Source organism: Flaviflexus equikiangi (assembly GCF_014069875.1).
GTDB classification, from domain to species: Bacteria; Actinomycetota; Actinomycetes; order Actinomycetales; family Actinomycetaceae; genus Flaviflexus; species Flaviflexus equikiangi.
On record NZ_CP059676.1, the window covers coordinates 226,618 to 284,288 of the forward strand.

36 protein-coding genes, 1 tRNA gene and 4 pseudogenes (2 of these 41 only partly in view) are annotated in these 57,671 nt (G+C 61.0%); 27 read left to right on the forward strand and 14 right to left on the reverse strand.

Annotated elements, in window-relative coordinates; all coding sequences use genetic code 11:
- Window positions 1-909, reverse strand: the 5' portion of a protein-coding gene (locus H2O75_RS01145) for an NAD-dependent succinate-semialdehyde dehydrogenase (RefSeq protein ID WP_182172528.1). Its footprint begins 564 nt before the window's first position; the window shows 909 of its 1,473 coding nt (coding positions 1-909); it begins with the start codon at window positions 907-909; its stop codon lies beyond the left edge, outside the window.
- A gap of 248 nt (window positions 910-1,157) precedes the next feature.
- Between H2O75_RS01145 and H2O75_RS01150 the strand changes: the two genes are divergently transcribed.
- The 19 genes from H2O75_RS01150 to H2O75_RS01240 all read left to right on the forward strand — a co-directional run bounded on the left by H2O75_RS01150 (window position 1,158) and on the right by H2O75_RS01240 (window position 24,294).
- Window positions 1,158-2,606 carry a fumarylacetoacetate hydrolase family protein gene (locus H2O75_RS01150; RefSeq protein ID WP_259365271.1) on the forward strand — a complete coding sequence of 483 codons (1,449 nt, stop codon included), beginning with the start codon at window positions 1,158-1,160 and terminating at the stop codon, window positions 2,604-2,606.
- A gap of 42 nt (window positions 2,607-2,648) precedes the next feature.
- The gene (locus H2O75_RS01155) at window positions 2,649-4,184 is read left to right on the forward strand and encodes an aldehyde dehydrogenase (RefSeq protein ID WP_182172535.1); all 1,536 of its coding nucleotides are present in this window, start codon (window positions 2,649-2,651) and stop codon (window positions 4,182-4,184) included.
- Between the two features lie 92 nt (window positions 4,185-4,276).
- A complete protein-coding gene (hpaD, locus tag H2O75_RS01160; protein ID WP_182172539.1) occupies window positions 4,277-5,347 on the forward strand; it encodes a 3,4-dihydroxyphenylacetate 2,3-dioxygenase in 1,071 nt (356 codons plus the stop codon).
- 2 nt (window positions 5,348-5,349) lie between these two features.
- The gene (locus H2O75_RS01165) at window positions 5,350-6,762 is read left to right on the forward strand and encodes an MFS transporter (protein ID WP_182172542.1); all 1,413 of its coding nucleotides are present in this window, start codon (window positions 5,350-5,352) and stop codon (window positions 6,760-6,762) included.
- Between the two features lie 89 nt (window positions 6,763-6,851).
- On the forward strand, window positions 6,852-7,514 hold the full coding sequence (locus tag H2O75_RS01170; RefSeq protein ID WP_182172546.1) for a GntR family transcriptional regulator: 663 nt from the start codon (window positions 6,852-6,854) through the stop codon (window positions 7,512-7,514).
- A 46-nt stretch (window positions 7,515-7,560) separates the two neighbouring features.
- On the forward strand, window positions 7,561-9,426 hold the full coding sequence (locus H2O75_RS01175) for an FAD-dependent monooxygenase (protein ID WP_182172549.1): 1,866 nt from the start codon (window positions 7,561-7,563) through the stop codon (window positions 9,424-9,426).
- Window positions 9,427-9,472: 46 nt separating this feature from the next.
- Window positions 9,473-10,258 (forward strand): 2-oxo-hept-4-ene-1,7-dioate hydratase, encoded by a 786-nt coding sequence (gene hpaH, locus H2O75_RS01180; RefSeq protein ID WP_182172552.1) that lies wholly within the window; start codon window positions 9,473-9,475, stop codon window positions 10,256-10,258.
- Entirely contained in the window at window positions 10,243-11,052 is an 810-nt protein-coding gene (locus tag H2O75_RS01185) for an HpcH/HpaI aldolase family protein (protein ID WP_182172555.1), read from the forward strand. The genes hpaH and H2O75_RS01185 overlap by 16 nt, the downstream gene beginning before the upstream one ends.
- A gap of 122 nt (window positions 11,053-11,174) precedes the next feature.
- Entirely contained in the window at window positions 11,175-11,654 is a 480-nt protein-coding gene (locus tag H2O75_RS01190; RefSeq protein ID WP_182172558.1) for a nucleoside deaminase, read from the forward strand.
- Window positions 11,655-11,720: 66 nt separating this feature from the next.
- Window positions 11,721-12,515, forward strand: a complete 795-nt coding sequence (locus tag H2O75_RS01195) for a sensor histidine kinase (protein WP_182172561.1) — start codon at window positions 11,721-11,723, stop codon at window positions 12,513-12,515.
- Window positions 12,512-13,210 carry a response regulator transcription factor gene (locus tag H2O75_RS01200; RefSeq protein ID WP_182172564.1) on the forward strand — a complete coding sequence of 233 codons (699 nt, stop codon included), beginning with the start codon at window positions 12,512-12,514 and terminating at the stop codon, window positions 13,208-13,210. Before H2O75_RS01195 ends, H2O75_RS01200 begins: the two co-directional genes overlap by 4 nt.
- Before the next feature lie 118 nt (window positions 13,211-13,328).
- On the forward strand, window positions 13,329-14,741 hold the full coding sequence (locus tag H2O75_RS01205) for an MFS transporter (RefSeq protein ID WP_182172567.1): 1,413 nt from the start codon (window positions 13,329-13,331) through the stop codon (window positions 14,739-14,741).
- Window positions 14,742-14,798: 57 nt separating this feature from the next.
- The gene (locus H2O75_RS01210) at window positions 14,799-15,818 is read left to right on the forward strand and encodes an extracellular solute-binding protein (protein WP_182172569.1); all 1,020 of its coding nucleotides are present in this window, start codon (window positions 14,799-14,801) and stop codon (window positions 15,816-15,818) included.
- A complete protein-coding gene (locus H2O75_RS01215) occupies window positions 15,808-17,328 on the forward strand; it encodes an ABC transporter permease family protein (protein ID WP_182172571.1) in 1,521 nt (506 codons plus the stop codon). The genes H2O75_RS01210 and H2O75_RS01215 overlap by 11 nt, the downstream gene beginning before the upstream one ends.
- Window positions 17,328-18,389, forward strand: a complete 1,062-nt coding sequence (locus H2O75_RS01220; protein WP_182172573.1) for an ABC transporter ATP-binding protein — start codon at window positions 17,328-17,330, stop codon at window positions 18,387-18,389. The genes H2O75_RS01215 and H2O75_RS01220 overlap by 1 nt, the downstream gene beginning before the upstream one ends.
- Window positions 18,390-18,605: 216 nt before the next feature.
- Complete coding sequence (locus H2O75_RS01225) at window positions 18,606-18,989, forward strand: metallopeptidase family protein (RefSeq protein ID WP_259365272.1); 384 nt, start codon at window positions 18,606-18,608, stop codon at window positions 18,987-18,989.
- Window positions 18,990-19,043: 54 nt separating this feature from the next.
- The gene (locus H2O75_RS01230) at window positions 19,044-19,904 is read left to right on the forward strand and encodes an alpha/beta hydrolase (RefSeq protein ID WP_182172575.1); all 861 of its coding nucleotides are present in this window, start codon (window positions 19,044-19,046) and stop codon (window positions 19,902-19,904) included.
- Window positions 19,901-24,091, forward strand: a complete 4,191-nt coding sequence (locus tag H2O75_RS01235) for a hypothetical protein (RefSeq protein WP_182172577.1) — start codon at window positions 19,901-19,903, stop codon at window positions 24,089-24,091. Before H2O75_RS01230 ends, H2O75_RS01235 begins: the two co-directional genes overlap by 4 nt.
- A complete protein-coding gene (locus tag H2O75_RS01240) occupies window positions 24,088-24,294 on the forward strand; it encodes a hypothetical protein (protein ID WP_182172579.1) in 207 nt (68 codons plus the stop codon). Before H2O75_RS01235 ends, H2O75_RS01240 begins: the two co-directional genes overlap by 4 nt.
- Here H2O75_RS01240 and mscL read toward each other — a convergent pair.
- From mscL to H2O75_RS01260, 4 genes are all read right to left on the reverse strand, one after another.
- Window positions 24,291-24,689, reverse strand: coding sequence for a large conductance mechanosensitive channel protein MscL (gene mscL / locus H2O75_RS01245; protein ID WP_182172582.1), 399 nt, complete (start codon window positions 24,687-24,689; stop codon window positions 24,291-24,293). The two genes, H2O75_RS01240 and mscL, sit on opposite strands and share 4 nt — an antisense overlap.
- A gap of 19 nt (window positions 24,690-24,708) precedes the next feature.
- Window positions 24,709-25,317, reverse strand: coding sequence for an SAF domain-containing protein (locus tag H2O75_RS01250; RefSeq protein ID WP_182172585.1), 609 nt, complete (start codon window positions 25,315-25,317; stop codon window positions 24,709-24,711).
- 120 nt (window positions 25,318-25,437) lie between these two features.
- Entirely contained in the window at window positions 25,438-25,746 is a 309-nt protein-coding gene (locus tag H2O75_RS01255) for an FmdB family zinc ribbon protein (RefSeq protein ID WP_182172587.1), read from the reverse strand.
- A gap of 106 nt (window positions 25,747-25,852) precedes the next feature.
- A complete protein-coding gene (locus H2O75_RS01260) occupies window positions 25,853-26,467 on the reverse strand; it encodes a 5-formyltetrahydrofolate cyclo-ligase (protein WP_182172590.1) in 615 nt (204 codons plus the stop codon).
- A 101-nt stretch (window positions 26,468-26,568) separates the two neighbouring features.
- On the opposite strand from H2O75_RS01260, the gene H2O75_RS01265 reads away from it, so the two are divergent.
- The 4 genes and pseudogenes from H2O75_RS01265 to H2O75_RS11025 form a co-directional block, all read left to right on the forward strand.
- A complete protein-coding gene (locus H2O75_RS01265) occupies window positions 26,569-27,795 on the forward strand; it encodes a molybdopterin molybdotransferase MoeA (protein WP_182172594.1) in 1,227 nt (408 codons plus the stop codon).
- A gap of 88 nt (window positions 27,796-27,883) precedes the next feature.
- Complete coding sequence (locus H2O75_RS01270; protein ID WP_182172598.1) at window positions 27,884-28,834, forward strand: hypothetical protein; 951 nt, start codon at window positions 27,884-27,886, stop codon at window positions 28,832-28,834.
- A 66-nt stretch (window positions 28,835-28,900) separates the two neighbouring features.
- Window positions 28,901-28,973, forward strand: a tRNA-Ala gene (locus H2O75_RS01275).
- Window positions 28,974-29,489: 516 nt separating this feature from the next.
- Window positions 29,490-29,768: pseudogene (locus tag H2O75_RS11025) on the forward strand (IS256-like element ISEle1 family transposase); the annotation flags it as partial.
- A gap of 152 nt (window positions 29,769-29,920) precedes the next feature.
- Here the strand turns inward: H2O75_RS11025 and H2O75_RS01285 are convergent.
- A pseudogene (locus H2O75_RS01285) lies at window positions 29,921-30,154 on the reverse strand (IS3 family transposase); the annotation flags it as partial.
- 651 nt (window positions 30,155-30,805) lie between these two features.
- Between H2O75_RS01285 and H2O75_RS01290 the strand changes: the two are divergent.
- Window positions 30,806-32,028 (forward strand): IS3 family transposase gene (locus tag H2O75_RS01290; protein WP_182169478.1). Its coding sequence is split into 2 segments (ribosomal slippage): window positions 30,806-31,091 and window positions 31,091-32,028, totalling 1,224 coding nucleotides; the frame shifts between segments, so codons are not numbered across the junction.
- Between the two features lie 714 nt (window positions 32,029-32,742).
- Here H2O75_RS01290 and H2O75_RS01295 read toward each other — a convergent pair.
- The 5 genes from H2O75_RS01295 to H2O75_RS10865 all read right to left on the reverse strand — a co-directional run bounded on the left by H2O75_RS01295 (window position 32,743) and on the right by H2O75_RS10865 (window position 50,981).
- Entirely contained in the window at window positions 32,743-35,034 is a 2,292-nt protein-coding gene (locus H2O75_RS01295; protein WP_182172604.1) for a 3'-5' exonuclease, read from the reverse strand.
- Entirely contained in the window at window positions 35,031-41,198 is a 6,168-nt protein-coding gene (locus tag H2O75_RS01300) for a DEAD/DEAH box helicase (RefSeq protein WP_220462749.1), read from the reverse strand. The genes H2O75_RS01295 and H2O75_RS01300 overlap by 4 nt, the downstream gene beginning before the upstream one ends.
- A 77-nt stretch (window positions 41,199-41,275) precedes the next feature.
- Window positions 41,276-45,877 (reverse strand): DNA methyltransferase, encoded by a 4,602-nt coding sequence (locus H2O75_RS01305; protein ID WP_182172610.1) that lies wholly within the window; start codon window positions 45,875-45,877, stop codon window positions 41,276-41,278.
- Window positions 45,870-48,626: a DEAD/DEAH box helicase gene (locus tag H2O75_RS01310; RefSeq protein ID WP_259365273.1), complete on the reverse strand. Its 2,757-nt coding sequence runs from the start codon at window positions 48,624-48,626 to the stop codon at window positions 45,870-45,872. The genes H2O75_RS01305 and H2O75_RS01310 overlap by 8 nt, the downstream gene beginning before the upstream one ends.
- Before the next feature lie 2,001 nt (window positions 48,627-50,627).
- A complete protein-coding gene (locus H2O75_RS10865) occupies window positions 50,628-50,981 on the reverse strand; it encodes a hypothetical protein (RefSeq protein ID WP_182175301.1) in 354 nt (117 codons plus the stop codon).
- Between H2O75_RS10865 and H2O75_RS10870 the strand changes: the two genes are divergently transcribed.
- Complete coding sequence (locus tag H2O75_RS10870; RefSeq protein WP_259365322.1) at window positions 50,898-51,191, forward strand: hypothetical protein; 294 nt, start codon at window positions 50,898-50,900, stop codon at window positions 51,189-51,191. The genes H2O75_RS10865 and H2O75_RS10870 overlap by 84 nt on opposite strands.
- A gap of 438 nt (window positions 51,192-51,629) precedes the next feature.
- On the opposite strand, the gene H2O75_RS01325 is transcribed toward H2O75_RS10870, so the two are convergent.
- Together H2O75_RS01325 and H2O75_RS01330 are read right to left on the reverse strand one after the other, a co-directional pair.
- The gene (locus H2O75_RS01325) at window positions 51,630-52,910 is read right to left on the reverse strand and encodes a PDDEXK-like family protein (RefSeq protein ID WP_182172616.1); all 1,281 of its coding nucleotides are present in this window, start codon (window positions 52,908-52,910) and stop codon (window positions 51,630-51,632) included.
- 159 nt (window positions 52,911-53,069) lie between these two features.
- Window positions 53,070-53,579 (reverse strand): hypothetical protein, encoded by a 510-nt coding sequence (locus H2O75_RS01330; RefSeq protein WP_182172619.1) that lies wholly within the window; start codon window positions 53,577-53,579, stop codon window positions 53,070-53,072.
- Window positions 53,580-53,746: 167 nt separating this feature from the next.
- Here H2O75_RS01330 and H2O75_RS01335 point away from each other — a divergent pair, with 167 nt between their 5' ends.
- Entirely contained in the window at window positions 53,747-56,656 is a 2,910-nt protein-coding gene (locus tag H2O75_RS01335) for a DUF3427 domain-containing protein (RefSeq protein WP_182172621.1), read from the forward strand.
- Window positions 56,657-56,729: 73 nt separating this feature from the next.
- A pseudogene (locus H2O75_RS10965) lies at window positions 56,730-56,900 on the forward strand (GmrSD restriction endonuclease domain-containing protein); the annotation flags it as partial.
- Between the two features lie 60 nt (window positions 56,901-56,960).
- Here the strand turns inward: H2O75_RS10965 and H2O75_RS01345 are convergent.
- Window positions 56,961-57,671 (reverse strand): annotated as a pseudogene (locus H2O75_RS01345) (IS3 family transposase) (its annotated part continues 186 nt past the right edge of the window); the annotation flags it as partial.

Consider the following 57,671-nt stretch of genomic DNA (forward strand, 5'->3'; position numbering starts at 1 on the left):
GTCGTGGACGAAGAAATGATCGGCCGCATTGCAGGCCTCTCCCATGTTCCTCATCTTCGTCGCAACCGCGGCGGTCACGGCCCGATCGATATCCGCATCCTCGAAGACGATGAAGGGGGCGTTCCCGCCGAGTTCCATCGACGTGCGCAGAACGTTCTCGGCAGCCTCCTTGAGAAGCGCCTTGCCCACAGCTGTCGAGCCCGTGAAGGAGAGCTTGCGGAGACGAGGATCGGCGATGATGGGGCCGGTGATGGTGCGGGATTCGGCAGACGGGATGACCGAGAGGACGCCCGCGGGAAGCCCTGCCTCGTGCATGATCTTCGCGAAGAACAGCGACGTCAGCGGTGTTTCCTTCGACGGCTTGAGGATCGCGACGTTGCCGGCCGCGAACGCGGGCCCAGCCTTGCGGGTCGCCATCGCGAGGGGGAAGTTCCAGGGGGTGATGAAGAGGCAGGGACCGATGGGCCGGCGCACGACGATCGCCTGAAGGTGGCCTTCGGGGATCCGGAAGTAGTCGCCCCGGATTCTCGTCGCCTCCTCGGCGAACCAGCGCAGGAAGGATGCTCCGTAGGTCACTTCCCCGTCGGCCTGATCGAGCGGTTTGCCCATCTCCAGCGTCATGAGGAGAGCGAGGTCCTTGCGGTAGGTGGTCGTGGCGAGCTCGAATGCTCGGTAGAGGATGTCTGATCGGGTGCGAGGGGGCGTTGCCGCCCATGTCTCCTGAGCCGCGACCGCGATATCGAGAGCATGCGCTCCGTCTTCCGGCGTTGCCGATGCCACGGTTGTGAGAACCTCACCCGTTGCGGGGTTGAGGACCTCGAATCGCTCGCCCGAGCTCGAGGGTCGAAACTCACCATCGATGAACAGATCGGTTGGGATCGTGGATAAGAGTTTGTCGATTGTGGACATTGGAACTTCTCCTTCGAAGTGACCCGTGGGGTTTCCCTCCACCTTAGCGTCCGCTTCGCGATGCTCGACCTCGCGCTCGATGCGCGGCGACGAAACTCGTCGAAGCACTTTCCATTTTGAGGTTGACATCACTGCAAACCTTCGACATGATCATATCACAGATCGTATACGAAACAAGATATGAATCTGATGAGGGTGCTCGTTTCTCAGGGAATCGGGCGCTCATGTCGGTTGCAAAGGAGCAGGCGTTGAGTGACAGCATCTCGGACCAGATCGGCCATCCCGTCGGCAAGATCATCGCCGTCCATCTCGCGTACCCCTCACGTGCCGCCCAGCGCGGGCGAGTGCCGAACGAGGCCTCGTACTTCCTCAAGGCAAGCTCATCGCTCACCGGCCCCGGCACTGTCTCCCGCCCTCACGGCACGGAGCTCCTCGTCTTCGAAGGCGAGATCGCGCTCGTCATCGGAACGACTGGACGCAACATCTCCGAGGAGGACGCCTGGTCCCACGTGGGGTGGGTGACGGCCAGCAACGACATGGGGATCCTTGACTTCCGCGCGGCAGACAAGGGCTCCAATGTGCGATCGAAGTCGGGCGATGGCATGACGCCGATCGGCCCACATCTCATCGATGCCTCCCGAGTCGACCCGGCCGCTCTCCATATTCGGACAACCGTCGATGGTGCGGTCGTCCAGGACGACTCCTCCTCCACCCTGCTCTTCAGCTTTGCCCACATGATCGCCGACCTGTCGCGGTTCATGACACTCCACGTCGGCGACGTGATCCTGACGGGAACCCCGGCGGGATCCTCGGTCCTGCAGCCAGGACAGACGGTCACAGTCGAAGTGTTCTCCGAAGAAGACCCGCTCCTGACCTCCGGCGAACTCACAACAGCGGTCGTCGAGGGGCCGCCTCTCGCGGACGTGGGTTCAGGGCCGGCAGTGTCCGCCCAGCAGCGCATCGACGCCTGGGGAAGCCGGGACGCGGCAGGGCTTGAGCCTGAGTTCGACCTGACTGCAGACCTTCGCGAACGCCTCTCCGCTGTCGCCGTCGCAACCCTCTCGTCCGTGCTGCGGGCCAAGGGATACCCCAACGTATCGATTGATGGTGTCCACCCCATGGTGGGCGGGATGACAATCGTGGGCAGGGCGAGAACCCTGCGCTACGTCGCCCATCGCCCCGACCTCTTCGCGGCCCACGGCGGCGGATATAACGCCCAGAAGCGTGCGGTCGATTCGATCAACCCGGGGGAGGTGCTGGTCATGGAGGCGCGTTCGATGGAGTTCGCCGGCACTCTCGGTGACATTCTGGCTCTCCGCGCACAGGTTCGCGGCGCTGCAGGCATCATCACCGATGGGGCTGTGCGTGACTGGGGCCCGGTCGGGCAGGTCGGTCTTCCCGTGTTCGCCCAGGCGGCGCACCCCTCCGTCCTCGGACGGGTCCACATCCCGTGGAGCGTCGACGACACGATCACGTGCGGGGGAGCGACCGTCCAGCCGGGCGATGTCATCGTGGGAGACGATGACGGTGCGATCGTCATCCCGCCCGCGCTCGTGCGTGAGGTTCTCGAGGCGGCAGAGAAGCAGGAGGCAGAGGAGGAGTTCATCGCGGCCATGGTCGCGGACGGCCATCCGGTCGAGGGGCTCTATCCGATGAATGAGCAGTGGCGCGAGCGCTATCGCGCCACTGGTCGGTAAGACACGTTGTTGCGCCGGTACACCGGTTCGAATGAAGGAGAAATGATGGCGACGAAGCCAGCGGGAATCCCCGACGGGATCCAGCACTACTACGGCGGGGCACTGCACGATTCCGTGTCCGGTGACGTGTTCGATGTTCTCGAGCCCACCACGAACGAGCCCTACGTGACGGCAGCGGCCGGAGACAAGGCCGATATCGATCGTGCGGTTGCCGCCGCCAAGCACGCATTCGACCACGGCCCCTGGCCCCGCATGCTTCCCCGGGAACGAGCCACCATCCTCTATCGCATCGCCGATGAGGTCGCGAAGATCAACGATGAGCTCGCCGCCGTCGAGTCCTACGATTCGGGCCTGCCGATCCGTCAGGCGAAGGGCCAGGCCAATCGGGCGGCCGAGAACTTCCGTTTCTTCGCCGATCTCATCGTCGCCCAGGTCGACCAGGCGTTCAAGATGCCGGGGAGGCAGATCAACTACGTCAACCGCAAGCCGCTCGGCGTTGCCGGTCTCATCACGCCCTGGAACACGCCGTTCATGCAGGAGTCGTGGAAGCTGGCCCCAGCATTGGCCTCCGGATGCACGGTGGTCCTCAAGCCAGCCGAGTTCACCCCTGTCTCTGCCAACCTGTGGGTCGACATCATGGAGCGGGCAGGTGTTCCGGACGGAGTCTTCAACATCGTCTACGGCTATGGTGCCACCGCTGGCGACGCTCTCGTCAAGCATCCCGACGCGACACTGATCTCCTTCACGGGCTCGCTCGCGACGGGCAAGACCGTCTACGCGAACGGCGCCTCGAACATGAAGCATCTGTCGCTCGAGCTGGGCGGCAAATCACCCGCGATCATCTTCGATGATGCCGACTTCGACAAGGCACTCGACTCGACACTCTTCGGCGTCTTCTCCCTCAACGGGGAACGGTGCACAGCATCGTCCAGGATTCTCGTCCAGCGCACGATCTACGACAGGTTCGTGGCAGCATACGCGGAACGTGCGGAGAAGATCGTCGTCGGCCCTCCCTCCGATCCCGTCACCGAGATCGCCGCACTCGTCCACCCCGAGCACTATGACAAGGTCACGTCCTACATCGAGATCGGCAAGCAGGAGGCACGGCTCGTGACAGGAGGCGGACGGCCTTCCCACCTGCCCGTCGGGAACTATGTCGAACCGACGGTCTTCGCCGACGTTGCCCCCGATGCTCGGATCTTCCAGGAAGAGATCTTCGGTCCCGTCGTCGCCATCACGCCCTTCGACACGGAGGACGAGGCAATAGCACTCGCCAACGATGTCGAATACGGTCTCGCGGCATACGTGTGGACGAGCGATGTCGCTCGAGCGCACAACGTGGCCGGAGCAATCGAGTCCGGGATGGTGTGGATCAACTCCCACAACGTCCGTGACCTGCGCACTCCCTTCGGGGGCGTCAAGGGCTCCGGCCTCGGACACGAGGGCGGCTACCGTTCGCTCGACTTCTATTCAGTCCAACAATCCATCCACGTCACCCTCGGGGACGTGCACACGACGCGCTTCGGAGCCACCGGCTATTCGGAGAACGATCTTGGTCTCGGCGGCCCCAGCGCCTGACGAGCATCCCGGGAACCCACAGTTCCCAACGGCTTCACAACAATCACGGATACGTATTCACCCACCTTGAAAATCAAATGAAGGAGACTGACATGTCGAAGAGGACATTCACCAGCCCCGAAGTGCCCGCCCCGGATATTCTCCGCTGCGCCTACATGGATCTCGTCGTCACCGACCTCGCAAAGTCGCGAGAGTTCTACGTCGACATCCTGGGACTCGTCGTCACGGAAGAGAACGAGAACGAGATCTACCTGCGCTCGTTCGACGAGTTCATCCACCACAACCTCGTCCTCCGGGAGGGAGAGACGGCCGCAGTCGCCGCATTCGCCTTCCGCGTCCGCAGCCAGGACGAGGTCGAGAAAGCCGAAGCCTACTACCGGGCCCTCGGCTGCGAGACGAGGCGCGGAGACTTCACCAACGGGGTGCGCAACGCCGTCCGCGTCGTCGATCCGCTCGGCTTCCCCTACGAGTTCTTCTTCGAGACGGACCACGTCGAACGCCAAGCCTGGGCATACGACAAGCAGGGCCCGGGAGCTCTCGTCAACCTCGACCATTTCAACCAGGTCTACCCGGACGTGCCGTTCGGAGCCGAATATCTCGCCGACCTCGGCTTCCGCAAGACCGAGCAGATCGCGGACGACAACGACGTCACGTACGCGGCATGGTTCGCGCGCAAGTCCACCGTGCACGATACCGCCCTGACGGGCGGCACCGGGCCGGCCATGCACCACATCGCGTTCTCCACCCACGAGAAGCACAACATCCTCTACATCTGCGACAAGCTCGGCGCTCTTCGGCTCTCGGATCGGATCGAACGCGGCCCGGGCAGGCATGGCGTGTCGAACGCGTTCTACCTGTACCTGCGGGATCCGGATGGTCACCGCGTCGAGATCTACACGCAGGACTACTACACGGGAGACCCCGACAACCCGACCGTCACGTGGGATGTTCACGACAACCAGCGCCGCGACTGGTGGGGCAATCCCGTCGTCCCGTCCTGGTACACGGAGGCGTCCCGCGTGCTCGATCTCGACGGGAATGTGCAGCCGCTCCAGGAGCGCACGGATTCGCGCGAGATGGACGTGACGATCGGTGCCGACGGCTTCTCATACACCCGAAAGGGTGACACCGTTGAGGGCTTCAAGCTCGGCGAGCAGGTCTGATCATGGCGCAGACACAAGCTGAGATCATTCTCAACGCCAAGAAGTCCGAAGACCGCAGGGTTGCCCTCGGAACCCTTGTCGGCACCGCGGTCGAATGGTACGACTTCTTCATCTACGCGAACGCCGCGGCGATCGTGCTCGCGCCGCTCTTCTTCGACCCGTTCGTCGAAGGCTCGGGAGAGCTGGCTGGACGCCTCATCTCCTTCGCAACGGTCGGCATCTCCTTCTTCTTCCGTCCCCTCGGCGCGGCAGTGGCAGGACACTTCGGCGACAGGCTGGGCCGAAAGGTCATGCTCGTCGCGACCCTCATGCTCATGGGCGTGGCAACGTTCCTCATCGGCGTCCTGCCCACCTACGCCCAGATCGGCTTCTGGGCCCCAGCCCTCCTCATGTTCCTGCGCGTCTGCCAGGGATTCGCGGCAGGCGGCGAATGGGGAGGGGCTGCGCTCATGGCAGTCGAGCATGCTCCCGCGAAGAGGCGAGGCCTGTTCGGCGGCTTCCCGCAGATCGGTGTTCCGCTCGGCATGCTCATGGCAACCGTTGCACTCTGGGCCGTCGATACTCTTACCACGGAAGAACAGTTCCTGTCGTGGGGCTGGCGCATCCCCTTCCTCTTCTCCATCGTCCTCATCGTCATCGGCATGGTGATCCGTCTCGGCGTCTCCGAATCCCCGGTCATGGCAGAGATCGCGGAAAGCGAAGACCAGGTCCGTCTCCCCATCGTCGAAATGTTCCGCACAGCGTGGCGCCCTCTCATCCAGTGCGCACTCATCTTCATGGGCAACGGCGTGGCCGGCTACATGATCGCCGGAGGCTATGTCCTGTCCTATACGGTCAACGATCTGGGCCTCGACAGGGAAACGATGCTCACTCTCATCTCCCTCACGTCAGCGGTCTGGATCGGGACGACACTCCTCGCCGCGTGGGCGTCGGACAAGATCACGCGAAAGACGACCTATCTCATCGGCTTCGTCCTGCAGCTGGTGTGGGTGTTCCCGCTCTTCCTGCTCATCGATACCGAGAACTATCTCCTCATCGGCGTCGGTCTCGTCATCCTCTCCATCCCACTCGGCTTCACCTACGGCCAGCAGTCGGCCATGTTCGCCGAAGCGTTCCCCGCCAAGATCCGCTACTCGGGTGCCGGACTTGCCAATGCGATCGGCGCGATTCTCGGCGGCGCCTTCGCTCCCCTCATCGCAACAGCTCTGCAGGCCGAGTTCCAGACATCGATGGCGGTGGCCGGATACATCTTCATCATCACGGTCATCGCCCTCATCACCACCTTCACCTTGAAGGATCGAACGGGTCGGCCACTTACGGCAGAGGCCGATGCCGAACTCAACAGGAAGATCGAGAAGATCGCAGCGAAGACGGACGCCATCCCGGTGACCTTCGAACGCGGCGCAGGCTTCTGATAATCCTCTCCCCAGCCGTGCCTTAGACTTGGGCGGCGGGACGCAGGTCCCGCCCCCTCTAAGACCCGGTACCTCATGAAAGTGACACCATGGCAAAGGCATCGTCGACATCGAAATCCGACCTGGTCTACAACCAGCTCCGTACCCGCATCATCGACGGGTACTACAGTCCCGGATATCGATTGGTGCTCTCCTCTCTCGCAGCGGAGTTCAACGTGTCGACCGTCCCTGTCCGCGAAGCAATCCGCTGGCTTGAAGCGGAATCTCTCGTGGAATATACGCACAATGTCGGGGCCCAGGTTTCCACTGTCGATGCGGCGGGCTATGCGGAGTCGATGAATATTCTCGCCCTCCTCGAAGGCGCGGTGACTGCACTGTCAGCGCCCCACCTGACGGAGGCCGATCTCGACGAAGCAGATGCATGCAACAGGGAGATGCTTGCCCTGACAGAATCGCCCAGCTTCGACTCCACCGCCTACCGAAGGCTCAACAGCCGCTTCCACGACGTTCTCTGCGGCAGGTGCCCGAACGAACGTCTCCATTCACTCATGACCACCGAGGCCGAGCGGGTCAGTCGCATCCGCCGGACGTCATTCAAGTTCACCGCCAGCCGATCGCATCATTCGATCGACCAGCATTCTCATCTCCTCGACCTTATCCGCAGTGGCGCGGAGGCTGACGAGATCGAGCTCTTTGCGAGGGCGCACAAGCTCACTTCGCTGCGCGAAGCACTGCTCGTGAACGACGTCTAGCAGTGCGGCACTGCCGCATGCCTCATCCGATTCTTAAGGATGACCAATGAAGTTCCACCACCACGGCTACGTGTCAGAAAACCCCCGCAACAAGCCGGCGGCCGGCGTCGGCATCGACAGGCAGCCGGGATTGCCGGACGAGATGGATGTCCTCATCGTCGGTTCCGGCCCCGCCGGGATGATGACAGCAGCCCAGCTGTCCGTCTTCCCCGAGATCCGCACCCTCATCATCGACAGGCGGCCAAGCCGCCTCGAGCTCGGCCACGCCGACGGCATCCAGGCGCGCACGGTCGAGACCTTCGAAGCGTTCGGCTTCGGACGGGAGATCGTTGCGGAGGCCTACCGGATCACGGAGACGGCGTTCTGGAAGCCCAACCCCGAGAACACTGACGAGATCGTCCGTACCGCGATCACCGAGGATGATCCGTACGACCTGTCTGAGTTCGAGCACATCATCGTCAACCAGGCTCGCGTCCTCGACTATTTCGTCGAGTTCATGGCAGACCAGCCGACGAAGATGGCACCCGATTACGGCTACGAGTTCATCGGCCTCACGGTCGGCGACGGGGAGTACCCGGTGACGGTGGACCTGCTCGTCACGGCAGGCCCCGACGAGGGCAAGACTCGCACGGTCCGAGCGAAATACGTGCTCGGAGCAGACGGCGCACGGTCAAAGGTGCGCGAAGCGATCGGTGCCACCCACCAGGGCAAGATCTCCTACCATGCGTGGGGAGTGGCCGACGTCGTCGCGAAGACCGACTTCCCCGATATCAGGCTCAAATCGATCATCAACTCCCCGAAGGGCAACATCCTCCATATTCCCCGCGAGGGCGGGTTCCTGTTCCGCTCCTACGTGGACCTCGGCGAGGTGCCCGAAGACGACAACCGCGAGATCCGGAAGACTCCGCTGGACGAGATCATTCGCCGCGCGAACGAGATCATGGCGCCCTACACGCTCGACGTCCAGGACGTTGCCTGGTGGTCCGTGTACGAAGTCGGACATCGCGTGACCGACCGGTTCGATGATGTCGCCGATGGTGATGAGGGATTCCCGCGGGTCTTCATCGCGGGCGATGCGTGCCACACGCATTCCGCCAAGGCGGGTCAGGGCATGAACGTGTCGATGCAGGACGGCTTCAATCTCGGGTGGAAGCTCGCGCAGGTGCTGCGCGGCTACTCGTCAGAGAGACTGCTGCGCACATACACGCAGGAGCGCCAGAAGATCGCCCAGGATCTCATCGACTTCGACCTTGAATGGTCGAGCCGCATGGCGGGGGCGGACGACGGGGAGTCGATCGAGGAGTTCTATGTTCGCACAGCAGAATTCCCGGCAGGGTTCATGACCCAATACCAGCCCGGACTGCTCGTCTCCGCCGAGGCGAAACAGGAACTGGCGACAGGATATCCGCTGGGCAAGCGCTTCAAGTCGGCACGAGCCGTCCGGAGGGCAGACGCCAACCCCATCCACATCGGACACGAGCATCGCGCCGATGGTCGGTGGCGGATCTACGTCTTCGCAGACGGCGCACATCCCACAACCCCATCACCGGTCGATGGCTTCGCTGCCTGGCTGGGCGGCGACCCCTCCTCCCCGCTTGTCCGCTGCACGAAACCGGGACAGGAACCAGACTCGGTCTTCGACATCAAGGTCATCTACCAGCAGGCACTTCACGACTTCGATGTCACGGACGCACCGTCCGTGTTCCGTCCCGAGGTCGGCCCGTTCCGCGTCGAGGACTGGGGCCAGGTCTACGGCGTCATGGCAGATGAGGACATCTTCGACCTTCGCGGCATCTCCCGCGATGGTGCGGTGATCGTTGTCCGGCCCGACATGTATGTCGCCCACATCGCCGCACTCGAGGACACGGCTTCGCTCGCGCGCTTCTTCGATCCCATCTTCGACTTGAGCTGACGTGCGGCCCGAGGGATCGGGCCGCACACCCCACGGAAGGACTCACATGTTAGAACGCAGCGTGATCACCGCGATCGCGGCCGAACTGGCAGAAGCCGATCGCACGAAGACTCCCATTCCCCGCATCACCGCCAGGTATCCGGACGCGACGGTCGACGACTCGTACGCGATCCAGGGCGTGTGGCGAGACCAGCAGATCGCGGCAGGGCGCCGGCTTGTCGGACGGAAGATCGGCCTCACGTCGAAGGCGATGCAGGCCGCCACCGGCATCACCGAACCCGACTACGGCGTCATGTTCGACGACACCGTCTTTGAGAACGGCTCCGTCATCGACACGGACAGATTCCTCAACGTCCGCATCGAGGTCGAACTCGCCTTCCTCCTCAAAGAAGCGCTCGAGGGGCCGAACGTGACGATCTTCGATGTGCTGAGAGCAACCGACTATGTTGTTCCGGCGCTCGAGATCCTCAACTCCCACATCGAACTCGACGGCCGCACCATCGTCGACACGATCTCCGATAACGCCGCCTATGGGGGGATGGTGATCGGCGGGAACCCCGTGCGGCCGGATGACATCGACCTCAGGTGGGTTGCGGCGCTCCTCTACAAGAACGAGACGATCGAGGAGACCGGGGTCGCGGCGGGTGTCCTCAACCATCCGGCCACCGGCGTGGCCTGGCTGGCCAACAAGTTCGCCCAGCACGGATCACGCCTCGAAGCGGGCGAACTGATCCTCGCAGGCTCGTTCACCCGTCCCATGTGGGTGGAGCGCGGGGATACGGTCCTGTGCGACTACGGAAGGCTGGGGACAATCTCATGCCGTTTCGTCTAGACCTGCCCGAGACCTTCACCCGGACACTCGAGCAGAGCGACCGTGCGCTCGTCGGCATGTGGCTGTGCTCCGGCAGCCCCATCAATGCCGAAATATGTGCAGGATCAGGCCTCGATTGGCTCCTCATCGACGGTGAGCACGCACCCCTCTCCCTCCAGGCGATCCAAACCCAGCTGCAGGTCATCGCCGCCTACCCCGTGACGCCGGTCGTGCGCGTCCCGAGCGGCGACGCGACCATCATCAAGCAGTATCTGGATCTCGGTGCGCAGAACCTCCTCGTTCCCATGGTTGACACGGCAGAGGACGCAGCCGCCATCATCTCCGCCACCCGCTACCCGCCCGAAGGCGTTCGGGGCGTCGGGTCTGCGCTGTCTCGCGCGGCCAGGTGGAACCGCGTCGACGACTACCTCGGGACAGCGAACTCGACCCACGTCAGCGTGATCGCCCAGATCGAGAGCGCGGAAGCAGTGGCGAATGCTCCCGCTATCTGCCGCTCCGGAGTCGACGCGATCTTCATCGGACCCTCCGACCTCGCGGCCTCCATGGGCCACCTCGGCCAACAGGCACATCCACAGGTGGTTGCCGCTATCCACACTGTCATCGCCGCCGCCCGCGAGGCTGGAATACCCGTCGGCATCAATGCCTTCGACCCGGCACACGCCCGGGACTATATCGACGGCGGCATCGACTTCATCCTCGTCGGGGCAGACGTGTCGTCCCTGGCGAGAGCGTCGGAGGCGCTCGCGCAGACCTTCATCACCGGCGACAGCCAGCCGCAGCGCTCCTCCTACTAGGGTCGAGCACGGCGCAGCCAGCCTTATCTGCGAGGAGGGCAGGCATCATGTCGGGGCCTCGAGGAATGGTGGGCAGCCGCGTTCCGCTTCCCACGGGGCTCCCTTCGTGGTTGAGTGGCGCCATGATGACAGATCGTGACTACCTTGAAGCCTGCGTGTCCCTCGCGAGAGAGGCGCTCGCGGCTGGTGATGAACCCTTCGGCTCGATCCTCGTCAGTGACGAGGGGGAGCAGCTTGTCGCCGATCGCAATCGGGTTGCGGGCGGGGATCAGACGCAGCATCCGGAGTTCGCCATCGCACGATGGGCTGCGCAGTTCCTCAGCCCTGACCAGCGCAGGCGTGCCACCGTCTACACGTCGGGGGAGCACTGCGCGATGTGTTCGGCCGCCCACGCCTGGGTGGGTCTCGGCCGCATCGTCTACGCCTCCTCGACGCAGCAGCTCGTATCGTGGCATGCGGAATGGGGGATAGCGCCGGGCCCAGTAGCGCCCCTGCCGATCACTGCGGTGGCTCCCGGGATCGACGTGGCTGGCCCCGACCCGGAGCTGAGCCTCATCGTCAAAGACCTCCATCGTCAGCTCCACGGCATTCCCGCCCCGTGACTCTCCGCGCCAACGGTTCCCCGGCGTCCAGTCGCCGTCTCCCGCGTCCTGTGTGAGGATCGAGCCATGGAGCTCCTCATCGTCCTCACCGTTGCCCTCGTGGCGAGTTCGTCCGCGATCGTCTGGCTGTGGCGTGACCGGCGGGCCCACCGTGCGGAGAGTGCCCGCCTGGCGGCAGAGCTTGCCGCGCGGGAGAAGCGCCCCGCCATCATCGCGCACGAGATCCGTACCCCGCTCGCACTCGTGCGGGGTGCGGCAGAGCTCCTCGCGGAGCAGACGCCGGGCCCCCTCAACGAGCGCCAGGTCGGCTTCGTCGAGACCATCACGGAGAACGTCCAGCAGGTCATCGATATCGCCGAGAACTTCATCTCCCAGGTGCGCCTCGACGACAATCCGACACTCCACACGCACGAACTCGTCGATGTTCGGGAGGTCGTCTACGAGGCGGCACGTGACATGCGGAGGATCACGAGCGTCCCCATCCGGGTCGATGCTCGCGGCGGCATGGTCCCCATCTATACGGAGCCGCACCTCATCCGCCAGCTCGTGTGGAATCTCGTCAACAATGCGATCCGGCATGCTGGGGACGGTGTCACCGTCATGGTTCGTATCACCCCCGGGGACGATGGTGGTGCGCTCCTGTCGGTGGGTGACACGGGATCGGGAATGTCCGAGAGGGATCAGGAATCGCTCTTCACGCCGTTCGCCACGGGATCATCCCGCAGGCCTGGAAGCGGCATTGGTATGCTGGTGACTCGGAAGATCGTCGAGGCTCACGGAGGAAACATCATGGTGGACTCCGAGGAGGGCTACGGAACGGCGATCCTCGTGTCCCTGCCGCGCGGTGAGGAGACCCGGTGAAACCCGTCGCTCTCGTCGTCGATGACGAGCTGCAGATGATCTCCATCGTCAGCTTCGCCCTCGAGGTGCAGGGCTTCGACTGCGTCGAGGCGAGCACCGTGCCAGACGCGTGGCGGGTGCTCACAAGCCAGCGGATCGATATCGTCGTCCTCGACGTCATGATGCCGTCCGGTTCGGGGGTCGACCTCGTCAAGCGCATGAGAGCCTCAGCGATCGACGTCCCCATCATCTTGCTGACAGCGCTGCGCGGCGAGAAAGACCGCATTGCCGGCCTCGAGGCGGGCGCCGATGACTATGTGACGAAGCCGTTCAGCCCGCGCGAGCTCGCCCTGCGCGCCCAAGCCATCGTCCGCCGTTCCCAACCGGCGGCCCACTCGGATGCGATTGAGGTGGGCCCCCTCACGATCGACACCCATGCCCTCACCGCCTACTGGGAGAACCGCCGTCTCGACCTGTCGGTGACGGAACTGCGGGTGCTCCTCGCCCTGGCCCGGCGCCCCGACAGCATCGTCAGCCAACGAGACATCGTCAACGAGGCGTGGGCGACGAGCGAGGCCATCGGCGGCCGAGAAATGGTGAAGACGACGATCTACCGGCTGAGGCGCAACCTTGCGAACGCGGGTGTGGATGGGCTCGTCATCGATTCCCATCGGGGCCTCGGATATGGTCTGCGCCTGGAGGACGAGTCTCGGTAACAGGGCTGTGACCGAGTGTGACCCTGGCCTGTAGCCCTGTCACCAGGGCAGATGAACAATGGTAGGCGCAGGCACCGTCGACAAAGAGGCAACGGTGCACGACCAAAGGGTTTCATTCATGGCTAACACATCTCGAGGGGGCCTCGGTGTTCTCTCCGCACCACCGGCAGGTACCCCCGTGCCGGAGAACGAGATCGATCCGCTCTACAAGCGGCTGAGGCGCCAGGCGTTCCTCGGTATCTTCTTCGGCTACGCAGGCTTCTACCTGATCCGCAACAACGTCTCGATCGTGTCCGCGGTCCTCAAGGAATACGACGTCCTCGACGCACTCGGCCTCGGCATTGTCGCCAACGCTGTTCTCTTCTCCTACGGCCTGTCCAAGTTCTTCATGGCCATGCTGTCGGACCGTGCGAACGCACGCTACTTCATGCCGCTCGGCCTCGCGCTGTCCGCGATCGTCAACCTTCTCATCGCCTTCGTCCCCGTCCTATCCGCATCAGTCGGACTCTTCGCCGCGATGATGTTCCTCAACGGCTGGTTCCAGGGCATGGGATGGCCGCCATCGGGCCGCGTCCTTGTGCACTGGTTCTCCACGAACGAACGCGGCTGGATGACCTCCATCTGGAACTGTGCACACAACGTCGGCGGTGCCGGTGTCGGCATCCTGGCCGCGTGGGCGCTCACACAGTTCGGCAGCTCCGAGGCCGACTGGGCCCCCGCCTTCTGGGCCCCCGCCATCGTTGCCCTCTTCGTGGCACTCTTCGCGTTCCTCACGATCCGCGACCGTCCCGAGGCCGTCGGCCTGCCCACGATCGAGGAATACCGCAACGATCCCGCCAAGGTTGAGCAGTCAGCCGATGAAGAGGGCATGCCCTGGAAGGAGACCCTCTTCAAGCACGTCCTCACCAACCGCGTCATCGTCCTGCTAGCGTTGACCAACGTGTTCGTCTACACGCTGCGGTATGGCGTCCTCAACTGGATCCCCGTCTACCTGACGGAAGAGATCCATGCCGCGGACATCACCGACGGCATCATCGGCTTCGCGATCTACGAACTCGCCGGCATCGTCGGCACGCTCCTGTGCGGCTGGATGTCGGACAAGGTGTTCAAGGGATGGCGGTCGGGTGCGGGACTCGTCTTCCTCGCCGGCGTCGGTGTCGCCATCGGCTTCTACTGGCTCCTCCCCGCAACCGCGCCGCTGTGGCTCTTCTACGTCCTCATCGCGATCATCGGCGGTCTCATCTACGGCCCCGTCATGCTCATCGGCCTCCAGGCCATCGATCTCTCGCCGGTCAACGTCGCAGGCACGGCTGCCGGCTTCACGGGACTCTTCGGCTACCTTCTCGGCGCATCCCTCGCTTCCACGGGCGTTGGTCTGCTCGTGAAGTTCTACGGGTGGAACGTGACGTTCGCATGCCTCATGGGCATCGTCGTCCTCGCCCTTATCTTCATGTGGATCGTCGGCAGGGACGAACGCAAGATGATGGATGCTCGCGAGGCCAAGCTCCTCGCCGAGCAGGACAACCGCTAGAGCTCCCACCCAGTATCCGCCGGTCTCCCTCGAGGCCGGCGGATACACTTGCTCTCGATGACACTGCGATCGCGCTGGTGGCGCGCCATGATGCCACGTATCGGTGCGGGGATCGTGCTGACCGCACTCGCGGTGGGAGTTCTCGCCCAGGAGCGGCTCACGTCCCCGGACCTTGTCGTGCTGTGCTCCAACAATGTCGAATCCTGCGTTGCCGTCGTCGCCGAATATGAGGAGATGACGGGCGCGGACGTGACGGTCGTCCGCATGCCCACAACGGAGGCCCTTGCCCGCATCCGTGTCCCCAAAGATGTCGGTGAGTTCGATGTGTGGATGGGAGGGCCGGCAGATGCCTACACGCTGGCCGCGAACGAAGGCCTCCTCGCCGTCCCCGATATTGCCGACTCATCGAACATCCCGGCGGACCTCAAGGATCCCGATGGTCGATGGTATGGGATCTATGGCGGGATCCTGGCTTTCTGTGTCGCGGCCGACGCGCAAGCGCCCCGAACATGGGAGGACCTCCCGGAGCACGACGGCGTCGTCATCCCCAACCCGCTGACGTCGGGGACGGCACTGACGATGCTGTCCGTCCACTACGAGCGTCTCGGCTCCGTCGATGCTGCGATGGCATACATGGCCCGGCTCGATGACACGGTCCTCACCTACACCGATTCCGGTACCGTGCCCGCCCACGTCGTCGGCTCGGGCAGGGCCGACGTCGGAGTGACCTTCGGGCCCTATTGCGAGCGCGAACAGCTCCTCGGCTACGACGTGACAACGGTGTATCCCCTCGACGGGACAGGCTTCGAGGTGGGTGCCATCGCCGTCCTCGACGAATCATCGGCCCGTGTCGAGGCGACTCGTTTCGTCACGTTCACGATCTCCGACACCGGTCAACAGATCGGTGCGGCGGCCGCCAGCCAGCTCCCTGTCAGCGACCGCCTCGACATCCATCTCACCCAGGAGCTCGAGGATCTTGATGTGCCGATCTTCGGTCGAGACATGGTAGCGGCCGGTGAGCGGCGAACGGACCTCATCACCGCCTGGGTGAGGCAGGTGCGTCACGGTGCCTACTAGCAGCAGGAGGATAGCGGGAGCCGTTCTCGCGGCCGTGATCGTCCTCGTCATCGGTGCCGAATGGGAGGAGTGGCGTCAGCTGCTGCCCACCGTGTCACGAACCGTTGCCGTGAGCGCCGCGGCGGGCGCGGCGGCCGCGATCATGGGGGCGGCGATGGCGTTCGCCCACCGCCTCGGCGGGCAGTATTCGTGGGCGATCGCCATGATCGCCTGCATCCCGCTCGTCTTCCCCTCGGTGGCTCTCGCTACCGCTCTCATCCAGGCGCCGTTCGGGATGAATCCCTACGGTCCCGCGATCGTCATCGTGTCGCAGGCGATCGGATATTTGCCTGTCACGTTCGTCATCCAGGCACTTGCTCTCGCATCGGTCAGCGATGAGGTTCTCATGGTCAGCGCCTCGCTCGGCGCGAGTCCCCTCCGCACGATCCAGCGCGTGCTCCGCAGGCCGTGGCTGAGAGGGTTCGGGATGAGCGGGGCGGTTGCCACGCTCTTCATCGCCAGCGATCCCTCCGTCACCCTCGTCTATGGCGGCACAGATTCCTACGTGGCCTCCCACATGTTCAGGGGTGTCAGCACGGGGCTGACCACATCGATCGGGCCCGCCCTCGTCGCACTCGTCCTGCCCGCCGTCGTCTTCGCACTGTTCCTCACATCTATCGACTGGGGTGCCCTGCGGGAACCGTTCCGTGTGAGGGCTCCCGAGTTCGTCAGCGAATACATGACCGCACGGCGTGCACTGCTCCCGCTGACCGCTCCCATCGCCATGACGGTTCTCCTCCTCCTTGCCGTGATCGTCCGCGGAGCATCCCGGGTGAGTCTCGCCAACGGCCTACCCGTCACCCTGGCCGCCACAACCCTCGTCGTCCTCCTCCTCGTCATCCCGGCAGCCCTGCTCGGCGCGCTGGCGACAACCTATCTGGCGAGACGCGGGCCGGCCTTACGGATCATCGTCACGGGGTTGCTCGCCGGCACCTTCCTCCTGTCGCAGTCCGTCATCGGCATGATGCTGTCGGCTGTCTTCCGGGACTCGATCACGATCGGTTCCGCGACCGTGCTGCCCTCCCTCGTCGGGGGCGGATCTCTTGCCGGGGGCTACGTGGCGGTCGGCTTGGCCTACCTCTCCGTGGCACTCCCGATAGCGCATGTGGGGATGATGATCATGGTGCGGGACATGGGGGATCTCGTCGATGCTGCGCGCGATGCTGGGGCTGACCGGGTGCGGGCAGGATTCGTGCTGGCGCCCGTCCTCGCGCCCCGCATGATCGCCCTCGTCGCCTTCATGTCCGGTGTCATCCTCACGCGGACAACCCCGATCATCTTCGTGCAGCCGCCCGGTTTCGAGACCGCATCGACGAGCCTGACCACGCTCGCGGCGGCAGGATGGGATGATCGAGTCTTCGCCGTCAGCCTCGTCACGGCACTCGTTGCCACCGTCTCCTTCCTTGTGGCGACGGCGGGCCTGTCCCAGGCATGGTGGGGCACCGGATCCGATGTGAGGAGGACAGTCTGATGGTGGGCTCGGTCGAGGGGTTGCGTGTCGAAGGCCTCTGCGTGGATATGGGCAGGCCGATCATCCGCGACCTGAGTCTCGACATTCCGCGCGGCGGCATCCTTGCCGTCGTCGGCCCGTCGGGGTGCGGGAAGACAACGCTTCTCAAGACGATAGCGGGGCTGATGAAGCCGCACCGCGGCCGCATCCTCATCGACGGCGACGACGTGACCCGCGTGCGTGCCCAATCCCGCCAAACCGGGCTCGTCTTCCAATCGCCCACACTCTTCCCTGGCGTCACGGTGCGAGACAACATTGCCTTCGGTCTCGATGATGCTCGGATGAGCGAGAGGCGCAGGAACGACCGTGTCGATAGTGCGATGGCGATCATGAACGTGACGGGCCTGGCGCAGCGCCTGCCGCACGAGCTCTCGGGCGGGCAGGGGCAGCGCGTCTGTCTCGCCCGCACCCTCGTACGACGCCCCCGTGTACTCCTCCTCGATGAACCGGTCGCCCACGTCGAAGCGGCCCTCCGCCACGCCATCCACGCCGATATCGATACGCAGGTGAGACGCATGGGCCTCAGCGCCATCTACGTCACCCACGATATTGACGAAGCATGCACGGTGGGGGACAGGATCGCGATCATGAACGAGGGGCGGATCGTTCAGATGGGAAGCCCGCGGTGGGTCTACGACCATCCGGATTCCCTCTTCGTCGCACACCTCATGGGAGTCGAGAACATCCTCTCCGGGACGGCGACAGCCCTCCGCGGCGACAGTGCTCATGTGACGATCGGGAAGCTCCGAGTCACCCTGCCCTGCCATCCCACGGTCACGCCGGGGCCCGTCACCGTCTTCGTCACGCCCGAATCGATCGCACTCGACAGGCCTGACGGCCTCACGGGGCAGATCATCGCAGTCGGCTTCGCACGCTCCCACATGGTCTACGACGTCGAGACCGATATCGGCACCCTCGTCGTGCACGAACCGACCTCCGTCGAACCACGCCCACTCGGCACGCCCGTCACCGTCACGCTGACGGGCGGCTGGGTACGTCCCCGCTCCCACCAGGCGCCCTGACCTCGACCCGAGAGACGACTCGACCCGAGAGACGACTCGACCTGAGCGGCAACGTGACCGTGGCTGAATGGTGGGATGTCGGGGAGAAAAGGAGACTGGTCGGCAGGGGCGAACATCGTCCGGGACGGATATCGACTGCGGGAAGGACGTGGGCACCAGGAAGCGGAGGGTGGCCGGCGGGTGTGCTGAGTGGGGCGGACGTGGGACGATAGCGGCGTGGTATTTCTCAGCGAAGAAGACTTCGAACACGCCGTGGCGGACGCACTCGACCTCGTCCCGGAAGGTCTCATGAACGCAGTCGACAATGTCGTGTTCCTCATCGAGGAGGAGCCGCGCCCCGACATGGTCCTGCCCGATGAACTCGATGAGTCAGGGCAGGCGCAGCTGCTCGGCCTCTATGAGGGGACAGCGCTGACGGACCGTGACGACGGGTGGGCGGGAGCCCTCCCGGACACGATCTTCCTCTTTCGCGGTCCGCTCAGCAGATACTGCGACACCGTGGAGGAACTCATCGACGAGATCGCGGTGACCGTGATCCACGAGATCGCCCACCACTTCGGCATCGACGATGATCGCCTGCACGAACTGGGCTGGGGATAGCCGACGGCACCGTTCCACCACCGCGACGATCGTGATCGTGGGAGAGTAGAGGGCATGGAACTTCGTTTGGTCATTGCCGTCGGCGAGCCCCGAGGCACCGTCCTCCTCCTGCACGGCTACGGGGAGCACGCGGGCAGGTACTCCGCACTCATCGAGTCCTTCGCGGCGGGCGGATACGACGTGTTCTTCTACGACCAGGACGGGCACGGAACCGCGCCGGGACGGAGAGGCTGCTCCGATGTGGGGGAGCTGATCTCCCACCATATGCAGGCACGCCGGGAGGCCCGTGCCCGCATGAGAACCACACGGCTCGTGCTGTTCGGACATTCCATGGGCGGACTCGTCACCGCAGCCTCCGCCCTCATCGACCCCGCGGGCCTCGACGCTGTCGTCCTCTCAGGCCCGGCCTTCCGCCAGTTCCCCGAACTGCCGGGCACCGCGACTCGTATCGGCTACGCCCTGGCCTCCGTCTTCCCCAGCCTGCCGGTTGCGGCACTCGACTCCGGTCTGATCAGCAGGGACCCGAAGGTGGTCCGCGACTACGACAATGACCCGCTCGTCTTCCACGGGAACGTTCCGCTCCTCACGGGAGCATCGATGGCAGTGCAAGGCCAGAAAGCACTCGACCACGCGAACCGGTGGCCGGCGACACTCCCGCTCCTCGTCTTCCACGGCAGTGCAGACGGGCTCGCCAACATCGCCGGATCGAGAGCCTTCGTCTCCCACGCACGGGCCAACGGTGCACCAGCCGACTTCGTGACCGTCGACGGCGCATACCACGAGGTTTTCAAGGAACCAGAACACAAAGAGCTGGAAGACCACATGCTGTGGTGGCTCGATCAGCAGATTCCTGCAGGTCGACAAGCGCGCGCTTCACTGACCGAGGGCCCTTCAGTCGGTACGGTAAAGGGGTGAGCCCCATATCGTTCTTCCGTAAGAAGCACACCCAGGAACCAGCGGAGCAGTCGGCACCATCGCCGCAGTCCCCGCCAGAACCCGAGGTGGATGTACGCGAACCCGTCACACGGGACGATGAACCCAACTGGGACATCAACCACGTCAACGGCGTCACCGTGACGACCGGCGAAGAGGCGGAGGCCGCCTATGCGGCGATCACCGAAGCGTTCGCGTCGTGGCGTTCCAGCCTGGCCGAGCAGACAGGCGACATCATTCTGTCTGCCAGTGAACCAGACGTCGTCGACCTCTCCCACATCCACCCCACCGGGGCGGCAGGCTTCTATGCGGGAAGCCCCACCCCGCTCACCTCCCTCTTCCGGGAAGCGGACGCACTGTCGACGGCACGCACGAAGATCAACGCGCTTCTCGCGAAGCAGCGCGGCCTCGAAGAGGCCTACGGATCCGCTCCCATCTCCCTCATCCACGGCACACTGACATGGTCCGAGATCAGGCCGGGACAGAAGCACAGCCCAGACATCGATGGCGATATCGAGGTCGAACTCGGCGCAGCATTCGACGAGACGGGGCAGATCTCCCTCGAAGAGCTCGAACGGGTCGAACCGACAGGCCCGCAGATCATCGAGGTCGTCGAGCCCGCCCTCCGCCGCAGCGTCCACATCGCCACCTCGACCGCCTCGGACCCGGTGCTCACACTCGGGGACGAAACCGATATCTCCTCCGCCGTTCTCGGCGGCCTGCGACGCTACGGGGCGCCCACCGAAGCAGTGGAAGAGGTCCGCTCACTCGCCCACAACCCCCAGACCCAAGACGCGGCACTCTCGCGCCTGCGCGAACTCGCCCGCGTCTACCTGCCCGGCTGCGTATACGAAGGCAGCACCCTCCTCGCGCTGGCCTCTTCACCCTCAGCGATCCTGCACGACGACCTCGTGACGATGGAACCACAGGTACGGGCATCCACCCTACTTGCCGACCTGGTTCTCAACCGTCCCAGCGAGAATGAGATCCCCACCAACCCGCTCGACCGCTCCCCACAGGCAGAACGCGGAGCCGGCCAGCTCGACGTGGCCGAGCTCGACATCGTCGATGCTGTCGCAGGCGGCACCTCCGTCTTCATCGATGCCACTCCGGGAACCGATCCGAGGCGAGTCCTCGCCTCGATCGCAGCCGATAACGCAGCATCGCAGAAACCTGTTCTCTACGTGTACGGCAGCGCATCCGCACAGCGCTCCTTCACCGCCCAGCTCGAACGGCTGGGCCTGGGGGAGGCGCTCGCGGACTTCTCGAAGCTCTCGGAGGTTCCGCTCCGGCTGCGGACAGGCATGCGGCTGAAATCCCCGGTGATCGATGGGGAGGCCGTGACGGAGCGCAATGCTCAGCTCGAGGCTGACCGCGAGCAGCTGACGGCCTTCATGACTGCCCTGCACGAGACGTCCCCCAAGTGGGGAGTGTCCGCCTATCAGCTCCTCACCCGGATCGTCGACATGTCTCTCGAGGAGGGCGGGTCGGTGACGAAGATCCGCCTGCACGAGACCGTCGTCGGTGCGCTCTCGGACGAGAGTGCCCGCCACGAGGCCGCCGCGAAGCTCGATGAGGCGCTCCGCCTCGACCAGCGCGCCTCAGAGGCTGATCCGTGGGCCGGTTCGACCATCACGTCAACAGAGAAGGCGGTCGCGATTCACGACCGCGTCACCCATCTCGCCGATATCAGCGTGCCCGCCCTCATGGATCAGGTGCAGCGCGTGGCCGCCGAGACGGGGCTGCGCAAGGCAGACAGCCTCGAGACGTGGGCGAGCCAGCTCGACCTGCTGACCGACGTTGCGGAGACGCTCGATACGTTCCGCCCCCACATCTACGAACGGTCGGTTGCGGACATGATCATCGCGACCGCCTCGAATGAATGGCGGGGCAAGCACGGCTCCACGATGAGCATGTCGGAGCGGCGCAGGCTGAAGAAGGAAGCACGGGACATGGTGCGTCCCGGACAGGACGTGTCAGACCTCCATGCGGCCCTCTCCCAGGTCCAACGGGAGCGGGAGACGTGGCGCCTCCATGCAGAGCCCGGCTCATGGCCCACGATTCCGGAAGGCATGGGTGCACTCCGGAGCACGATGAGCGACGTCCAGGCAGAGGTGGCCGAACTCGCCGAGGTTCTGCCAGACGGCAGCGAACTGAGCGCAATGAGTCTCCTCGACCTGCGCAAGCGCTGCCAGGCACTGGCCCGCGAATCGGGTGACCTGGCGGACCTGCCGAAGAGGAACACGCTGCGCGCAGAGATCGAGGAGCTCGGCCTCACCGAGATCTTCGCGGACATGAGCGCACGCGCAGTCAGCCCCGACAGGGCGAGCAGCGAGCTCCATGCCGCCTACCTGGCATCCGTCTTCGAGCTCATGTTCTCCTCCACCCCCGAGCTCGTGGCCGGGGCAGGGAGCCAGGCGGGCGATCTCATCGCCCGTGTCGTCCGGGAGGACCGCGAACACGTGGAGTCCATGCCGGGCTATATCTCCCGCGCCATCATCGCCACCATGCGAGCCACCATCACGAAGAACAAGGATCAGACGCTCGAAGCGGACCGGTTCCTCGAGGAACACGGTGTCGCGGGCTTGCGCGAAGCGATTGCGCGATGGGGAACGATCCTGCAGGCAGCGCGGCCGATCTGGGCCATGAGCGCGGTTGCCGTCGCACAGTACATTCCGCCGATGGAGTGGTCGGATGTGGTGATCCTCGACGGGATCGATTCGATCGAGCTGGCACAGCTCGTTCCCTCCCTCCTTCGCGGACGGACGATCGTCGTCTCCGGCCGAGCCCAGAGCAGAGGCGAAGCGGTCTCCGCACTTGCCACATCCCTGCCGGTTGCCAGCCTTCCCACGCACTCCTCTCGCCACGATGAGATGACGGCCCGCTTCCTGGCCGATAACGGCTTCTCCACGGGCCTGGCAGTCTTCCCGACAGCACCGTCCCGGCCGGCCCCCCGACTCATCGTCGTGGACGGCACCGGCGTGCCAAGCCCACGCTCGGGCCTCGTCGAAGGCCCCGAGAAGGAGGTCGAGGCCGTTGTCGAGGCCGTTGTCGACCTCGCTCTCTCACGGCCCGCCGAATCGATCGGCGTCATCGCCCTCAACGCCGTTCATGCCGAACGCGTCCGGGCCGCGATCCGCTCCGTTGCGCGAACGTCATCGGCTCTCGGCGCTCTCACCGATCCGACGGTGCGCGAACCCTTCACGGTTGTCGATGCGACGTCCTCGTGGGGGCTCCGCCGTGACCACATCATTCTCACCGTCGGATTGGGCAAGACCGTGCACGGCCGGGTACTCCACTCCTTCGGCAGTCTGTCGACCGAGGCCGGAGTGGACGGGCTCGTATCCGCCCTCGAATCCCCCAGGAAGTCCCTCACCGTCGTCTCGTCGTTCGAGGCGGCCGACATCGATCGAGACAGGCTGGGCGCCCCCGGCTCCATCCTCCTCGTCGATCTTCTCGACGCCTACCGCAAGCAGGCACCCCACGAGAAGCCTGACGAGCCGGAGAACAGCAATGCCCTCCTCACGGACCTGGTCAACAGGATCCGGGAACGCGGCTACCTCGCGCAGGCGGGATATCGTCGTCGCGGTTCTCTCAGCATCCCGCTCGTGGCCGGACATCCCGATATTCCGGGACAGTGGGCTGTCGCCGTGACGATCGACGACGATGTCTATGCCGCGGAGAAGTCGCTGCGCCGCAGGGACCAGTTCTGGCCTGCGATGCTGACGGGGCGGGGATGGCGAGTGGTTCCCACCGTCACCACATCCGTCTTCTTCGAACCACAGACAGAAGTGGAGCGGATCATCGCGGCTGTCGATGCTGTGCGTGACGAGGCACGTCTCGCCGCGAGCAGGGCCCGCACAGCGAAGTCCCTCCCCGCACATCTCGACATCTCCTCCATCGACGACGATCTCGACGAACCGTCGAGAATCTCTCGTGGCCCCCGCCCGAAGGTGTCGCCCGGCATGCCACTCGCCGCCTACTCGGACGATCAGCTCGATGAGCTGGTTGCGTGGATCCTCAGCGACGGTGCACGCCGTACCGAAGACGACATCGTCGAGGAGCTGAGATCGGAACTCGATCTGCGTCGTCGCGGCATCCAGGTCGATGTCGTCCTGCGCAATGTCGTCCGTCGGCAGACCGCGGCAGAGGACGAGCCGGAACTGTGACGAAGTCTCGCCGGGTCGTGCACCTCTCCCGGGTCGACCGGGAGAGGCTCGAACGCGGGGAGATAACAGCCCCCGAAGAAGCCCTCCACAAAGACGATCCGCCCGCCCGGGTGAAACCGGTACGGGCGGAGAGCCAGCGTCGCGAGGGACTGTCGGCCCGCGATCGGGAGATCGCGGAGAACCGTCCTCCCCACTGGGGTTAGAGCCGCGGAGCGTTGCTCTCGCGCAGCAGATCGCGGATCTCGGTGAGGAGCATGATGTCTTCCGCGGGGGCCTTCGGCTCCTCGGCGATGCCGGCGGCGCGGCGCTCAGCCAGCTTGTTCATCGGCATCACGATAAACAGGTAGAGGGCGAGAGCGACCAGGAGGAAGCTGACGAGAGCGGTCAGGATCGCTCCGGGCTGGATTGTTGCCCCGTTGAGCTTGAAGGCGCCGACGGAATCAAAGTTGGGCTCCCCGAAGAGCGCACCGATCAGAGGGTTGATGAACTTGTCCACCAGGGCCGTCACAACACCCGAGAATGCGGCGCCGATGACAACGCCAACGGCAAGGTCGATCGCGTTACCGCGCGAAATGAACTCCTTGAATCCCTGGAGCATGGGCGTCCTTTCTCGTCGTTCAACCGTGCAGGACTGCCACGAGAGGCGTCCGTGCACTGATGCCAAGGACAAATGTAGCGTCATCGGACGAGACCGCAACAAATGCGTACGTGAGCTCCGTCGTATCCGTCCCGAACCGTGAGGCGGCCACGTCAGAGAACGCCATGATCGTCGCAGCCGTCGCGGCCTGAAACGCCTCACCGGCCTCGTCAGAACCCCACAGGTCAACACTCGACCCGACGGGAGTGAGCTCCTTCGGAGTGGACAGGAGAACGGGAACGATGACAGTCCCGGCGGGGGCACTGTCGGCCAGCGTGGGGCCCACGAACATCGACTCGGTGACAGGAGTTCCAGCCGGAACCCCGATCGACAGACGATGTCCCGCAACATCCTCCGGGACGAGATCACGCGGTATCGTGCCCGTCGGAGCCGCAACCCAGGCAACGTCCGAGACGGAGATGACATGACCGGCCGGCATGTCCGAGGCCGCGACCATGATCTGAGAGGTCACGCGCCCCGACGAGCCGATGGCAGAGACGACGATGGCGAGGCAGAGAGCGAGAAGCGCGGCGGTGATCAGCCTGCGCCACCGCCACATCATGGCACGGAAAGTGGGCCGAGAAGACATGCTGCGAGCCTAGGCCGTGACGGGCTGTGTCAGCGGCAGCGCTCAGGGGATTGTGGATCGTTCCCTCGGGGGAGAAGCGGGGGACAGAGAACTGCCCCGCCGTCGAGGCGGGGCAGCGTGTCAGCTTGCGGCAGCAGGAGCGCTGGCTGGGGCGGGTGTGCTCGCCGGAGCCGGTTTACTCTCCGGAGCAGACGGAGTGCTCGCGGACGTGTCGCTGCTGGGCGAATCCTTCGCCGCCAGGCTCGACGACGAGCCGCGGGAATCGTTGCGGTAGAAACCGGAACCCTTGAAGACGATGCCGACCGAGTTGAAGAGCTTGCGAAGCTCTCCACCACAGGACTCGCACACGGTGAGGGCGTCGTCAGAGAATGACTGCTGAATATCGAATTCGTTGCCGCATGCCTTGCAACGGTAAGAATAAGTTGGCACGTAACACTCCAGTTGACGGGGATCTACGAGAGCCCATCCTACTCCACAGTCCCCGCGAACTTTCGAGAGGGTGGCGGGGATGACACTCGTCCCATCCCCGCACGCCTCAGCGGCCGATCTGGATGGTCTCGCCCGGCAGGAGGACGAACGGAATCGGCACATCCTGCTCATCGTGGGGGAGCGGCCGATCCATGAACTCCCACGGATAGATCAGGGCACCGACTTTCGATGTCACGTTCTGTTTCAGCATCCTGTCGTACCAGCCGCCGCCCTGGCCGATGCGGGAACCGCGATGGTTGACAGCCAAGGCAGGCACGATGATGACATCGGCCTCCTCAACCGCTTCGCTGGGCAGCGCCTCCCCGCGCGGAGAAGGCGGACGCCCCGGCGCCTCGACGACGAGATCGTCAGAGGTGTATTCGGCCCACATGCGAGCAAGCCCGGGTCCGAGCTTCGGCAGGAGGATCCGCACCCCGCGCTCGTGCAGAGCAGCGATGGCGAGAAGAGTATCGGGTTCGTTCTTGACGGACACGTAGAGGGATATGGTCTTGGCATCGGCCGCGAAATCGAGGATGGTGTCGGCGAAGACAGGGGCGAAGTTCTCAACGTCCTTCGCGGTCAACTTTGACCGACGATCGCGCAGAACACCTCGAACCATCTGTTTCGCATCGACAACGTCAACGTGGGAGACATCGGGCAGTGCCACTTCTTCAGTGGTCATGCCCCTATTGTCCCACGAGCACCGGGAACAATCGACCGCATTGCCCCACGTTCGCGGTATCCGAGCAAGTCACGGTCTAAGATCGACGCAGGAGGCTACACGTGAAAACCGTTTCTGAACTCGTCGACGACTGCCTGGCGGTCCTGCGCGACATCCCCGTCCTCGACGTCCCCCTCGCGGACTCCGTGGGTTCCGTCCTCGCCACAGATGTCGTCTCGCCGACCAGCGTGCCCGCACGCGACGTCGCGGCACGAGACGGTTACGCCGTGCGATCGTCGGACGTCGCCGGGGCGAGCATCGACCACCCGATCTCGCTGCCCGTCACGGGCGAGATACTCGCGGGCCAGGACTCGATCGACGTCCTTCCCCCGCGCACCGCCATCCGACTGTCCTCCGGCGCGCCCATCCCACGAGAGGCAGACGCCCTCGTCCCGATCGAATGGACGGACGCGGGCCGCGCAACCGTGACGGTGAGGCGCCCCGCCGAGGAGGGCGAGAACATCCGCTTCGAGGCGGAAGACCTCGAGGCCGGCCTCGTCGCACTCGAGCGCGGTACCCGCATCGGCCCCCGCCAGATCTCCCTCCTTGCCGCGGCGGGCCTCGGAACAGTCGCCGTGAAACCATCCCCCCGCGTCGTCATTATGTCGATCGGAGACGAACTGGTCGAACCCGGCAAGGCCGGACATCCCGGTACCGTCTATGACGCGAACTCCCATGGGCTCGCCACCGCCATCCAAGAGCTCGGAGCCATCGTGTTCCGTGTCCCCGGCGTCTCCGACGACAAGAAGGCGCTGCGGGATGCTCTGCAGGATCACATTGTCAGGGCAGACGTCATCATCACCACCGGCGGGCTCTCGTACGGCGGGGGAGACAACCTCAAGGAAGTCCTCTACGACCTGGGGAACGTCCGATTCGACCGCGTCGCCATGGCGCCGGAGCGTCAATACGGCGTGGGGCTCATCGGATTGGAGGGGGAACCCGATTCCGTTCCCATCTACTGCCTGCCGGGCAGCCCCGTCGCCGCGCTCATCGGCTACGAACTGTTCGTGCGGCCCGCCCTGCGGCGCGCAGTCGGCCACACCAACGTGTATCGCCGCACCGTCAAAGCCCAAGCCGTGCGGGCCTGGTCATCCCCCTCGGGCCTCGAAGAGTATGTCCCCGTCAAGGTGGCGGGCAGACCATCCGAGGGCTACCGCTTCGAACCGACAGGCCTCCCCGGCCAAGAACTGCTGTACGGACTCGTCCGCGCCAACGCTCTCGCCGCCATCCCAGCCAGTGTCGACAGCGTCGCGGTGGGAGACACTCTCACCTGTCTCGTCCTCGATTAGGCCCATTACCTTGAAACTCCCTGATCATCGAGGCAACACGCCGTATAACCTCACGATCGAGATCCCGTCAACGATCTAGGTTTGTGATGTGGAGTTTCAGGGATATGCGCTGTTCGCGGCTGTCATCGTCTTGCTGACCGTCGTCTACCCCACACTCTCCTGGCGGAGCCGAGTAGCCCTCGCAACGCCTGTTGATGAGCGTGTGTCCGAGAACCTTCGCGTCGTCAATTCTGTCGACAGGTGGACCACCTCAACGTCCGCCAATCGCGGAACAATCCTGCCACGAGTGGAGCCGAGAATGAGCGATAAGCGCCGGGTCGATCCCAACAACCTTCGCACGCTCGCAGCCAGCCGAGCCCGGGCCCGTGCCCGCGTCGCTCAGCGCACGGCCCGCATGAGAGCCATGGGCATGGGAGTCGGCGTTGCCGTCCTCATCTCGCTCATCGCCTGGATCATCGTCGCCGCAGGCACCGCCCACATGGTTCTCGCCATCATCCCCACGATCCTGACAGTCGCCGGTCTCGGCCTCTACATCCGCGTTCTGCCCTCCGCGCGTGAAGCGAACGCGAAGGACCAGAAGACGATCGCGAAGCTCGACAGCAAGCTGGAGAAGCTCAGTGCAACGGCCCGCGTCCAAGACCGCAAGCCCAAGGCCTCGAAGAAGGTGCCCCGCAAGGTAGCCGAAGCACGCCGTGCCTCCGCACAGTCCGCAGCATCTGCCGCCAGTGTTGTCTCAGCCAGCACCGTCGCATCAGCGCCTACCGTTGCCTCCGCACCGGAAGCCCCGGCCCCGCGCACGCAGACAGTCAAGCCGGCAGTGGTAGTGTCCACTCCGAGTTACACGCCGAAGCCCACCTTCTCCCGCCGCACCGTCAAGCCCTTCGAACCGGCAGAGGCACCCACGGCACCCGTCCCGTACCGTCCTATGCAGATGGGGGAGAAGTTCTCCCACGCTGTCTCCGCATCATCAGCGGATGCGGCCCCCATCATCGCAACCTTCAACTTCGACGAAGTTCTCGAAGCACGCCGCCGAGCATAAGCGTGATCAACGAGACGCATCTGATTACGTCCCGCCGATCCATATCTGATAAATTATTGTTCATCAGGGGCTATGGCGCAGTTGGTAGCGCGTCTCGTTCGCAATGAGAAGGTCCGGGGTTCGAATCCCCGTAGCTCCACGATCAGGGCGAAGTGTCATACGCTGACATTTCCCCCCTTTGCCGTATCTCCATGAGGGCTTATAGGACATTTGGTGTTGGTTTGATCTTGGTCTTTTGTTGCCGTGATGCCATTAGGTCGGTGTTGAAGTTCGCGCGGCTGAACTTGATGGGTGGACATTTCGTGTTGGTTTGACTCCAACCTTTCGTTGCTTTGACGCGGAAAAGTGGGAGTTGAAGTTGGTTCTACGGGGCTGGCTTATAGGACATTTCGTGTTGGTTTGGGCTTGATGTTTCGGCGCGTTCTCAACGGAGAGTCAGGGCCGAAGTTGCCTGATAGGGAGGGTGAACACTCCTTATTGCCGCCCGTGCGAGCAGGCGATGACACGTTATGGAAAGACCAGTACGGGACGTCAGCGCTACCGTTGTGGCGGGTGCGGGATGAGTCGCGTAGCGGCGATCGATACCTCCGCGAAAGACTTCGCCCTGTTCTTGTCGGTTCTTTTCTCTCGCCAGCGCCAGCGCGACCTGCCTGGTGCTGGACGGACGTTTCGTCGGCGTACCGCACGGTTCTGGCAGCTGTGGCCCATCCCTGATGTGGTTGACGAGGTCCACCGGGTGATCGACGTCGATGGGATCTACCTCGGACGCAGAGCCGTGATCCTGATCGCCTGCACCGACACTCATGTCGTGGGCTGGTACCTTGCACGCAGCGAACACAGCCAGGCCTGGGGCGCTTTGTTGTCCCGGAGCGCACCCCCGCAGGTGGTGGTCACTGATGGTGGATGGGGCTTTGCCAAAGCCCGCTCGTCTCTGGATACGCTGATCCGGACCAAGACCCTGTTCACCTACGTTGATCCCGCCAACTTCCCGGTCGGCGCCTACCTACACGTGCCGTTACCAGCGACGAACAACCGGATCGAGGGTGGGATCAACATGAATCGCTCTGGGTTTGGTGGAGACTCTTTTTATTTGATTCCGATCAGCACGTTGGGGGTGCTGGTAGCAGTGTAGTGGGTGTTCTCGAACTCGATCGGTGGTACGTCTGCGAGGTAGCTGTGAAGGCGTTCAGTGTTGTGCCAGTGGACCCGGCCCAGGGTGGCCAGTTCTAGATCCTCGATCGTCTTCCACGGACCCGGATGTGCCGGCCCGCGCACGAGCTCGGTCTTGTAGTATCCGTTAACCGTCTCAGCGAGAGCGTTGACGCTCCTATATCTGTCAACTCGCTTTCTGCAGTGGCATGGTGGCTGGTTGAGCTTTGATGAGGTGGTAGACCTCGCGGATGACGTAGCTGATGACGCTCGTTGAAATTCCCCAGTTCTGCTCATTGAATTTCCCCACCCGGGGCCGCTTCCGTTCATAGGGGCGGGCCTTCCTCGAAGCTAGTGGTATTCGACCACGCACGAGCTAGAGGAAGGCCCTGTCTCTATGTTGACACAGGAGGAAGCCGTGGATATCCACGCATTACATCGTCGGGGAATCTCTATCAGTGAGATCGCCCGAATCACTGGAAGAGACCGTAAGACCATCCGGTCATATCTGATCGGTAAGCAAGAGCCTGGCAAACGCAAGAAACCCGAGAGCTCGTTTGAGCCGTTTGTGGAATACGTATCTGCGAGATTGATCGAGGATCCCCACCTGTTCGCTCAGACCTTGTTTGATGAACTGCTCGGTCTGGGATTTCCTGGCTCGTATCAAACGCTCACACGCCAGGTCCGTGCCCGTGGCTTACGGCCAGCCTGTCAGGCATGTGCTCACGTCACCAAAAGGGCGAACGCTGTCATCGAGCACCCGCCGGGCGAGGTGATTCGGCCTGGGTTTAGTTCCGAGCTTTATAGCAGAATAGGAACACTATGCCCAGAAAGTATGACCCCGAACTGAAGCAGCGTGCGGTGCGGATGGTTTCCGAGGCTCTTCCCGATCACCCCACTCGCACAGCCGCGGTCCGTCATGTCGCGGACCTGCTCGGGGTAGGCGCAGAGGCCCTGCGAACCTGGCACCGGCAGGCCGAAGTCGACCAAGGTAAAAGGCCCGGCGTGACGACCGACTTAGCCGCAGAGAATAAACGACTGGAGCGTGAGAACGCTGAGCTGCGCAAGGCTAACGAGGTGCTTAAAGCTGCGAGTATATTTTTCGCGAAGGAACTCGACCGGCCACGGACGAAATGATCGCTTTCATCGATACTTATCGTGATCGTTTCGGAGTTGAGTTCCTCTGCGCCACGCTTCGTGGAGCAGTCCGTGGATTTATCACCTCCCGTGGATACCGTGCCGCGAAGAGCCGGCCCCCGTCAGCCCGTCAGCTGAAAGACGAGCTGCTGATTCCAGAGATCCAGCGCCTGCACAAAGAGCATTACAGCGTCTACGGACGCCGCAAGATGCATGCGCTCCTGAAACGACAGGGCTGGGACATCGGCCGCGATCAGACCCACAGGCTCATGAAACTCGCCGACGTTGAAGGTATTCGCAGGTCAAAGAAGGCTTTCACCACGATCCCTGATTCCGGCTTAGCGCTGCCCGGGGACCTGGTGGAGCGCCGGTTTGTAGCTGACCGACCTAACCAATTGTGGGTCTGCGACATCACCTATGTCGCCACCTGGTCCGGGTTCGCCTACGTCTCTTTCATCATCGACGTCTTCGCTCGTCGTATCGCCGGCTGGAATGTTGCCTCGACATTGAAAGCTGACGTGCTACCACTGCAAGCTTTGGAGATGGCTGCCTGGCAAAACGACGGTGACCTTGATGGAGTGATCCATCATAGCGATCACGGCTCGAACTACATGTCCCTGGTCTACACCAGCAGGGTCAATGAACTCGGCGCCAAGCCCTCTACCGGGACCGTCGGCGATAGTTTTGACAACGCGATGGCTGAATCGGTTAATGCTCTCTACAAGGCCGAACTGATTCGTCAGCGCGGGCCGTGGAAGACCGTGGAAGAAGTTGAGCTGGCAACCCTGGAATACGTGTGGTGGTGGAACAACAAACGCCTCCACGGTGAACTTGGCTACCGCAGCCCGCTCGAGGTCGAGACCGCCTACTACACTGAACAAGAATCCCGCCTGACACCAGTCCGGTGACAGGAAAAACGGTCGGAACTAAACCCAGGCCGAATCATAACTGACATTATTCCATCCTTGTTTCCAAGCCCAGGAATCTCCACCAAACCCAGAGCGATTCATCCATTCTTGGTGCCGAGCCCCTAATCAGCGATCACATGCTGGCAACCGACCCTGGTGGCAACACCCCCCCCGGATCATTGGATAGACAGGGGCAAGACACCATGCCAGGGCGACTGGCCGACAATCCCAATCAACACCCGCCAATCAGGACCTGTCAACAAGGTAACGGGGCACGAGATTCTCCTAACTTCCACTGGTCGCGCTCTCCCTCGCGCAGACCTTGGTACTAGGACCAGACTAAATAATACATTTGGTTGTGACATTCGGATTTTCTATAGACGCCGTTACGATGGAGCCGGGTCGTAAAGAACTGTTGTTAGCTCTCTTGACTAATTCCTAGCGTCCGGAAGTCATTTCGGGGCGCTTTGCTATCGTTCAGGATCGTCATCTTGTTTACGGGATAGTTTAGAAAGGCGACTTCTCAAGAGTGGCATGTCACTGTTGAGAAGTTGCCTAGGCCCGTTCTCCAGAAAGACTAGCTCCAAGAACTCGCAACCACAGTACGACGAACGCCGATTTATCGATGAGTGGGTTGACAGTAGCCAACTGTCCAGCCCGTGTTGTGTGACTCCCGTAGGGTTGTTGCAGGTTTATGTGGGTCACACAACGACTCTACGCGCGGGCGCTTGACAAAGTCTCGGCCGGTAGGAGCTCTGACGGCTCACCGTGCGTCGTGACCACGAGCTGATCGCGGGCACGGGACGCTGCGACATAGAGGAGCGAGCGTTCACGCTGGATAGCATCGCTCACCTCAGCGTCCCCCAGGTTCTTGAGGGCATACGGTTGTGGCATGAGGCCGTTGTCTACGCCGATGAGGACCACGTGGGTGAATTCCATGCCCTTCGCACCGTGCATGGTCATGATCTGGACCTTGGAGTTATCGGCGGAGGCGTGTGCGGTCTTGACGGCCCGGATGCCGAGTTCGGTCAGCGCGCTCGTGGCTCGATTGACGAGCGGATGTGTGCGGGCGAGGACCCCGATGTGGGCACTCGGATCATCGTCAAGCCATCGGGTGATGAGGGAAGCAACTCCTCCAAGTTCGGCCGCCTCACTCTGGAACTTGATGAGTCGCGGAGCAGGCCCGGAACGAGCGGATCGGTAGCCCTGAATGGAGTCCTTAACACCGTCAGCATCGATCCACGTGCCCTCAAGGACCTGCAGTGCGTAACTGAGGTTCTCACGGGTGGTGCGGTAGTTGAGGCGGAGCCTGCGGGAGGCGCGCCCGCGGGTGACGATACCGAATCGAGAGAGGACGTAGTGCTGGCCGTAAATGCGCTGGTGAGCATCTTCAGAGATGAAGATGTCGTTCTTCCCGGGGGCGACGCAGGCGCGGAGGAAAAGCCAGTGGCCTGCGTGGAAGTCCTGGGCCTCATCGACAAGGACGTGGTCAAATAGGTAGCTTCCATCTATTTCGGAGCGGCGAATAAGGACGCGTGAGGCGACAGCCGCGAGTCCCGGCCAGGTCAGCTGACCATCTCTGGCGGAGGCTGTCATGAATGTGGAGAGGATGGCCCACACAGCCTTACGTTGGCTACGGCTGAGGGCAGTGCCGCGGCCTTGGCGTGAAACGCGAAGATAGTCCTTTTCTAAGGTGATCCCGTTGGCGATGACAACGGTCTCGTATTCCTGGGCGAGGAATGTTTCGTTCGCGAGTGAGGGCGCAAGATCGGTCTCGGCCAGGTCGGTAGCGTCCGACCATGCGCGTGTTTCACCATATTGGGGGAAGGGGCGAACACTTGCGGTCTCGTGCCCGAGGACCATGGTGGTAGCCGCCCTGATCTCATCGGCTGACGCACCATTGAGGATGCCGATGACGAGGGCGTCGATGCCTGAGATGTGAATCCCAGGGTCGCCTGGCTTGTCTGCCACGGGATAGACCGGGTCCAATGTGCTCATGTGGTCCTTGAGCGAGTCTGCGAGTCCACGGGTATAGGTGGTCAAAAGAACTCGAGGGGGATGTTCTGCATCGCCCACGAGCCTATGTGCGCGGTGCACCGTTACGACAGTCTTCCCAGTTCCGGCACCACCGAAAACGCGTCCAGCACCAGAGAAATTGCGCTCGACGATGTCGCGCTGCTCGGGATGGATGAAGACGCGCCATTTGTTGAAGTCACCGGTCTCTAGGACGTTGCGAAGCTCATCGTTAGTCGCGCCTTCGAGGTAGGCGAACTCGAGCTGGGCGGCAGGGGACTTGATGCCCTCGATAAGCTGGGTGTCGGCTTCAGCCTCAGGAGTGGAGGATAGGCCAAGGCTGTCCTTGACCTCGTCAATGCTGAGGCCAGCAACTAGTCCCAGGATCGCGTCGCCTTCCCAAGCGGGATGGCCCTGGAGAACAGTATCTAGCTCCTCCTCGGTCGTCACCTCAAAGACGGCGGCAGCAACGGCATCGGAGATGCCGAGAGAGGAGACGAGAGTCTCCTCATCGAACCCTGCGGCAGTCAGCGAGTCACCCGGGCTCGCCACGGCTGGCGCTTGTTCAGAAACCTCGGCTTCAACCTGAGCAAAGGCATCCATGGCGGCCTGCTCGGCCTTGGCCCGTGAAGAATAGCCGGGTCCCGCATCCCCGATCTCGGGTGCGGTGAGTTCGATGAGCTCTGTGATGCCGTTGACGGGATTGATCTTGAGCGAGATCTTCTTGGCCTTTTCAATCGCTTCGTCATGCATGAGGATGTCGACGATGACGAAGTGATGCTGGTTCGCATCCCGCAATTCGAACATGACAGCCCGGTACTTGAGGTTCACACGGCCTGTTCGCACGCGGGGATCCACTGTGCCATGGATGGGTTCGATATGAAGAGCCGGCGTGGACGGATCCTGCTGGAGCTTCATCAGGAAGTCCATGGCTTCCTTCTTGAGGGAACCATCAAGGTCGAGCTTGTGGTGAATGGAGAAGGATGCACTCATGACTTGCTCCCAACGAGTAAGCGGGCGGGAATGGCGTGTGAAGTGAGAGTATCGGCGTAGAGGATGTCCCACCCAGACGTCGTCAGGCTCGTTTCAACAGCACTATCGGAGTCTTCAGCAGTAAAGAAGATGATGACCTTGTGGTTAGTCCACGCCATGACGGTGGGGACGCCCTCGTGTTCGTCACCGATCGAGTCGGGTTGTATCGCTCCTGCTGATGCCAGGATGGCGATGGCAGGAGTGACGTCATCATCGTCAACGTACTCGTTCATGATCTCTTCCCAGATCGAACCAGCTCGTTCTGTCTCGGATGCCACCGTAGGTTCAGGATTTTTCGGCTCAACGTCGCTCTCTGTCGTGACATCAACGTAGTCAGCAGAGAACCAGACCAGGTTGGCCAAGTTGAGGAAGTTGTTCCACGATTCAAGATCGACAGCGGTGTCCGGCACATCGAAGAACAAGCGTTGAGGTTGAGGCAATCCTCCGACGACTGTTGCTGTCATCGTTATTCCCTGACCGGGATAGTCCATGATCAGACCTCTCGGAGTCTTCTCTGGCGTTGTTGAAAGAATGGTGTTGAGGGCGGCAAAGGGTGCCATCTTGTCCCATAGCGGTTCTGTTGGACGTGTGAGGTAGGTGAGAAGTAGATCGAACTGTGAATTGCTGACCAGGTCGAGATCATCTGGACCCATGTTCAGATGTTGACTTGCGCCCTGTGCCGTCCTGAAACCGCCGAGCCACGAGGGTAGTGTGCCATCAGTGGTCCGGTCCAGATCTGCCGACGTGAGCGAGAAGGGCTGAATATGCTGGCTGGCGAGCCAGCCTCGCTTCGCAATGTCCCCCCGAACCCGGTGATGACGATCCGAGACATGATAGGCGGCGCCATCGAGGTACAAGGCCAGGGCCCTGGACTGATGGTTGATCGGCTCGAAGTAGAAGTCTGGGATCGTGCGGCCAAAGTTCTTCTGCTCGGTCATGCGCCACTTGGTTCCGTTGCGGAAGGTGACATCCCAGGTTCGGACGCCCGCGGTATTCCGCTCGACGACCTGCGCCTGATCGTCGTCGAGCCGATCACGCAGCATTGTCCGGAAACGGATCTCGAGGGCCGAACTTTCATCGATCGAGGGGCGGGTCTCCTGAACCTCCCACGGCACGACCTCGCCATCATCTCCGGTGGGGTGGAGTAGGTCCTTGATACAGGCGATGGCGGTCTCACGAGACGTTGAACCTATCATGCGTGGTGGAGCGTAGGGGAGCAGGCATGAGGGGCAGCAGAGGCGCTCGGAATCATCGCACGTGCATTCCTCAAGCTTGGCCAGCGCGCACTCAAGAGTCATTCGAACATCCGCGGGCCGAGAGAACTGCTTGAGGTAGCCCGTGCCACCTGGAACAAGATCGTGAATAAGGAGAGCGTCGACTGTACGGTCGTCGCCGGGCACTTTGACGGTCGTGATGTTGAGGTGCATGGGGTCAGCCCCGAGAACTTCCTTGAAACCCAATCGGATGGCCGCGTGCAGAGACGACATCGTGAGCGAATCAGAGCCAGCCGTGTACTTAGCCGGCAGATAGACAAGGACCCCCTGCGTTCTAAGATTGCGAGCTAAAGCAAATGCGACGGTGTCTTCTTCGGTCTTGTCGCGGTAGGTGCACCACGGCCGATGGTCAAAGCGAGAGTTTGACCCGGCCGCTGAATCGATGTGACCGCAATGGCGGCAGACACGGAAGAGAGGAGCCGAGTAACGGCGCGAGGCAAACTCGCGTTCCTCACCGCTCCCTCGGCCTAGGTTCAACCACCGGATATCGACCGTACGAAGGTACTGAGCACCGAAGCCGTTCTGAACGAACCACTGATCGATCTCAACGTGCTCCGGCACCATGAACCCGACGTGCATGGAGAACATGACCCGCGTGCGATCTTCGGCTGTATCAGTGATCGCAGACTTTGTCTGTTCGACCTCGGCCGAGACCTTCTTCATCGGAAGAACGTCAAGCAGGGCTCCACGGTCAGCGAAGCCTTTATGGCCACACCGCGGGCACGGACGCGGGCCCTCAATGTCGACCTCGTTGTAGGAGCACGACGGGCACAGTCGCCAAGACTCGATCGCGGATCCCAGGTGCCCGATCTCGACCGAGTCGATACTCGCGGCGACGCCCTGAGCATAGAACACGGCGCCCGGAGCAAGCTCCTCAATAGCCGTGGAAATACCACGTCGGTAGTCGAGGACTTCGGTGTTGAACACCTGCGTATGCGGGTCCATCTTCGACACGGAGACGGACAGGTCAACAGCATCATCAAGTAGCGTGAAATTGGGAAGTAGACCAAATCGCTCGAGCGAGCTCACCCAATGTTCGTCGGTCAAGTCCTTCAGCAACTTGTCGGTGTGCCACAGGGAAGCGCGGGTCGTCCTGCGCTCTTCTTCTAGCTCGTCGTTGTCACGGTCCTCGACTGAATCGAGTTCTGCTTGCCGATCGATCAACCGCGTTTTGCGTTCACGGAGAGTGCTGCGCTCGGTGTGCCAGTCATCTTGAGCTTGCACCAGGCTCGACCGGAGTGATGAGGTGCCGGTACCGCTTGCCCAGTCACGGAGATCTTTGACCGTCGCATCGTCGACATTACGGGCAATTGATGCTTCGAAGCGATCAATGAGATTATCAACGCCACCGTCCAGCCGCTCAAGTAGAACATCAACCAGGTTCTGAGAGGCGGGAGCCTTGGCAAAGACATCTCGGGCCGTGCGTAGCAAGGGGAGGCGCGCATCAATATCCGTGGAATCGATGATGAAAGCGGTGAGCTGGCGCTGGAGAATCTCCACGGCGGACAGAAAAGCGGCGGGCGGAGCGACCGAGCCGGAAATAATTGATAGTGGCTCATTGAGCTTCGGCAAGGTCTGCCCGCGGCCCTGAACGAGGGCAAACGCCAGGGAATTACCGGTCAAGCGGCCGGCGCGTCCCACTCGCTGAACATAGCTGGCGACCGTATGGGGCAGGGAGGAAAGCATGACCGTGGACAGGTCACCGATATCGATGCCCATTTCAAGCGTCGGTGTCGCAACGAGAACGTTCGGACTATTCGGAAGCTGATCCGATTCAGTACCTCGGAAAGCGTGCTCGAGCCCCTGGCGCAGGTCCTTGTCGAGAAGGCTCGTATGTTCCCTGGCGATCACGGTTCCGGGTTCGGTCGCTGAGTACAGTTTCCGGTAGTAGTTGTCCTCTATCGGGGTCTCTCGGAGCCGACCGCTGCAGGCGAAGGTGAGGCAGGGAGCATCGACGAGCTCTTCCCGTACCCGGCTAGCAACGGCGAGGTGCGAATGGCAGATTTCGCACTCCAGCACACGGGGATCTTCTTCGATGGTGATAGCCACTGATTCGGGGAGGATCGAGTACACCGTTCCACCCGATTTCGTTGTATCTGCACGGAGGATGTCGAATGATGCGAGAGACTCCAGGAGGCTTCGCATAGCCCGGGCGGCAGCATCGACGGGAATCTCCAAGAATTGTGCCGTCCACTGAGCATAGCGGCCACGCGGACTCGCCACCGCTGACACACCATGGTCCTTTTCACGTGACAGCTTCGAGGAGCTAACACGTGGAAACTCTGGTGCGCCACCTGGAGGGAAACGAGGAACACCGCGGGCGCGGGACTGCGACCGGTTGAGCTGGTAGCTGTTAGCGTCGTGGGAGATATAGGTGCCAAGCCAGTCATGGTAAAGACCACCGCGAAGGCGGATCATCTCAAGAATGCCCTGCGCCCACGGCACGAGTGACTCGCTATCTCGATCAAAGTCGAAGACACCGAGAGAAGCGATAGCCGCCCGCGCACTCTCCATGAGGATGTTCTCCGGTGCGATCACCTGAGTGGACAAAGAGCCGGTCGAAACGAGCGAGCGAGCAAGATGTGCGCGCTGGCCGAACTCAAGGAGGAGATCAAACTCGAGCCTTGCCAACGCATTCTTCTTTGCTTGGCTGCGCTGATTCGACGGGTACTCGGGGGACCAGAATGGACGGAAGCTATCGTAATCGGCGATATCGGGAGGTAGGAGTCCGTACCGTGCCCGGTTATCCTTGCCAGCCGACTCAACGAGCAATGGAGCGAGCTCGTGAAGACGAATTCCGGATGATCCGACGTGCTTGCGAGTCAGGGTTCGCAACGCAAACGTGCGCGACCGAGACTGCACGAACCCAGCTCTGTGGGCTGCGTCCTGAACAGAGTCGGTAAAAACGAGCGTCTTCTTCTCAGATCGGTCCAGGCCGGGCATACCAAACAGGTTGGATAGGGAGACGGACAAGAGGGTGGCGACGGAGGAACCGACGTATCTGATCGCATTGGTTTCCCCGCATGAGGGGCATGTGGAATCGGCGGACAGTTTCGAGGCGTCCTTGCCGTTGAATGTTAAAACCGGGATCGAGGCGAGTGAGTCTTCTTCTTCCTCTGTGGGTTGACGTAGAGAAAGCTCATTAGCTTGGGTGTGCAACCACATGACCGATGCATCATCGTCAGCCTTTCGTGGGCCTGTGACAGGCTCATCATGTGCGAGCGCGTACCGTTGCTCCGGTGTCGCATCAATCAACGCGCGCTGCAGATCCTTGTTGAAGATCGAGGACTGACGGATTGTCTGCTGATCGAAGTTAGGAATGTTCGTTCCGGCGTCAAGTTTGACCATCCACCCTGATCGTCCACAGATACGGCAGTAGCACGCGGGCAGCCACGGAGCCTGATCATGGGAGGTTTCCGCCGGCCCATCATCACTCCAGCGGAACATGGCACCTGACTCAGGTAGCGCGGTTGCCCGGTCAATACGAGAGAGTTCGCGGAGCCACATGTGGACTTCCACGCCCGGGAAGCGTTTACCGCCCCACGAATCCTCCTTGCCCAAGCTGGAGCGCATGAACGACATGGCGGACAGAGCATGGGTGATGAACTGTTCCGCCCGCTCAGCACCGACACGGCGTGCTGTCTCGCCCAGCACAACGTTCGGCAGGGATTCGACCCTATCCAGATCCCGGTGATGGAGGGGAGCTGCACTTGCTGCGTGGATCAAGAGAGCTTCAGTGAGGGGGTGCTGTGCGGCGGCACCAATAGCCGAGTGGAGCTTCGGTTCACATCCCCATACCTCGGCGCAAAAGGCATAAAAAGCTCGCTCTCCCTCATCACCATCACCCTCATCAACCGCTCGTAGAACAGCCTCAACGATGTCAACATCGGGCATACCCGAGGTTGACGTCAGGGTGGGGGAGCCGAACTTCTCGGCCATCTCCTCCTGCCATTGCGGCAACGACACCATGGTTTCGGACACGACGCAATCGGACGTGAAGGGCCTACCGAATACAGTTTCCGCGAAGGCGAGCATCGGCTGATCGTCGCCCTTCGCACCCAGTGTCGCCGACGTTGCCACCGGAGTGATCTTGCCGAGCGGCCACGGGAATGAACTCTTCTCATCGTCTGCTTGGAAGGCAGAAATCATGAGGCCTAGACGGCGCAAGAGCAAGGCGACATCTGTACCCTGCGCGCCGTCATACGTGTGGAACTCATCGAGAACCACATATTGAAGGGTGGTAGCAGAGTGCTCCCAGATCTCCCGATCAGCGGGACGAAGCAACAGCTGATCCAACATCTTGTAGTTGGTCAGCAGAATATCCGGTGGATCAATCTGCAGCGTGTCGCGGCTCTTCGACGTTGACCGCTTTCCGTTGCGAGTACGCGAGACGCGGGTCAGCTCACCCGTGTAAATGCCATAGGAGACGTCATCGAGTTCAGGGTCAGACTCGAAGAGAGCCTCGAGACGATTGAGCTGATCGTTCGCCAACGCGTTCATGGGGTAAAGAAGGAGAGCCTTAACGCCCCGCTGTCCACGGGCCCTCATGCGACGAGCATGATCGATGATGGGATAGAGGAAGGCCTCGGTCTTTCCCGAACCCGTCCCTGTCACGACAAGAGTCGGTTCCGGTACTCGATCCTGCTCCCCATCGAACGAGCGAAGTCGGCGGAACGCTTCCGCCTGATGCTGGTAGGGAGTGAACCAGGAAGGCATCCACTCAAGGACACGCTCCCAGTTCTCTGCCTGAGCGTAGGGCAGGCGGCACCGAACGTAGGGGCCGTGGAACATGCCTGTCTCCGGGTCAGAGAAGAACCTCTTCAACGCCTCAGCAGTATCGTGATCAGCCAACGAAAAGCTCGTTGACAGATACTCACTTACGCCATCGCGAATATGACTGGCAGCATGAACCGGAATCAGGCTAGTCATCAGCTACCTTCCGCTAGTTCCTTCTCGAAGCGGGCGTACGCCTCCCTCATATCCGCCTCACGATCAAGCTGCCGGAACGGATACTCATAAACATACGTCACACCCGACTGTGGATGTGTCCACGAACGATCCTCAATCGAGAGTTCCTCGCCCTTGGCAGCCTTATTGCGCTTCAGGACCTCCTTCGGCACCTTCCGCCCATTCGCATCAAACCGATCCTCGTGGTCATAACGCCTCATGACAGGGAACTGAGTCCGATAGATCATGCACAGCTCATCGGCAGTTACACCCAACGACAGGGCCACCATCGCGTCAATCTCGAGTTGTGCCTGACGGCGGTCTTCATCCTTCCGCAACGGCGTCTCCATCGTCCAAGCTTCTCCCGTCAGCTCCTCCCAGAGGGGAGCATACGCGCGGGTGAGACAGTTGAGGCGGAGGTATCGATGGGAAACCAGATTTGTGAAGGCACCACGTACAAACGGTAGGTTTCCAATCAAAGACGGCCATAGATTCGTGCCAGCACTCCTAACCAGGAAGTCCGCTAAAAGCGACGATTGGTATGATCCACACGAAACCGTATTCCGAGCCTCAACTTGTTTAGGACTGCCGGCAGATATGACGCCATTAATATGGCAAGTTCCTGGTGGTAGGAGCGCGGGGTAGAGAGTTCTGAAACCCGTAGTTGCAGCCATTTGTCTCCAGGCAACTCTAAAGACTTTGCGTTGTTCGACCAGTTCGCCGTGCGGCAAGGGCCAACTTCCATAGTCAATGTCATATGTTGGTCGAGTTTGTCTAGAGGGTTGTAAAGCCGTCGCCGGAATAAAGTCCTCGTCCATCGCTTCAAGGTCGATCTCGGCCCAGTCCTTGTTGCTCGACATGGTCGGATTGGGTTGCTTCTGCATCGGCAGGCTGACACCCAGATGTGGACCCTGGACTATGACGTCGTCCCACGATGCAGGGTGCTTCCATCCGACATCGAAGTACCCGGCCTTCTTGTCGATTGATTCATCCCATCCTCGAGAGAACTGCAATCCAAGCTCTCGAACCCGAGGAGCCTCAGCGAGCTTCTCAAGAACGGCCGCTGCCTCAGTGTTGACTGTGTAGACCATCCGAGCCTCGCTGACGGGAGTGGACTCGTCTTCGAGTATAGAGTGCCAGATCTTGAGGACATCTGGGGTGATGCGTTGGATGCGATCCTTGTGGGGGCGGATATCCCACTTGCCTTCGTCATCCTTCAAACCGGGAAGCGGTCCGGTCCCGTCATGTGCAAGAGACTTCTCGACAACGGACGGATGGTAGAGCGAAGCGGCGTTGAGGAAGGTAGGCTCATCTTGGCGTCGCCCATATGAATGGATGCCGTAGGTGACGTGGTTGTCAATATCGAATAGTTTGAACTCGTTGACGAACTGCCAGTGCCTGCGCAACCGTTCATAAGCACCCCTGCGAAGACGTGCTGCCTTCTTCTCGGTGAAATGCGATTCTGGATGGATCAGTGAGGTGACGCCCTCTTTGGATGAGTTCTCCCAGGTCTTCGCCATGAAGGCGCGGTAGAGGTCTGGCTGTTGTCCCTGGAGATGAGGGTAATTACCTACCGAACCTAGGTAGGCAGACGTTGTCACCGTTTCACCGATGCCCTGGGTGACGCCACCAAGAACGGAGGTGTTGAGGGAATGTAGATCGCGGCGCGACCGCTTCTGGGCTTGGGTGGGCTTGTGTGCCAATAGGAACCACGGGTCATGCTCTGCGTAGAGAGCATCGAGGTCGGTGCGAGGCCGCACCCACGGCGGGTTACCCACCTGCAGGTCAAAACCGCCGTTGGTGAAGACTGCACCGAAGTCGAGATCCCAGTGGAAGAATGCTTGGTCTTGTGCTGTCTCGATGACAGTGGAGAGCCATGGATGATCGTCGAGGATGGTGGCGATGGGCTTGGTGCCCATGGCCTTGATGGCGAAGTCTTCTTGGGCGTTGAGTTCATCCCAGTCGATGGAGGTCCCGAGCCCGATCTGGCCGTGGCTAAGGTGACGATCGACTTTACCCGAGCGTCCGAGAATGTCAGAGAGAGTCTCTAGCCATTCCTTTGTGTCCGGCAACTGTGTTATTGCTTCGCCATTGTCGTCGAACGTGATGTCGGAGAGGGGCCAGAACCACATGGCTGCCCACATGTCCATGACCAGCCTGAGGCGCCGGTAGGCGCCGTCGGGGTTGCCGAAGAGGTCGGCTTCGATCTCTTCGCGAGTGACGTTCTTAGCGGTGTGCCGTGCCGGGCGATGCCACAGATCAATATCTCGACGGATCTGGTCTTCAGCGATCTGAATGCGGGTGAGGGCGAAGCGCCACAGGTCCTCGACACGGCGAGAGAGATCTTCGAGCTGCCTAAGTTCGGTCTTGGAGAACTTGCGAACGATCTTCTTCCGCCAGTTCTTCAACACCTTCTGCTGGTCGCCAGCAATCGACTTGAGATCCTTCGCATCCGATGCTGCACCCCAGCCCTTGGCGGGCAGAAGGAAATGGTAGATGCGGTCGGAGAGGGAGTCGAGAGGGGAGTCCTTCTCGATTGCCTGCGCAAGGTCGGACAGGGGTTCGCGCCGGGGTATCGCGTCGAAGTGCTGGTTGGTGGCGACCTGCTTGAGATCGTAGGTCGACCGAGAGGCTCCTATGAGGGAGTTGCCCTGGCGTAGGTGAAGACCGAACCACGGGGCCTTGAGATCGGCTGTCATAGTGTCGAGCCAGAGAGAGATTTCCGCCAGTTCGACTGCCGTGGAGTTAAGGTCGACACCGTAGACCTGGTGCAGGGCGATGTGGGCCTTGACCTTCTGGAGTTCAAGAGTGCGTTCTTCAGGGCTAATACGCTCTCCGACTTCATCCTGCTTGAGCTCGAGGTAGAGGTTGGCGAGCTGGCGTACGGCCTCGACGGCGAACGCGCCGGAGCCCATGGCTGGCTCGCAGATTGAGAGGGTGAGAACATCCTCGGATGTCGTGAGTCGTCCCTCTTCTTGAAGGACTTCGATTGCTTGACCGACGGTGAACTCGGTCAGAACCTGGGGCGTGTAGAAGGATGCCGAGCGCTCGCGGTCACGCGAGGACTGACGAAAAACGAACGAACCCTTGGGGTGACGGCGGCGCTCCCGCTTGGTACCGCCCTCGGGTGCCTCGACCTCGACCATGACGAAGCTGTCCGAGTGTACCTCATCAACCTTCGAGACGGGCAGAACCCAGGAGCCCTTCTCAGGGTTGCCCTTTGGGGCAACTTCGTAGAGATCGTCTTCGGCAATGAAGCCGGTGTAGGACATGAGGCCCTCGTACACCTGACCGAGTTCGGTGACGCCTAGAGTGGCGTAGGAAATGAATCCACGGTCTTGAGTGGACTTGCGAGACAGAAGGAGGTTCTCGAGGACGTCGTTGAGAGCCTTATTAGTCAGGCCAACCTGATCGATAAGGGAGGTGGCCGTGGACTGGAAGAGATCGGCACGGAGGTTACGGAAGGCGAGGCCCTCGGTCGCCTCCGCATCGAACTGAGGGTGGAGCTCGTCCTGAGGATCGTGGCCCTGGTCAACCAGGTGGAAGAGCACGTTGAGAGACTCGTAGAGGTGACGGCCCTGCTGGGCCTGGTGGGAGACCGGGGGATTAAGAATGAGTTCGCGAAGGCGGGTCAACCCATAGCCTTCGTCGTATTCGGGTGAGCCGGTCGGAAGGATCTCGAGTTCCGGGGTGGCCTCAGCGAAGAGGAGGAAGAGGATGCGATAGAGGTAGCGCAGTGCCTGCTTGGCCAGTTCGTTGCCGTCAATCTCGTCGGTCAGTCCTTGCACGCGTCGCTGCTCGAGGACGTCGTTGCCGATGAGTTCGATGGACTCGCGGATCGCCAGACGAAGCTCACCCGAGACCTTGATCGCGTGGTCGCGTGCCGACTCGAGGACCTGGGTCCACCAGGTGGTGCCGTCGGCCGCCTGCTCGGTGTTCTCACGGGAGAGAATGCAGGAAACGCGCTGAAGCTCACCCTTGGCCTTGGTGTCGTTGCGTTCGGCGGCGAGGGCAACATCAACGGCAAGGTACCGTCCGAGCGGTGCTGACTCACGTTCGTAGAGGAGGGTCCAAGAGCCCGCGGTAACCACAATGAACTGTGGTGGGTTCTCCGACAAGAAGATCGTCCCGACAGCATTCTTGACGGCATACTCCTTCTGTTCCTTGGTGCCGAGGAGGATCTGGCCGGCAATCTTGGCCTCCGAAGCTTCGGCAGGGTCCTCGATTGGCTCAGCATGAATCAGGTAAACCGAACCCTGGTATCCAACCCACGCATCAATTGTCAGATCGTCACCGTGGCCTTCGACCATCACTGGCGTGGTGCGTCCGTAGCCGAAGGTTTCGGCGAGGAGGTCGCCTGGGTGATGGTCGTCTGGCGTGGCGAGCTTCGTTTGAAGCTCAAGGCGCCGGGAGAGCAGTCGCGTTAGCGGAGACGCCGTGGCATGAGCCGCCTCGTTCTCCTTCCACTCCTTGATGCGAGTGGCAACATCCTTAGTGAACGACTCGCCCTTTGTGTCATCAGTCGTGAGGTAATGGTCAGAGATCCATTCATCAACGTTGACGATCGATTCAAAATCAGCCACGGCTGTTCTCCTGTTCCGGTACAACAACGACGAGGGGACGGATAAGGCGCTGGTCGGGCGCGAGAGAGGCGACAATGCCTTCCTCCTGATCAATAAGTTTTGATGTCGTTCGGGCCCGTCCACCTGCATGCTCTATCTGATCAAACAGTCCACGCCAGGCACGCGCGCGCTCGCTCCACGAGGATACCTTCTCTTGGGCCTGGTTCTCGGCCGCGATCATCATCGGCTGGATCTGGCCCTCGGTGGCCCCTACTGCTTCGGTCATGAGCTTACCGATATTATCCGGAACCCTCGTTGATCCAGTATTGACAGCATCTTCGCCGAGGCCCACACTCGTCAGCCAGGCGATGGGATCAGAGACGACTTGAGTGTCAAAGTAGCCCGATGACGCGACAAAGGCGCGGGAGACAACCTGCCCCCGCTTGTTTGTCAGCGTTGCCATGAGCAACACGGTTGGTGCGGCCACGTTTGCGGAGACCGCGGGAATCGAGCCACGGGACATATGGGCGAGGGCGTGATCGGCTGCCCACTGAGTCACGACGTGGAGAGGGCCGAGATAGTGAGCTGTTGGCCACGTGGACCCACCAATGCCCTTGCGGGCAGCATCGAGCAGATCGCGGGCTTGACCGACAGATGTCGCCAAGGTGAGCTTCTCCTTAACCCGTCGATCCGCGACGTAGTCCTGGGGAAGGAAGTCGAGGCGTCGGCGCAGATCAGGGCGGGGGACAAGCTCGATGATGTCATTGGCGTGACGTTCAAAGGAGACGCCACCAGCCTTTTCCGGCTTCTCTGGGACATCGTTGAAACCCTCACGGAGAGCATCCGCGAGGTAGTTGGCTTCCGAAAAGTACAAGCTCACTGTCGGAGGTTGGGTCATGGGCTCGAGGTGGTTGGGCTCGTCCGGGATCTCTGCGAGTTGCTGGAGAAGAAGGTCAATGTCGTCGAGCCCACCGAGATCATCGTCAAGCTTTGTCGGATCAGCAACCACCTCATCGAAGTCCTTCGACCCGCGGAGCACGTCACGAATCTCGTCTTCCTCCGCGCTCACCGAATGTTTACCCATGAGTGCACCAGCATCGCCGATGAGCTTGTGTGCTTCTGTCTCTCGCTCGATGAGGCGAGTGAGGACATGGACTTCACCGACGGAACCGGACTCTTCCGGGTCCAGAATGAGGGAGAAGATCTTCGGGCTGTGCTTCTGCCCGTAGCGGTCGATGCGGCCGTTACGCTGCTGAATGCGGATGAGTGACCACGGGATGTCGTAGTGGATGAGATGGTGACACATGCTGTGAAGGTTGACGCCCTCGGACGCCACATCGCCCGTGACGAGAATGCGCAGAGGGGAATCTTCCTTCTTAAACTCATCGACGATGTGCATCTGCTGTTGGTCAGTGAGGCCGCCATGCATGATATCCACTGCCCCCGCCTTCATCTTCAAGTCCCTGGCGAGGTTCTCCTGAAGCCAGTGCAAGGTGGCGACACGTTCAGAGAAGATAACGACGCGGGTCGGTGAGGACTTCGAGACGCCGATCTTCTTGAGTGTCGACAGGAGTTCTTGGTACTTCGCCGATGTGGCTGGCGTCAGTTCGTCATTCATCGTGATGAGATGCTTGAGGTTCGATTCTTCCTCGTAACCTGAGCCTGTCACGTTCTTCAGGCGGTTCTTCAAGGTTTCTGCCAACGCTGCCGGCGACGACAGGAATGCTTTCACCAGGACCCACGGGAACAATGCATCCCTTCCGGAGTGCCCCTTAGCTGGTCGAATCCACGTGTCGTGGAGTTCCTGGGCGATGTTGTTCTCGATGTTCGAGGCCGGAACAAGAATGTTCTGCGGTTCATCACGGACGGCCCATTTGTCGCCGACGAATGGACTCACTTCAGCGCTGTGCCGGTGGCGGCGAATGATCAGGCGGTTGGCGACTTCGTGATCGATAGACCCATCGGGCAGGACGGAGGTTGGGTCGAGTAACCGCAGGATTTCCTTGAACGAGTCCACATTTCCGTTGTGCGGGGTTGCCGATGCGAGGACCATTGCTTCAGTGCGAGGGGCCAGTGTCCTGGCAAGCCGGTTATTCTGAGTGCCGGCTGTCGTCGCGTTATGAATCTCATCGATCACGACAACATCCCAGTTCACCTTCTCCAACTGCGCCTGGTACTTCGGGGACTTCAGCGTGTCCATGGAGATGATGACCCGCGGATAGTACGTGAACGGGTTGCGGGATGCCGGGAGCGTACGACGGACCTTCTGAATGCCCAGTGAGTCCAGGCGCACGAGAGGAATAGCGAAACGTGACCACAGCTCCTGCTGGAACTGTTCGAGAATGTGCTTGGGGGTGACAACGAGGATGCGCTCGCCACGACCGCGGCGAATGAGCTCGGTCAAGATCATGCCGATCTCGAGCGTCTTACCCAAGCCGACTGCGTCGGCTAGAAGAACACGGGGTCGCGGATTTTTAGTCGAAAGAGCCTTCGTGACTGCCTTCAACTGGTAGTCGAGCGGATCGAGTAGCATGCTTCGCGCAACAGACAGATCCTCCTGGTAGAGGGGAATCGGGGTCTGGCGCAGTGCCGTTTCGAGCCAGAGGCGTGCACGACGGTACTTAGGTGATGTATCTGCAACAACCTCGACCTTGGTCGGGTCGAGCACCTCGATACGATCAAGGGCTGAGTAGAAGGTCGCTTCGTGGTCACGGACGTACTCCGAAAGTCCTCGGACCTTAATACGAATTCCGTCAGTTGCCCTCGCCACTGAGGTAACCAACCACCTCTCGTCTCGAACAATGATGTTGGAGCCAGGAGCGATCGAAAGCTCGGATGGGCTTTGGGTGAAGTCGGCCATGCATAACAAGATACAGGGCATACGAAGCGAAATGTTCTCCCTTGTTCAAACACTGGCAGTGGCTATCATCTAAAGCGAGAACGCCGCAGTTGCATTCGACTTAGACTACTTGGGACTGTTCATTACTTCTAGAGGGCTGCAGGTTAGTTCGTATTCCTCATGAGGTTGGTTTTCGAATCCACGGCGCACTCTCCGGTAGCCGATAAGTGTGACCTCGCCGACGCCAAAATCAGGGCTAAGGTGAATAATCTCAAGCCGAAGAAGAGCTAGACCACTTTAATTCGCACCTATTGTAACTAGACCCGCGCACGAAGCCTCATAATTGACTTGAAGCACCACTAGAATACGGGGGTGGCAGCCATTCCTGGGCTACATGACCCCAATAGAATACGCCTGAGCAGCATAGAGACAAGTAGAACGAAGTATCATGTCGACTGGACCTTAAACGGGGGTAGGTCGAAACCTGAGTCATCGATGTAAGCCCGCGTGGGAGGATTAGACGTAGATGTTTAACCTGAATATTTCTTTTTTCTCGGCAAATTCAGAAGTAGCATGGCGCAGTTCCGATGGCGGGAACTCACCCGAGAAGCAGGCCCAGCGCGTCAACTTCATCTCCTCCGGGACTGGTGATGATGTCGGTACAGATGGCTTTTGGAATAACTTCAGGATAGGTCTATTTAACGCAAGTGACGAACCTGTTCATGATATTCAGATTAGTTTTTACAGGAGAATTCGTCATGCGGCACCCGGTTCTGATGACTTTTATCGGTTCGAGGCAGTAGGTGATCGTGCTGATTCCAGGGTTTCCTGCCTATCGCCGGGGGAACAGTTCGTTGTTCGGGTCCCCGTGGAGGTTAGACCCGAGCCCTTTTCCGTAGTTGACGAATTTGTATTGGTGACGTTTGTTGACTCCGGTGGAAGGACGTGGTCCAGGAGGTCCTCGGATAACCGGCTCGCGTTGGAGTATCCGCGAACTGATGGATCACAGTGGTATAACAAGTTGTTCCAGATGATAGTTACTAGCAGTAAGCGGCTTGAACGCTGGTTCCTGGAAGTCACAGGGCGGGTTGCGGTCCAGCAATTGCGGCGCTGTCCGAATCGTAAACCGTCCGTAATAAGTCTAGTCGAGAGTCTCTGGGGATATTGGCCAGCAGGAGGGTCCGAGATCAATTGGCTGTTGGCTGACGACGCGCCAGCGCATATGCGGTACATTCTACCGTCTGGTGACATCGCAGATTCACGGATAACAAGGTTAAGTAAATTTCTATATAGGCACCGTTAGCTCCAGTGAAATTTTACGCTCTCCTCAAACTCTCCATTTCGGCGTTGAAGTCACAGTCAGGAAGTTGCATGGTCAGTGAGATAACTGATGCGGATCTTAATTATGCCAAGTGACATCGCGGCGCTTCGTGACGATGTAATTGTTGTTGATCAGAGCGGCCATACGTCGACAGAGATGCCAGGAGAGTACTTATCAGGTTGGGGTGCGAGTTCTTGATCGTCTTCATGGAGCCACACGTCAGATATCGGTGAGGTCCAGAAATGTGGAGTGACTCCGGCGGGCGTCGATAAGGCCTTGCTGAGACTGAGCCAATCCTTGTCGGAGTCGCCAGTGGCTACGGTAGCCGTGACGGATGGGAAGAACACCTTTGGCGATACCTTAACAATTCTCCTCGTTACCGATCGGAGGGAAGAAATTGGGGAATGCGAGGTTCAAGTTGATGCCTTCCTGGTCGACACTCTGACTACTTGACCAATGGATCCGCCCCACAGCATTCCAAGAGTACTCAACTGGACTTCTCGATTGAACATCCTTCGTTGCTCCGTGAAGTAGTCCTCCAGTCTGACCGTTTGACCTAGCCCATGTTTAGGGCGGACTTGGGCGTTATGGAGGACGAATTTGCGACTGTATTAGATGAGAGAATCAAGCGCTTCACCGTCGATAAGTTCAGTAGCGCTCTTTCCGGTCTTTGCTCTCAACTGTCGCAGGGCGAGATCGAGTTCGTTGATGACGAGTTCCCGGTGGCGACCCGCTGGATCCTCGTCAACCCCGACCAGAAGGTGGCCGCCTTCGTCCATGTCCGTCGAGTCCCTCGACGGTATCCGCAACGCGGCCTCGACACTCCTCGAGGCGGGCATGTCATCATCATCGTAACCCTGGGGGCCAGGGGAGTGCTGTGGATGACCAAGGAGAGGGAAGTCCTCCTTCCCGCCACTGAGGTCACCACCGGTGCCGGGGATGCTTTCATTGGCTGCTTCAGCCATTACCTCGTCGAGGATGGTGACGTTGTAGCCGCCCTGGCATGGCCAACATGTACGCGGCGCGCTCAGCCACCAAGCTGGGCACCCAAACCTCGTACGCGACGATGGAGGAGTTCTTTAAGAACCACGACACCGTCACCACCTAGGTGGGCAGACGAGAGGGGTGCAGAGTTCAACTCTGCGCCCCTTTTAGCTCTTATCGATGACGAGTAGCTCTCAGGTGAGGGAGCGTCGTGTCGGTGTCTCGTCACCCTGCCTGCTGGTAGTTCACCCCGTGGGCGATGACTCGTTGAGATCGGGAACGGTGGCGATCAACTGTCGGTCGCCGGTCCAAAGGAGGGCGGAACTGTGGGCGGTGACGAGGGTAGGTACGGGAATCGTCCCTGACTGGTGCGAATCATAGGCCTAGGCGATGGCACTGCTGCAGGAAGCGACCGCGGTCGCCACCTCGTGGAGGATGAGACCAGGGGTGGGGGCAGGGTTATCATGCTCAGCCCCGGCCTGACCATGCGGGTCACCGTTGGTTTCTCGCCGGCCGTCCTCGTTCCCGGCGGCGTCGCTATTCTCACGTGTCTCGCGGCCGCATAGCATCATCACCCGGATGCAGGCGGGCACTCCATTCGGGCACGTGGTAATTGCAAAGAGGCAATCTTAGACGGTGTCGGCGGGTGTCTGCGAGATGCGGGCTCGGTACCATTCCGATTGCACAAGCTTGGTCTCGAACTCCCGAATTCGAGCAAGCCCAGCGTTGAGAGAGTTATCCAATTCGACCAGGTCTTCAGGCGAAACATTCCTCGGATCCATTTCCATGGTCGTCTCGGGTAGCAGGAAGATGTTGTACAGTCTGTCGCGCTTGTTATGGCCGGCCAGTTTCCACGGACTTTCCGCAGCCGTCCTCAGATATTCCGCTGTTTCAATTAGCTGAGACTTTCTGTTTCCAATTGCTGATGATTCGTTGAAGACAAGTTGGATATTAAACTTGATACCTGAAGGCTTGCTGTCAATCGCAAGTTCGTAGTTCCAAAACGTCAGCCCATCCCAAGCGTCAGTTTGTGAGGTTTTGGGGAGCAGATTCAGCATCGTTTCTGTATAGAAGCGATAGCGGAACCACGATCCCTTTTGGTCCGGGCGCGACTCGGATGCGAAGGAGGGAAGGTTCTCCTTCCCCCACTCGATGACTTTTGCCTTAACGAGTTCTGAATCGTCGGGGAGATGCTTGATGATCAGATCGATGGCTTTCTGGTGCTTACGATAGATACGTGCAACGATGTCAACGAGTTCGGGATCGGTCACGATATTTCTCCTGATCATGTCAATGTAGGAATCGATGAGCAATTCGGCTGTCGTGGTGAGCTGCGCACCCGATCGCGCCTGCGCGATGATGTCGATGAGGTCGGTGTAGGACATGGAGGCCCACTGATCAGGATTCGACGACTCCGCGCCGTCTGGGGTGAGGTACACCCGCAAGACATCGTAACCGGGGAAGTTCTTGTCGATGATCGATTGGTAACGACGGAGCTGGTTGTCGTGCTCGCCCGACCAGATCTTGTTTTCGAAAGCGACCAGAACTGTGTCCCTGTCATTGACCGCCAGGATGTCAATGTGTTCGTATTCGCGTCGGATCTCGAAGTTGACCGGATCCAGTAGGAGCACCTTAAAGACGAGGGGGTCATCAACCAGCGATTGCGAGGCGACATACTGGAAGAGGTGCTCCAACACTGCGCCGTGAAGACCGTGGGATTCCATCGGATCCAAGAGCCAGCTGATCATCGTAGAATGGCGGATTTCGTTGTGCGCTAGATTCAGGATCTCAAAGATGTTGTCACGCACGAGCCACGGGTTAAGTTCCTCGAGCGACGCAACATCGAGCAGAAACGCTTGGAGGGCTTGCCTGCCCTCCGTGTTCGCTTCTTTATCGGCGCCACGTGTCATGAATTGAGCCTATCTATGTTTCGGTCAGTATTGGGACACTTTCGTAGAGCCAAGCCTCGGTTCGTAGCGTCGCCTCCTTCGACCGGATGACTGTCGTTACGTCTGTTGTTGGCCGGTGATCTAAGGCTGTTCGGTCGGCAAGGTTGTTTGCCTCGTCCATTAGTGACCAGGTGTCTCCTGTCGCGATCGAATGCTGGCCAGGCCAAGGGCTCTGCCTCGCTCACGTGGATCATCGAAGAAGTAGGGGAGAGTGTGATCCTCGAAGAACTCACGAGCGGTGATAAAAGCTTCCTCAACCGTACTCGGGTCATAGCCAAGAGCGACCGCTTCTGGCATTGAGGCTTGTGAATAGCGTCGTGTCAGTTTCATGAAGGTGCGGCAATCATCGTCTTCGTCGGGCCCGAGGTGTTCGATGATGGAGGGGTAGAAAACCGCATATTCCCCGCATCCCACACAACGATTCATATCCTCGAAGAATCTCCAGTAAGCATCCTGAATACTTCGGCAGTGCTCGTGGTAAAGCTCGCGAACGAACCATGCAGCGTTCTCGCCGGGCACATGTTCGAAGGGGCGAATGTCAGGCTTGTACCACCAGTAGCTACTAATTCGCCGATCAGATGCGTTGATCCAGGCGAATGGCGTAACGATGCCTCCCAGATCCGATTTCATATTGTCCCCTTACTGCGTATTCCCACGGTAGGAGAGGCTGCGGACACGTATGGGCGAGCATTTTTCGGGGACGGGCCGGTACTTTGCCGTCCTGGTCGGTCACACGTGGTTTTGACGATCAGAGCGCCGCGTTTCGGCTACGCTGCTCTGTAGGCGAAAGGAGCGGGATGACTGAGCAGTCAGCGGTGTACACCGATACTCTTTTCGGTTACATCAACCGCACTCTTCCCGCCTCAAAGAAGTACTCTCCTCAGCTCATCTCCAACACCGGTGAAGCGACGATGCTCACCGCGATCAACTCCCTGCTGAGGAGCTGTCAATCTTTTGTCTTCTCTGTTGCCTTTATTTCTTCCGATGGTTTGGCGGCCCTCAAGAATGCTCTTGTGGAGAGGGGGGCGCGTGGCACGATCATCACCTCGACGTATCTGGACTTCAACGATCCCGACGATCTTCGCGAGCTCCTCCTGCTGGAGAACTGCGAGGTGTACCTGGCGGATGAAGACCGGGGCTTCCACGCCAAGGGCTACATCTTCAACCACGAGGCTGGTACCACCGCCATTGTCGGCTCGTCGAACCTGACCGCCCATGCCCTCAAGCTCAATGCTGAATGGAACCTCAAGTTCTCCGCTGAACGGGACGGTGACGTGGCGAGCCAGCTTGCGGCTGCTGTGCAGTTCCAGATCGGGCGCGCTCAGCCGCTGACTGAGGAACTTATTTCCGCCTACGAGCGGCGCCGCCGGCGCCGTGTCATCGTCACTGCTGACGATGACACTCCCTTGGAAGCAAACGATTCGAGGGTCGTCATTCGCCCGAATGCCATGCAGGCGGATGCTCTCGAAGAACTCGACAAGCTGTATGAGGCAGGGGAGAAACGCGGGCTCATCATCTCCGCCACCGGTACGGGCAAGACGATTCTCGCTGCGCTCGCGGTTAAGAACTTCGATCCTCATCGTGTTCTCTTCCTGGTTCATCGTGAACAGATTGCGAAGAAGGCGGCGCTGGAGTTCCAGAAGGTTCTGGGCCTTGCCGATCACGAGATCGGGTTCTTCGGTGGAGGAACGCAGAACGTGGATGCTCGCTTCAGCTTCGCGACCGTGCAGTCGCTGTCCAAGGGGGACAACCGGCGCATGTTCGCCCGCTCCCACTTCGACTACATCATCATCGATGAAGTGCACCGCAGTGGTGCCGGCACGTACAGGAAGCTCATCGACTACTACACGCCAGGCTTCCTTCTTGGCCTGAGTGCAACGCCGGAGCGTACGGACGGGTTCAACATCTTCGAACTCTTCGACTACAACGTGCCCTACGAGATCCGGCTCCGGGATGCTCTGGGAGCGAAGATGTTGTCACCGTTCCATTACTACGGGATCACTGATTACACGGATGGTTCACAACGGTCGATGACCCGGCAGTCCAGGTTGGAGGAGCTCACGAGCGATGAGCGGGTCGACTACATCGTTTCCAAGCTTCGGGCCTACGGGCGTGTCCGCGGTGTCTGCGGCCTCATCTTCTGCTCGCGGAACGAAGAAGCGACTCGATTGGCATCCATGCTCAACGAGCGTGCCATTGATGGTCGACCACTGCGAACTCGGGCACTGTCTGGCGCGAACACCCAAGAAGAGCGTGAGCAGGGCATCGATGACCTCACCCAGGGCCGTCTCGACTATCTCATCACCGTCGACATCTTCAACGAGGGCATCGACATCCCCGCCATCAACCAGGTGGTGCTCCTACGACCCACCCAGTCCGCCATCATTTTCACCCAACAGCTCGGGCGCGGCCTGCGCAAAGCTGCGGGCAAGACACACGTGCGCGTCATCGACTTCATCGCGAACTACGACACGAACTATCTCATTCCCGTTGCCCTGGGTGGTGTCCAGGACGGCTCGAAGAACACGGTGCGCAAACACGTGAGGAGCCCGGATGTTCAGGGCGCCTCGACCATCAGTTTCGAGCGCATCGCCCAGGAGCGAATCCTCTCCTCACTCGACAAGGTGAAGCTGGCGGGTCGCCGCGAAATCCGGCACGACATCAACACGCTCATGCAGCGCCTGCAGAGGGTCCCTCGGTTGGGCGACTTCGTCAACTTCGATCTTCTGTCCCCAGATATCGTCGCAGCCAGCGGCCAGCCCTTCAACTACTGGTCCCTGCTGCATCTCCTCAAGTTCGTCGGCCTTGGGCCAACGTCACTGGAGAAGAACTTCTTGTCTTTTCTCTCAGTGGAACTGCTGGCAGGGAAGCGCCCCCACGAGTTGCTCATTCTCCGGGAGTTGCTCAACCGTGGTGGCCACATGGGGCGGACGGATGTTGCTTCCCTGTTGGACGGGGCCGGCACGACATCCTCTCCCGAGGTCGTTACGTCCGCTGTGCGGGTGGTCACCGGCAAGTTCTTCAAGGATATTGACCGTGCTCGTTTTGGTGGCGTCGCGCCTGCGACCATCGATGATCGCGGCCTCGTGCTCGATCCGGATGTCGCCAGCCTGTATCGCGCGTACAAGCCGACGGACGATTTGCATTCGATCGAGTGGGCGACGTCCTTCCGTGCCCACGTTGATGATCTCATCGACACGGGGCTCCGACTGTGCAGGATCCGAGGCAACTGGCAGGGTGGCCTCAACCTTGGCGACCAGTACACGCGTAAGGACGTGTGTCGCCTGCTTGGATGGGACCAGAACGAGACCGCCACCATGTTCGGATACAAGGTGGATGAGAAGACGAAGACTGCCACGATCTTCGTCACCTACCACAAAGGGCCAGATACTGACCTGTCTGTCTCCTACGAGGACGGGTTCCTCAGTCCACGAGACATGGTGTGGTTCTCAAAGTCAGGCAGAACGACGAGTAGTCCGCTGGAGAAGAAGATTCTTTCGGGTGCCTACACCATCCACCTGTTCGTGAAAAAGCACGACGCCGAAGGAGCCGAGCACTACTACCTCGGTACTGTCGATCCGCAGGGTGCTGTCGATACGTTCATGCCCGGCAAGGACAAGGATCTGCCTGTCATCAAGGTCGACCTTGAGCTTGACTCCGCAGTTGAAGAATCGTTGTACGAGTACCTGCTCAGTACCGACTCGTGAGAACTGTGCCCAGATGTGTCGGGGTCGCAGATACGATGATAGGCGAGACTAACCGCGCGGGAATGGATATCCAATGAAGGGCATTGTTCAAAGTATTACGAAGATCTTTGACGGAAAGAGCCTGGAACTCATCGTTCCCGTCTATCAGCGCAACTACGACTGGACACAGAAGCAGTGTGAACGACTCTTTGATGACCTCGTCGATGTGGCGCGGTCGGAACGAGAGAAGCACTTCTTCGGCGCGATAGTTGGCCATGCTGAGACGTCAGAAGGGTCTGCTGAAGGTTTAGGTGACAGCTTGTTTTCATGCCGCTGTTGCGGCGGGTGTGTTCATCATGGTTTCGAATTCGATCGGAGTCAAACGTCCCAAGCCTGCTTGTCGGCGCCGACGATGATAGGTCCCTTCGATCCAGGCCATGATCGCACCGCGCAGCTGGTCACGAGTGGCCCAGCGCTGACGATCGAGAACGTTGTTCTGTAGCAGAGCGAAGAAGCTCTCCATGGCTGCATTATCACCAGCAGCCCCGACCCGGCCCATTGACCCGACCAGTCCGCGGCGATTCAGCGCGACCAAGAAATCTCGGCTACGGAACTGCGAGCCTCTGTCGCTGTGGACGACACAACCGGCAACTGGCCCGCGTATGCTGACTGCGTTTTCCAGTGCGGCCACGGCAAGATCAGATGTCATGCGAGAGTCCATGGAATAGCCGACGATCTTGCCAGAGAAGGCATCCTTGACCGCGCACAGGTAGAGCCGGCCTTCATCGGTCCAGTGCTCGATAATATCGGTCAGCCACAGCCGATTGGGCCCATCAGCAGTGAATTCGTGCCGGACCCGGCCGTGTTCATCGATCCGGACGCACAGGTCGTCGTGGACCGCAGGTCCGGGCTTCTTTCCATTCTTGGCCCGCTTCTTGCCAAACACTGACCACCAGCCGTTATCGGAAGCAATTTTCCACGCGGTGCGATCACTCATGTCTTGACCTGCTTCGCGTGCCACATCAGCTAACAGGCG

Coding starts and splice junctions, on each gene's coding strand:
- H2O75_RS01155 (WP_182172535.1), top strand. CDS start 2,649: ATGATGGCGACGAAGCCAGCGGGAATCCCCGACGGGATCCAGCACTAC.
- hpaD (WP_182172539.1), top strand. CDS start 4,277: ATGTCGAAGAGGACATTCACCAGCCCCGAAGTGCCCGCCCCGGATATT.
- H2O75_RS01165 (WP_182172542.1), top strand. CDS start 5,350: ATGGCGCAGACACAAGCTGAGATCATTCTCAACGCCAAGAAGTCCGAA.
- H2O75_RS01170 (WP_182172546.1), top strand. CDS start 6,852: ATGGCAAAGGCATCGTCGACATCGAAATCCGACCTGGTCTACAACCAG.
- H2O75_RS01175 (WP_182172549.1), top strand. CDS start 7,561: ATGAAGTTCCACCACCACGGCTACGTGTCAGAAAACCCCCGCAACAAG.
- hpaH (WP_182172552.1), top strand. CDS start 9,473: ATGTTAGAACGCAGCGTGATCACCGCGATCGCGGCCGAACTGGCAGAA.
- H2O75_RS01185 (WP_182172555.1), top strand. CDS start 10,243: ATGCCGTTTCGTCTAGACCTGCCCGAGACCTTCACCCGGACACTCGAG.
- H2O75_RS01190 (WP_182172558.1), top strand. CDS start 11,175: ATGATGACAGATCGTGACTACCTTGAAGCCTGCGTGTCCCTCGCGAGA.
- H2O75_RS01195 (WP_182172561.1), top strand. CDS start 11,721: ATGGAGCTCCTCATCGTCCTCACCGTTGCCCTCGTGGCGAGTTCGTCC.
- H2O75_RS01205 (WP_182172567.1), top strand. CDS start 13,329: ATGGCTAACACATCTCGAGGGGGCCTCGGTGTTCTCTCCGCACCACCG.
- H2O75_RS01210 (WP_182172569.1), top strand. CDS start 14,799: ATGACACTGCGATCGCGCTGGTGGCGCGCCATGATGCCACGTATCGGT.
- H2O75_RS01220 (WP_182172573.1), top strand. CDS start 17,328: ATGGTGGGCTCGGTCGAGGGGTTGCGTGTCGAAGGCCTCTGCGTGGAT.
- H2O75_RS01230 (WP_182172575.1), top strand. CDS start 19,044: ATGGAACTTCGTTTGGTCATTGCCGTCGGCGAGCCCCGAGGCACCGTC.
- mscL (WP_182172582.1), bottom strand. CDS start 24,689: ATGCTCCAGGGATTCAAGGAGTTCATTTCGCGCGGTAACGCGATCGAC.
- H2O75_RS01250 (WP_182172585.1), bottom strand. CDS start 25,317: ATGTCTTCTCGGCCCACTTTCCGTGCCATGATGTGGCGGTGGCGCAGG.
- H2O75_RS01260 (WP_182172590.1), bottom strand. CDS start 26,467: ATGACCACTGAAGAAGTGGCACTGCCCGATGTCTCCCACGTTGACGTT.
- H2O75_RS01295 (WP_182172604.1), bottom strand. CDS start 35,034: ATGAGTGCATCCTTCTCCATTCACCACAAGCTCGACCTTGATGGTTCC.
- H2O75_RS10870 (WP_259365322.1), top strand. CDS start 50,898: ATGACCAAGGAGAGGGAAGTCCTCCTTCCCGCCACTGAGGTCACCACC.
- H2O75_RS10865 (WP_182175301.1), bottom strand. CDS start 50,981: ATGGCTGAAGCAGCCAATGAAAGCATCCCCGGCACCGGTGGTGACCTC.
- H2O75_RS01325 (WP_182172616.1), bottom strand. CDS start 52,910: ATGACACGTGGCGCCGATAAAGAAGCGAACACGGAGGGCAGGCAAGCC.
- H2O75_RS01330 (WP_182172619.1), bottom strand. CDS start 53,579: ATGAAATCGGATCTGGGAGGCATCGTTACGCCATTCGCCTGGATCAAC.
- H2O75_RS01335 (WP_182172621.1), top strand. CDS start 53,747: ATGACTGAGCAGTCAGCGGTGTACACCGATACTCTTTTCGGTTACATC.